Genomic DNA, 56,387 nt, shown 5'->3' with positions numbered 1-56,387 from the left:
GGATGCCTCGGGGGCGATCGTCCAGTTCGACCGCAATGCCGCGGCGGTGCTGGGCACCGGCCCGGAGGACCTGCTGGGGGCCCGGCTGGGCGAGCTGATCGCCGGCGCCCAGGAACCCCTGGACGAGGCGCTGCGGTCCGAGCGGGAGCGCACCGCCATGCTCACCGTCGAGACCCGGCAGGGCGGCACCTACGACGCCGTCGTCACCGTCCACCCGATGAGCGGGAGCACGCCCGGCCTCGCCGCGCTCGCCGTCATCCGCGTCCCGGTGCCGCTGGGGGACCGGTTCCTGGACCCCGCGGTGATCCGCCGCGCCCTCCTGGAGGACTCGCTGCCCCGCCTGGGCGCCACGCTCGACCTGGAGCTGCTGGCCCGCGGCCTCATGAGCGTGCTCGTCCCGCACTTCTGCAACTCCGGCGGTTTGCTGCTGATGGAGAGCCTGGTGGAGGCCGACGAGCCGCCGCCGGCCGCGCCCGGCGGCACGCCCCCGATGCGGCGCATGGCGATCGCCTTCGACGACGGCGACCCGATGTGGGACGCGACCTTCCCCACCGGCGAGGTGGTCGCCTATCCCCCGGGCACCCCGTACACGCGGTGCCTGGAGACCGGCGCGCCGGTGCTGGTCAACCTGGGCGGCGAGGGCGCGGTGCGGATCGCCGACGTCTGGCGCCGCCCTCCGGTGGCGGACCTGCTCAAGGGCGCCTCCATGCTGATCCTGCCGATCTTCACCGACGGGACGCTGCTCGGCTTCTTCGTCTGCACCCGCAACGTCGGGCACCGCCCGTTCGACGCGTACGACATCGAGATCGGGATGGAGTACGCCAGCCGCGCGGCGATCTTCATCGAGAGCGCCCGCAGGTACGGCAGGGAGCGGGCCACCGCGCTCACCCTCCAGCGCGCGATGCTGCCGACGGGGCTGTCCGCGCCGTCCTCGGTCGAGGTGCACCACCGCTACCTGCCGGGCAGCCGGATGATCGAGGTGGGCGGCGACTGGTACGAGTCGATCGCGCTGCCCGGCGGCCGGGTCGCGCTGGTCGTCGGGGACGTGGCGGGGCACGGCGTGCGCGCGGCGGTGACCATGGGACGGCTGCGCACCGCCATCCACACGCTGGCCGCCCTCGACCTGCCGCCCGCCGAGGCGCTGGAACGGCTCGACTCGCTGATGCGGACGCTGGGCGAGCGCGAGCCGCACTTCGCCACCTGCGCGTACGTCCTGTACGACGCGGTGACCGGGCGGTGCGAGGTCGCCAGCGCCGGGCACCTGCCGCCGCTGCTGGCCCCGCCCGGCGCCGACGCGGCGTTCCTGGACGTGCCGCCCGCCCCGCCGCTGGGCATCGGGGAGGGCCCGGTCGTCACCCGCGAGTTCACCGTCGAGGACGGCACCCTGCTGTTCCTCTACACCGACGGCCTGGTGGAGAACCGGGCCCGCGACATCGACGACGGCCTGGCCCGGCTGCGCCGCACGTTCGCCCGCGGCGCCGCGTCCCGTCCCCTGGAGGAGCTGTGCCAGGCCACCCTGGACGGGGTGTTCGACGACCAGCACCGCGACGACATCGCCATGCTCGTGGCCCGGCTGCGCCGCATCCCGCAGGGCCACCACGTCGCCTGGGACCTGCCCGCCGACCCGGCCGCGGTGCGCCGGGCGCGCGGCCTGGTCCGTTCCCAGCTCGCCGGGTGGGGCCTGGAGGAGCTGTCGCCGTCCACCGAGCTGCTGGCCTCCGAGCTGGTCACCAACGCGATCCGGCACGCGGGCGGGCGGGTCACGCTGCGGCTGGTGCGCGAGGGCGGGCTCGTGTGCGAGGTGTTCGACTCCTCCGACGGCCGTCCCCGGGTCCGCCACAAGGAGAACGGCGAGATGGAGGAGGCGGGCCGCGGCCTGCACGTGGTGGGACGGCTGTCGCAGCGCTGGGGCGTCCGCCGCACGGCGCACGGCAAGGCGGTGTGGGCCGAGCAGGAGCTGCCCTAGCCGGCGCCCGTCAGCGCAGCACCGAGATGTGCACGTGGTCGTAGTGGTTCTGGGTGAGGCTGCCGCGGTCGGCCATGGGCCGCCAGCCGCCGCCCCGCACGTTCCAGATGTGCTGCTTCCAGATCACGTAGGAGACGCCGAGGCGGCGCGCGTTGCTGATGGCGTACTGCGCGACCTGGTCGCCGTGCCGCATCGCGCTCGCGCTGGGCATGCGCCCGCCGACGCTCTCCATGAAGTCGCACGCCTTGCCGTGGGCGTGGTCCTGGGCGTCGGCGCCCGAGCGGAAGCAGCCGATGGTGGGGAACGGCCCGAACCTGGCGTCGATCTCCATCACCAGGTCGCGCATCGTGCGCGTCATCATGTTGCCGGTGATGACCGACCGGACCCCCTGGACGCCGTCCGGCCGGGCCGCCACCTGGGCCTGCCGGGGCGCGCCGGGCCTGGAGGGCGTGCGGTCGGCCGTGTTGAGCGGCGCGAACCTGGTGCCGCGCGGCAGGATCTTCCGCAGTCTCTCGGTCAGGGCCTGGGTGTCGGTCTTGGGCGCGCTGACCACGATCGCGTTGCCCTGCGGCATCCCGAGCGCGCGTGCCTGCTCGCGGGAGACGACCGCGTCGACGTCGCCGATGCCCATCGCCGCGTAGGCGCCGACCCGGACCCGTCCCGGACGGTCGCCGCGCCCGGCCTGGACGACGCCGCCGAGCGGCAGGGACCCGTTCTGGCCCGCGGTGAACGACACGGCCAGGCCGCCGGTGGCGATCGTCTGCCAGAGCTGGTCCGACCGGGCCGTCTGCTCGGGCGCGAACGCGCGGAAGGTGGAGGGGTCCACGCCCAGCACGCCCAGGCGCTGTCCGCCGACCTGCGCGCGGGCCGCGTCCACGACGGTGATCCCGGCGACGCCCTTGAGCCGCCGCGCCCGTTCCACCGCGTCGGCCGGGAGCGGTCCGTCGGCGGCGACGAGCAGGTGCGGCGTGTAGCGCTTGGTGAGGGGCGCCACGGGCGGCACCCGGGGGAGCGCGCCCCCTTCGACCGAGACCAGCCCGCCGTCGCCGGACGGCCGGTCCGGGCGCCAGGAGACCAGGAGGGCGATGTCGGCGGCCAGCGTGGCGGCGAGGGCCGCCGCGATGATCGCCGGTAGCGTCCTGCCCGACCCGCCCCTGCGCACCCGCCCTCCCGTCGCCGCCACGTGTTACCGCATAGTAGACAAACGGGACCCGGTCTCACCAGCGGGTCCCACCGGCTAGTCCCACCAGAAGGACCACCAGGTCTTGCCGCGGATCTCCTCGGCGTAGCCGGCCAGCGTGCCGGGGCCCTGGAACAGGATGTCGGGGCAGAACGCCCAGTGCTCGGCGGCGACGTGCAGGGCGTGCCGGGTCGTCATCGGGGGAGCGGCCACGCTCAGTTCGAGGGTGTTGAAGCCCAGGCCGACGACCCGCGCGGCGAAGCGGTCCTCCCAGCTGCGCACGACGGCCGACAGCGGAGCGGTCCACTCGTTGTGGTTGAGCGCGCCCTGCCAGCCCATCGCGGTCAGCGCGTCGGCGCCCCGGTCCACCGCCGCCAGCCCCAGCGACAGCCCCCGCCGGGCCAGGACGCGCGCGTGCCGGTCGGCCAGGGCGTCCGGGTCGTCCAGCGGGCGGCCGGGGTCGGCGGGCCCCGGGCAGTGCAGCCCGAACGGGGCGAGGTCCTCGATGTCGGCCTCGGGCGCCTGCTCGGCCCAGTCCGCCCACACCTCGTGCATGAACGCGCCGGGCGCGTAGTTCGCGATGTCCGAGACCGGCTCGGGCGCCACCTGCCCGGCCGCCCACGGCTGGTCCGACTCGTCCAGCAGCAGGGGCCACAGGCCGGACGTGCCGTGCTCGGCCCGGAGCCTCGCCCACAGCTCGCCGTCGACGGGCTCGTCGCTGACCCAGAACGCGGGCCGCCGCACGAACTGGTGCTGCGGGTAGCCGGGGTCCGGCCACACCACGTCCCCCGCGGGCAGCGCGACCGGCAGCGTCCGCTCGACGCTCGCGTCGGCGAACAGCTGCGGCAGGTTCCCCGGCAGGTCAAGCCGGAGTTCTAGGTCGTCCATCTCACGCCGTTCCGCTGCACGTCGTGCCAACACCGATCTTGGCACTCCGCAGATGTTAACGGCGCGCGCCCCGCGCGGGGGACCGCACGCCGGGTTCGGCCGTCCGGTGCCGCAGCGCCGCGCGGGCGGGAAGCACGGTCGCGGCCAGCCCGGGCCCCGCGACCAGCGCCAGGATCAGCACGAGCGGCACCGGCGGCGCGGACGGCAGCGGCAGGCCGACCGTGCCCGCGAACATCGCCAGCGCGACGCCGGCGACCAGCACGCCGGTCGCCACCCCGGTGCCCAGCACGATCGCGGCCTCCAGCCGCAGCGACCGCAGCACCTGCCGCCGGGTCGCGCCGGTCAGCCGCAGCAGCTCGAACTCGCGGCGGCGCGACGCCGTGGCCAGCGCCTGCGTGGTGACCAGCCCGATGACGGCGAAACCCGAGATCGCGGCGGCGACGGCGCGGGTGACGAAACCCTCCGCCCGCAGTGCCCGCGACCGCTCGGCCCGTGCCCGCTCGGCCGGGATCGTCCTCGTCCCGGTGTAGCGTGCGGCCACGCGCTCCACTCCGGCGCCGCCCGCGACCAGCACCTGGTCGTCCAGCGGGGAGGTGGCGTGCGCGGCCACCAGGTCGCGGTGCAGCAGCACGTCGCCGACGCCCACGCCGCGCTCGTAGATCGCCGCCACCCGCGGGCGGATCGGGGTGCCGTCGGCCAGCCACATCGGCCGGACCGCCCCCACCTTGACGCCGCTCGCCACGTTCCGGCTCAGCGCGACGGTGTCACCGCGCAGGTCGCCCAGCCGCCCGGCGACGACCTCCGGGTCGAAGGTGCGCTCCAGACCTTCAGGGCTCACGCCGCGGGCCGGGACGGACCTCAGGTCCTCCTCGCCCAGCTCCCGGACGATCATCACCACGGTCGTGTCCTTCACGGCGGTCGCCGCCGTCACGCCCGGGACCGCCCGGACGGTGCGGGCGGTCTCGGCGGGCACGCCCGCGCCATCCGAGACGATCACCTGCCGGGCGAGCATCGCGTCCTCGGCCTGCACCTCCGCCGCGCGCACCATCGTCGTGTGGACGAACACCTGCACGCCCGCGAACGCGACCGCCAGCGCCGCCGGGGTGAGGACCGCGCCCGCCCGCAGCGCCGCCGCGCCCGCCCCGTGCACGGCCAGCTCGCCGGAGACCGGGTCCACCCGCCGTGCCGCACCGCCCAGCACCCGCACACCGGTACGCGTGATCACCGGGGCCAGCAGCGCCGTCGCGGCCATCTGGGAGATCACCAGGCCGCCGATCGCCAGTGCCGCCTCGGGGCCCGACGCCGCCGCCGACAGGCCCAGCGAGCCCAGCCCCAGCACGAGGAACACCAGGCCGGTGACGGTCCGCCGGCGGGGTGTGCGCCGCCGTTCCGCCGCCGCCTCACCGAGCGCCTGGACGGGATGGATCCGCGTCAGCCGCATCGAGGCGACCCGTGCCGACACCACCGCGATGGCGATCACGATCCCGCACGCGGCCAGCGCGGGCAGCGGGCTCAGCCCCAGCCCGAACCCGTCCGGGAGCACCCCGTTGCGCCGCATCGCCGCGTGCGCGGTCGCGCCCAGCGGAAGCGACAGGACGCCGCCGAGCAGGCCGGCCGCCACGGCGGTCCGCGCGTTCTCCCGGATGATGCCGCGCCGCACCTGGCGGGGAGTGGCGCCGATCGCGCGCAGCAGCGCGTACTCGTGGCCGCGCTCGCGGATCGACAGCGCGATCAGCCCGCCGACGACGATCAGCGCGACCATCACCGACACCACGCCGAGCGAGGAGGCCATGTCGCCGATGTCCGGCCGCGCCGCGGCCACGGCCGGGTTCTCGGCGTCCCCGCGGGCGTCGCCGGTCGCCACGTGCAGTCCTGGCGCCGCGGCGCGCAGCCTCGCCACGTCCGGGTCGCCGAAGACCACGAGCGCGTCCGCCTGGGACGGGTGACCGCTCAGCGTCGCGGCGGTCCCCGGGGCGACGTAGAGGCCCGCCGCCACGATCCCCGACACCACGAACGGCCGCGGGGCTCCGTTCACCTGAAGCGTCGTCCGCTGTCCCGGCCTGAGGCCGGCCGCCGCGTCGACCGCGACCTCACCGGGCGCCCGGGGCGCGCGGCCCGCGCGCAGCACGGCCAGGCGGCTCCAGCCGTTCCCGGTGTAGGTCTTCCCGTCCGCGAGGGCGGCCGGGAACGACACGTCCGCGACCACGTCCCGGACGCCCGGCACCCGCCGCAGGCGCCCGGCCGCCGCGACGGGCACGCGGGGCCGCTCGGTCACCGGACGCCGCCGCAGCTCCGGCTCCGAGCCCGGCGACCGTACCTTCGCCGACACCGTGCGCGGGCCCGTCACCACGGCCGCCGCGTCGGCGTACCGCGTGACCGGGGCGTGCGCCCGCAGCGCCGACTCCAGCAGCACCCCGCACGAGCCGATGAGCGCGGCGGCGAACGCCAGCGCCGCGAAGATCCCGTACCGCGCGTTCACAGGACCTCCCAGCGGCGCCGCACGGCCTCCACCGACGGGCGCGCGAGCTCGTCCACGATCCGCCCGGCGTCGAGGAACAGCACCGAGTCGGCCCACGCCGCCGCCACCGGGTCGTGCGTGACCAGGACGATGGTTCGGCCGAGCGCGTCCACCGCCTCGCGCAGCAGCGCCAGCACCTCCCGCGCGGTACGGGGGTCGAGCGCCCCGGTCGGCTCGTCGGCGAACACCACGTCGGGCTCGGTGATCAGCGCGCGGGCGATCGCCGCGCGCTGCTGCTGGCCGCCCGACAGCTCCGAGGGACGGTGCGCGACCCGGTCCGCCAGCCCGACGCGCCGCACCAGCTCGGCCAGGAGCGCGGGATCGGCCTCGCGGCCCGCCAGGCGCAGCGGCAGCGTGACGTTCTGCTCCACCGTCATCGACGGGATCAGGTTGAACGCCTGGAAGACGAAGCCGATCCGGTCGCGGCGCAGCCGTGTCCGCCTGGTCTCGCTGAGGGAGTTCAGGTTCACCTCGCCGATGCGGACCGACCCCGAGGTCGGCCTGTCCAGACCGGACGCGCAGTGAAGGAAGGTGCTCTTGCCCGATCCCGAGGGGCCCATCACCGCGGTGAGCCGCCCGCGCGGGAACTCCCAGCTGACATCGTTGAGAGCGGTGACGTGCCCGTAGGTCTTGGAGACCCGCTCCAGGCGTACCGCCGTGCCCGTGGCCGTGTTCATGAGCCGAACGTAGGTTCCGGTGCCGCGCGGCCACATCAGTGCGCACTACCGGATCAATGGTGTAGCGCGCTACACCGACAACCGCTCGAACCGTCGATTACCGTTCTCGCGTGAGGACCCCGTTGAGGCGCGCAGGCGCCGCCACACTCGCCCTTGTCGGAGGGCTGCGCACCGGGTTGCCGGCGCTGGCGGGGTTGATCGCGCTTCCGTTGGTCGTGGGCCTGTCCCTGCTGGTCGTCGCCCTGCCCTTGCTGCCCGACCTGATGCGTCCCGTACGGGCGCTGACACGCGTCGAACGGCGCCGCGCCGGACGGCTGCTCGGCCGCGAGATCCCCGAGCCGGGCGAACCACCGGACGGTCCCGCGCTGCGGCAGGCGGCGCGTCTGCTGCGTTCGGCCTCCACCTGGCGCGACCTGGCGTGGATGGCGCTGCACGGGCTCACAGGACCTGTCATGGCCATCGTGGCGGTCGGCCTGTGGCCGTCCCTGATCGCCTCGCTGACCCTGCCGCTGTGGTGGTGGGCCCCGGAGACCTCGCAGTCGGCGTTCATCGCCATCGACAGTTGGCCCAAGGCGCTGACGATGCCGTTCCTCCAGGCCGCGATGTACGCGGCCATCCTGTTCTGGGGCCTGCCGTGGATCGTGCGGGGACAGGCGCTGCTCGCCGAGTACCTGCTGCGTCCCACCCGTGGCGTCACGCTCGCCCGCCGCGTCGAACGGCTCACCGAGACCCGCGCCGAGGCCCTGGAGGCGCACGGCGCCGAGCTGCGCCGCATCGAACGCGACCTGCACGACGGCACCCAGGCGCAGCTCGTGGCGGCCGTCCTGCGCCTCGGCCTGGCCGACCGCCGCTTCGACACCGATCCCGGCGCCGCCCGCGCCCTGTTCCTTGAGGCCCGGGAGGGCGTGGAGGAGGCCCTCGCCCAGCTCCGCACCGTCATCCGCGGCATCTACCCGCCGATCCTGTCCGACCGCGGCCTGCCGGGCGCCATCCGCGCCCTGGCCGCCGGGCAGCACATCCCGATCGGCCTGGACCTGGGCGACCCCGGGCGCGCGCCCGCCGCCGTGGAGGCCGCCGCCTACTTCACCGTCGCCGAAGCGCTCACCAACATCGCCAAGCACAGCGGCGCGGGCCGAGCGGAGGTCCATCTGTCGCGCACCGGCGGCTCCCTGCGGGTCCTCGTGCGGGACGACGGCAAGGGCGGCGCCGACGCGGCCAAGGGCAGCGGGCTGGCGGGGATCCGCCGCCGGGTGGCGGCGCTCGACGGGACCGTCCGCATCGACAGCCCCGCCGGCCGGGGCACGACCCTTGAGGTGGAGCTGCCGTGCGCGTCGTGATCGCCGAGGACAACGCGCTCCTGCGGGAGGGCCTGGTGCTGCTGCTGACCAGCGGGGGTCACGAGGTCGCCGCCGTCGCCTCCAGCGGTCCCGACGTGCTGCCCGCCCTGCTGGAGCACCGGCCCGACGCCGCCGTCCTGGACGTGCGGCTCCCGCCCGGCTTCCGGGACGAGGGGCTGCGCGCCGCCATCGCCGCCCGCAGGGAACTGCCGGACCTGCCCGTCCTGGTCCTGTCCCAGTACGTCGAGGAGACCTACGCCGCCGAACTGCTCGCGGGCGGCGCCGCGGGTGTCGGCTACCTGCTCAAGGACCGCGTCGGCCGGGTCGAGGAGTTCCTGGAGGCCCTCGACCGCGTGGCCGCCGGAGGCACCGCCCTGGACCCCGAGGTCGTCTCCCAGCTCATCGCGTCCCGCGACGACCCTCTCAGCGCGCTCACGCCGCGCGAGCGCGAGGTGCTGGGGCTCATGGCCCAGGGCCTGGACAACGCGACCATCGCCACCACGCTCTTCATCACCGAGCGTTCCGTCAGCAAGCACATCGGGGCCATCTTCACCAAGCTCGGCCTGCCCCACACCGACTCGGGACACCGCCGCGTCCTGGCCGTCCTGGCGTATCTCAACTCGTGAGCCGCTCGGGGCCGTGGGAGCATGCGGGCATGGACGATCTGGTGGATCCGGAGGACTGGCCCGGCCGCGATCGCAGCGACGCCGAACTGGACGCCGCCTACAACGTGCGCGCCAAGGCGGGGGAGGAACGGTTCGGGCGCCTGATGGCCCGCTACCGGGAGATGTCGGACGCGGCCGTGGACGGGCTGCCCGGTCACCCCGGCGTGGTCTACGACGAGGCGAGCGGGGAGCGCCTCGACGTGTGGGGCGTCGCGGAAGGGGACCCGCGGCCCGCCTTCATGTTCCTGCACGGCGGGTACTGGAAGGCGCTGTCGCGCGCGGACTCGGCGTTCATGGCGCGGATGCTGCACGAGCAGGGCGTGGCCACGGTCGTCCCCGACTACACGCTCGCCCCGGAGGCGACGCTGGAGGAGATCGTCCGGCAGACCCGGGCGGCGGTCACGTGGGTGTACCGGCACGGGCGCGAGCACGGGATCGACCCCCGCCGCCTCGTGGTCGGCGGCAGCTCGGCCGGCGGGCACCTGACCGCGATGACCATGGTGGGCGGCTGGCAGCGCGAGCTGGGCCTGCCGGAGGACGTGGTGAAGGCGGCGATGCCGTTCAGCGGCCTGTTCGACATCCGCCCGCTGGTGCGCGTCTACGTCAACGAGTGGCTGGGCCTGGACGTGCGGCGCGCGGCGGCGCTGAGCCCGGAACTGCTCCCCGCCGAGCGGCGGTGCAGGGCGGTCGTCGCGGTCGCCGAGCACGACGGGTCCGGGTTCCTGGAGCAGTCCCGCCGCTTCGCCCGGCACTGGGGACCGGCCGCGGAGCCGATGGTCGTCGAGGGCCGCGACCACTTCGACGTCGTCCTGGACCTGGCCGACCCCGCGTCACGGGTGAGCCGCGCCCTGCTCGGCCTCGTCCGGGAGCTGTGACAGCAGCGCCGCCTGCTCGCGCAGGTGGTCCAGCATCAGCCGGGCGGACGGCGTGAGGGACCTCCCGGCGGGCAGCGTCACCCCGACCTGGCGGCGGACGGGCTCCAGCGGCACCGGCAGCGGCGCGATCCCGTCGTCGGTGCGGACCACCAGGTCGGGCAGCGCCGCGATCATGTCGGTGTCCCTCACCAGCGTGCGGACGGTCAGGATCGAGGTGCACTCGACCAGGTTCGCGGGCAGCCGCAGGCCCTGGTCACGGAAGACCTGTTCCAGCTCCTGGCGGAGCGCGGTCCGCTCCAGCGGCAGCACCCACGGGTAGCCGGTCAGGTCGCGCAGGCTCAGGCCGGGCTGCGAGCGGGCCGGATGGCCGTGCCGGGCGACGAGCCGCACCGGCTCGCCGTAGAGGGTGATCTGGCGCAGCCCGCGCAGGTCGTCGATCGGGTTGAGACGGCCCAGGATCAGGTCGATCTCGCCGTCCAGCAGCCGCGGCACCTGCGCGTCGAAGGTGGCCTCGTGGACGATCACGGTAAGGCCGGGCCTGGCCGCCTTGAGCGCGGCGATGGCCCGCGGCAGCAGGACGTTGGAACCGGCCAGCAGCGTTCCGATGGTCACCGTCCCGACCTGGGCGTCGGCCAGCCCGGAGATCCGCTCCCCGGCCCGGCGCAGCTCCGCCAGGACGGCTCGCGCGTGCTCGATGAACGCCTCGCCGAACAGCGTCGGCGTCATCCCGCGCGGGCCGCGGGTGAACAGCGGGACGTCCAGGATCCGCTCCAGCTCGCGCAGGGCGCGGGTGGCGGCGGGCTGGGCCACGTGCAGGTGCTCGGCGGCGCGCAGCACGCTTCCGTGGTCGGCGATGGCCACCACCAGGACCAGGTGCCGCAGCTTCAGCCGCCCGTCGAGAAGGTCGAGGGACCGCATGCCCGCATGGTATGCCCGAATCGTATAGCTCTCGTCCCGAAGGGTATTGGAAAGGCATAGCGGCCTGCTGGATCATCACGGGTAGGCGTGGAGACGAGCGGCGGGAGATGAGCGGCGAGACATGAACGGCGGGACATGAGCGACGACGCGATCCTGGTCGAGGGGAAGGCCCCGCCGCGCGGGCGGTTCCCGCACGTGAAGCGGGCCGGCGACCTCCTGTTCGTGTCCGGCACCAGCTCGCGCCGCCCGGACGGGACGTTCGCGGGCGCGAGCGCCGACCCGATGGGCGTGACCGACCTGGACATCCGCGAGCAGACCCGCGCGGTGATCGAGAACGTCCGCGACCTGCTGCGCGCCGCCGGCGGTGACCTGTCCGACCTGGTCAACGTCACCGCCTACCTGGTCAGCATGAACGACTTCGGCGGGTACAACGAGGTGTACGGCGAGTACTTCGACGAGACCGGCCCGGCCCGCACGACCGTCGCCGTGCACCAGCTCCCGCACCCGCACCTGCTGATCGAGATGGCGTGCGTGGCGTACCTCCCCGAACGAACCCAGGCCGAGAAGGGAACCCGATGAGCCTGCCGAAGCTGACCCACGGCCACGCGTTCAACTTCCAGCGGTGGATCGACGAGCACCGCGACCTGCTCAAGCCGCCGGTCGGCAACGTCCAGGTGTTCAAGGACGCCGGGATGATCGTCATGGTGGTCGGCGGGCCGAACCAGCGCACCGACTTCCACGACGACCCGATCGAGGAGTTCTTCTACCAGCTCAAGGGCAACATGGTGCTGCGCGTCATGGAGGAGGAGGGCAGGCCCCCCGTGGACGTGCAGATCAACGAGGGCGACGTGTTCCTGCTGCCCCCGCACGTCCGGCACTCGCCGCAGCGCCCCGAGGCGGGCAGCATCGGCCTGGTCGTCGAGGTGGCGCGGCCCGAGGGGATGCTGGAGGGCTTCGAGTGGTACTGCCTGAACTGCCATCACCTCGTGCACCGCGCCGAGTTGCAGGTCCGGTCGATCGTGGACGACCTGCCCCCGGTGTTCCAGGGCTTCTACGAGGGGGACCGCACGTGCGGTAACTGCGGTGCCGTCCACCCCGGCAAGCAGTGGCCCGAGGAGGCCCGGCCCCAGACTCGCGCCCGCTCATGACAGTGGTGGACGTGCACGCGCACGTCTTCCCACGCATCTCCCGGGACGAGGCGCGCGTTCTGGCGGGCGCGGGCGAGCCGTGGCTGCGCACGCATGGCGACGGCACCGGCATGATGATGAGCGGCGAGGAGACGTACCGTCCCGTGCGTGCGGAGCTGTGGGACGCGGCGGCGCGGGTCGCCGCGATGGACCGCCTGGGCGTGGACGTGCAGGCGGTCTCGTCCACCCCGCTGATGTTCGGGTACGGGACGGACGCCGGCCGCGCCGCCGAATGGTGCGAGCTGGTCAACCAGCGGATCCTGGAGTACTGCGCCCAGGCTCCCGGCCGGTTGATGCCGCTGTGCCAGGTCCCCTTGCAGGACACCGCCTTGGCGTGCGCGATGGTCACCAAGGCCGCCGCGGCGGGGCATCGCGGTGTCCACATCGGCAACCACGTCGGCGCGCGCTACCTGGACGACCCGGGCATCGTCGGCTTCCTCGCGCACTGCGCGGCCGAGGGCATGCCGGTGCTCGTCCACCCGTGGGACATGCTGGGCGACGACCGCATGGCGGGCCGCTACATGCTGCCGTGGCTGGTGGGCATGGCGGCGGAGACGCAGCTGTCGATCCTGACGCTGATCCTGTCCGGCGCGTTCGAGCGGCTGCCCGCCTCGCTGCGGCTGTGCTTCTGCCACGGCGGCGGCAGCTTCGCCTACCTGCTGGGGCGGGCCGACAACGCCTGGTACAACCGCGACATCGTCCGCTGCGACTCCCCGCGCCCGCCCTCGGCGTACACCGACCGCTTCTACGTGGACTCGGCGGTCTTCGATCCCCGCGCCGTACGGCTGCTGGTGGAGGTCATGGGCAGGGACCGGGTGATGCTCGGCACCGACTTCCCGTTCCCGCTGGGCGAGCTTGAGCCGGGCGCGGCCGTCCGGGCGTGCGAGGACCTGGACGAGGAAGCGTGCGCGGCGATTCTGGGCGGCAACGCCGAGCGCTTCTTCTCCGTGGACAGGGCGGGGGAAGGGGACGAGAGTTGAACGACGCGCAGGAGGCGGTCCGTCTCGACGCGACCGATCCGCTGCCCACGCTGCGGGACGCCTTCCACATCCCGCCCGCGCCCGGCGGCACGTACGCGGAGGCCGCCTACTTCGCGGGGAACTCCCTCGGACTCCAGCCGAAGAGCGCCGCCCGCTGGGTCACCGAGGAGCTGGAGGACTGGTCGCGGCTCGCCGTCGCGGCGCACACGAAGGGCCGCCGCCCCTGGGTGGACTACCACGAACTGGCACGCGAACCGTACGCACGGCTCGTGGGGGCGCTTCCGCACGAAGTCGTGGCGATGAACTCGCTGACGGTGAACCTGCACCTGATGATGGCCACCTTCTACAGGCCGTCCGGTGACCGCACCCGGATCGTGATCGAGGACTCCGCGTTCCCGTCCGACTCCTACGCGGTGCGGAGCCAGGCCGTCCACCACGGCCTCGACCCGCGGCGCACCGTGGTGCGGCTCAGGCCGCGCGAGGGCGAGGAGCACCTGCGCACCGAGGACGTCATCGACTACCTGGAACGCGAGGGATGGCACGTCGCGCTGCTGCTGCTCGGCGGGGTCAACTACCTGACGGGCCAGCTGATGGACATGCCCGCCATCACCAAGGCGGGCCGCGCCGCCGGGGCCGTGGTCGGCTGGGACCTCGCGCACGCCGCCGGGAACGTCCCGCTGCGCCTGCACGACTGGGACGTGGACTTCGCCGCCTGGTGCTCGTACAAGTACCTCAACAGCGGGCCCGGCGCGGTCGCGGGCTGCTTCGTCCACGAACGGCACGGACGGGACGCCGCCCTGCCGAGGCTGTCGGGCTGGTGGGGGACCGATCCGGCGACCCGGTTCGAGATGCGGCCGGAGATCTCCCCGCCTGCCTCGGCCGACGCCTGGCAGGTGTCCAACCCGCCCATCCTGGCGCTCGCCCCCGTCCTGGCGTCCCTGGAGATCTTCGACCGGGTGGGGATGGACGCGCTGCGCGCCAAGAGCGAGCGTCTCACCGGCTACCTGGCGGCGCGGCTGGAGGGTGTTCGCGGGCTGGAGCTGCTGACGCCCGCCGACCCGGCCATGCGCGGCTGCCAGCTGTCGATCCGCGTGCCGGACGCCGCCGGGGTCGTGGAACGGCTCGCCGCGACCGCCGGGGTGATCGCCGACGCCCGCGAGCCCGATGTCGTCCGGCTGGCACCGGCGCCGCTGTACTGCACCTTCGAGGATTGCCACCGCGCCGGAGCGGCTCTGAGGGCTACGCTCGACGTGCAGCCGCACGGCTGATCCGGAGCCGCCGTACGCCCTCGGCGGCCGGGATCGGCTCCGGAGGCGTGATCATGGCGACGGAAACGGCACCGGCGATCCTGCGGGTCGCGGATCTGCTCGCGCACGAGGACGTCCGGCTCACGCTGGTGGCGGGCCAGGGCTCGCTCGGCCGGAGGATCCGCCGGGTGCGCACCACCGACCGTCCCGACCCCGGAGGACTGGTGCGGCCCGGGGACCTGGTGCTGACCACGGGGCGGTGGTACCGGCGCCCGGACGACTGCGCGGCGTTCGTCTCCGCGCTGGCCGAACGCGGCGCCGCGGCCCTGGTGGTGGGCCTGGACAGGCTCGGTGAGCCGCCGGGCTCGCTGGCCGCCGAATGCGAGCGCCGCGGGCTGCCGCTGCTCATCGTGGACCGCTCCGGCGGCGGGAGGGCCGGCGACGACGCGGCGTTCGGCGCGATCGCCGCGCTCGTCGCCGAGGCGTACTCGCCCGCCGGGCTGGCGCGGCGGCTCGCCGCCGCCCGCCGCGCCGACGGGCTGCGCGGCCTCGTCCGGCTGCTGCGCGACGACGCGGGGCTGGACTGCTGGGTGCTGTCGCCGCTGGCCACCGTCCTGGCCTTCACCGGGGACGTCCCCGCGCCCGCCGAGGTGGAACGCGTGTGGCGGCGGGTGTCGGCGGAGCCGCAGGGCTCACCGGTCGGGGTGGCGGGCGGCGGCGGGTCGCCGCCGCGGTCGGTGCACGCGATCCGCGGCGCGCGGGGGGACGTCCGCGGCCATCTGGTCTGCCCGGGTCCCGGCACCGACGCGGCCACTGACACGGCCACCGACACGGCCCGGGAGGTGGTGCTGCGCACGGCCCTGCCCCTCCTCGGACTCGAACTCGACCGTGTGGACGACCGCCGGAGCGAGGAGCAGCGGCGCGTCGGCGACCTGCTGGACGCGATGGGCGGTCCCGGCGCCGACGGCACGGCCCTGGCCGCGCGGCTTCGCGCGCTGGGCGCCGACACCGGCCTGCCGATCGTCGCGGTCGCCGTCGCGATGGACGCCGCGCTGCCCCGCGCGTGGATCGTGGGCGGCACGCTGTCCGGATGGGCCCGCAGGGTGCTGCTGTGCGAACGCGACGGCGCGGTGATCGCTCTGGTGAACGGGCAGAACCGGGTGGCCGCGATCAGGGAGGCGCTGCGCGGCCTGCCCGCCCGCTATCCGCTGGTCATGGAGGGACGGGCGGTCGCGGCCGGGGTGAGCGAGGCCGAGTACGACCCGGGGCGGCTGCCCGCGGCCGTGGACGCGGCGCTGCGCGGCCTGGGCTTCGCGCGCACCGGCGCGGGCCCGGTCACCATCGTCCAGGAGGCCGACCTCGACTCGCACGGCGTGCTGCTGGACGTCCTGCCCGAGGGCGTGCGGCGCTCGTACCGTGAACGGCTCCTCGGCCCGCTGGAGGTCTACGACGCCGAGCACGGCACCGAGCTGATGCGGACGCTCGACACCTTCCTGGAGACGGCGGGATCGTGGCAGCGCTCGGCGGACCTGCTCTACGTCCACGTCAACACGCTGCGGTACCGCATCCAGCGGATCGAGGAGATGACCGGCCGCAGCATGCACTCGATGCGCGACCGCACCGACCTCTACCTCGCGCTCCGCTGCCCGCCCGGCGACCCGTCCTAGCCGGACGGCCGGACGGCCGGTCCGGCTCAGCCGGAGCGTTCGACGTCCTCGCGCGGGACGGCGCGGGGCAGCAGCGGGAACTGGCTGAGCGGCATCGGGGACCCGCCCGGCCCGGCGGTGTAGAGCCTGGCGAGCCTTTCGGGCGGGATGCCGCCGGCCGCGGCGCTGCACGGCACGCCGCCGCCGGGCGCGAGCGCCGTCGCGTTGGCCTTGATGGCGACGCTGGCCAGCGAGACGACCAGGCCCACGTCGGAGCCGGTTTCGAGGCGCACCGTGATCCATTCGCCGCCGGGCTGGATCGCCACCGTGCCTAACGAGCCCAGGACCGCGCCCAGCCGTTCCACCACCGGCCGGGTCAGCCGCAGCTCGGCGGACTCGTCGGAATGCAGGTGCAGGAACTGCCGTCCCGCGGTGGCGAGGGCGATGCCCACCCCGCAGTCCGCCCGGACCTGGGACACACCGTGCCATTCGCGCAACCGGTCGGCGATCAGACCGGCCTGGGACGTCGCGCCACTCCCGTCGGCAGCCACACCGGCATCGTTGCGCCGATGGGGCGGGACGCGGAACCGTCCGAGTTGAAATCGTTACGCTCAGGTGAGGTTTGACCGTCCCCCAGGAAATCTCAGAGGAAATGTCAGGAGTTTCCGGGCGGAGGACCGTGCCGGGGCAGCCGCTCGCCGGAGCGCAGCCGGTCCAGGCCGAGCCAGATGAACTCCAGCGCCATCTGCTCGGCCCGGTTGCGCGGCGTGTCGGGATGGTCGAGCCACCACGACACCATCGACAGCATCGACCCGTACATCAGCGGGACCAGCAGCCGCGCCCGCCGCTCGTTGGCGGCGAGCGCGGACGGCGACAGCGCCGGGTCGGCCCGGCGCCGCCGCAGCAGCAGATCGGCGAACGCCGTGCCGAGACGGTCGCGCAGATCCCGCAGCTCCCGCGTCCCGGGCCCGCTGTCGGGCTTGTCGAGATGCCGGATCAGCAGCTCCCACGCGTCCGGCTCGGCGGTGGCGTAGTCGAACAGCACCCGGATCATCGCCCGGATGCCCTCGGCCGAGTCGTGCTGCGCCCGCACGGCCACGTTCAGCCGCTCGGTCAGGTCGGTGACGATCGACTCGGTCACCTCGGTGAACAGCTGCTCCTTGGAGGTGAAGTGCTGGTAGAGCAGGGCCTTGGACACCTCGGCGGCGGCGGCCACGTGCTCCATCTGGGTCAGGTGGTAGCCCCGCCTGCCGAACTCGCCCAGCGCCACCCGGAGCAGCTGCTCGCGCCGCCGGGCGTGCGGCATCCTCCTCCGCACGCTTTGCTCGGTCACGTGCTCACGTACTTACCCAGCTCGGCCCGTGCCACCGAACGGACGTGCACCTCGTCGGGGCCGTCGGCGAGGCGGAGCGTGCGCAGGTGCGCCCACATGGAGGCCAGGGGCGTGTCTTCGCTGACGCCCGCGCCGCCGTGCACCTGGATGGCCTTGTCCACCACCTCCAGCGCCACCCGCGGCGCGATCACCTTGATGGCGGAGACCTCGGAGCGGGCCTCCTTGACCCCCCTCTTGTCGATCATCCAGGCGGTCTTGAGGGTGAGCAGCCGCGCCTGCTCGATCGCCATCCGGGACTCGGCGATCTGCTGCTGCACCACGCCCTGCTGCGCCAGCGGCTTGCCGAACGCGACCCGCGACACGGCGCGCCGGCACATCAGCTCCAGCGCGCGCTCGGCCATGCCGATGGCGCGCATGCAGTGGTGGATGCGGCCGGGGCCGAGCCGCGCCTGGGCGATGGCGAACCCGCCGCCCTCCTCGCCGACCAGGTTCTCCACCGGGACGCGGACGTCGGTCAGCTTGATCTCGCAGTGCCCGTGCTGGTCCCAGTACCCGAACACGGGCAGCGGCCGGACGATCTCCACGCCCGGGGTGTCCAGCGGCACGAGCACCATGGACTGCTGCCGGTACGGGTGCCCCTCCGGATCGGTCTTGCCCATGAGAATCATGATCTTGCAGCGGGGGTCGGCGGAGCCGCTGATCCACCACTTGCGCCCGTTGATGACGTAGTGGTCGCCGTCCCGCTCGATCCTGGTGGCGATGTTGCGCGCGTCGGAGCTGGCCACGTCCGGCTCGGTCATTCCGAACGCGCTGCGGATCTCCCCGTTCAGCAGCGGCCGCAGCCAGCGCTCCTTCTGCTCGGGCGTGCCGAACAGGTGCAGCACCTCCATGTTGCCGGTGTCGGGCGCGGCGCAGTTGAGGGCCTCGGGGGCCAGCTCGGGGGAGCGGCCGGTGATCTCGGCCAGCGAGGCGTAGTCGGTGACCGAGAGGCCGTGCGCGGGGTCCTCGCTGTCGGGCAGGAACAGGTTCCACAGCCCGCGCTTGCGGGCCTCGACCTTGAGCTCCTCGACGACCGGCGGGACGGTGTTCTCCTGACCGGCGGCCGTGAGCTCGCGCCGCTGGTCCGCGTAGACCGGCTCGGCGGGGTAGACGTGCGAGTCCATGAATTCCTGCAGGCGGCCGAGGTAGTCCTGGGCCCGTGCGCTCAAACCGAAGTCCATTCCGTTAGAGTAACTGACGAGTCAGTTACTTGGGAGGTCGGGTCCTGATGGCGGCTTTCGACGGTACGGGCAGAACCGCGCTGATCACGGGTGGGGCCAACGGCATCGGCGCGGCGGTGGCGCGGCGCCTGGCCGCCGAGGGGGTGCGTGTCGTCCTGGCCGACGTCGACGAGGAGCGGGGCGCCGCGCTGGCCGAGGAGCTGGGCGGCCGGTTCGTCCGCTGCGACGTCCGCGAACCCGCCGACAACCAGGCCGCCGTCGCCACGGCGGTCGACGCCTACGGCGGCCTGGACGTGGCCTTCCTCAACGCAGGCGTCTCCACCCACCTCGGCGAGACGGGCGGCGGCATCGGCGAGGACGGCTTCGACGTCGGCAACTACCGGCGCGCCATGGCGATCAACTTCGACGGCGTCGTGTACGGGATGCACGCGGCGCTCCCCGCGCTGCGCGCCCGCGGCGGCGGCGACATCATCGCCACCGCCAGCATGGCCGCCCTCACCGCCACCCCGTTCGACCCCGTCTACGGCGCCAACAAGGCCGCGGTCGTCGGCCTCGTCCGGGCGCTGGGCCCGCTGCACGCGCCCGAGGGCATCCGCGTGAACGCGCTGTGCCCGTCCTTCGCCGACACCGCGATCCTCGGCGAGATGAAGGGCGAACTGGAGAAGAGCGGCTTCCCCATCCTCGACGTCGCCGACGTGGTCACCGCGTTCATGGCCATCCTCGACGCCGACGGCGCCGGCGAGGCGTGGTTCGTCGTCCCCGGCCGCGAGAGCGGCCCCTTCAGGTTCCGCGGCGTCCCCGGACCCCGCTGAGCCGTTCGCTGATCCGTCCGCAGAGTCCGCAGAGGAGAGGCGCGTGCGCGCGATCCAGATCACCGAGTTCGGCGGCCCCGAGGTGCTCAGGCCGGCCGACCTTCCCGAGCCGGCCGCGGGCCCCGGGCAGGTCCTCATCGAGGTGTCCAGGGCGGGCATCAACTACGCCGACACCCACCAGACCGAGAACAGCTACCTGGCCGAGCAGTCCCTGCCCATGGTCCCCGGCGCCGAGGTCGTCGGGCGCACCCCGGACGGGCGGCGCGTGGTCGCCCTCACGGGCGGCGGCGGGTACGCGGAGAAGGCCGTGGCGGCGGAGCCGATGGCCTGGGACGTCCCCGGCGGGCTCGACGACGTCACCGCGCTGGGCATGGTCATCCAGGGCGCGTCGGCGTGGATGCTGCTGCGCCGCAGCGCGCCGCTGGCACCCGGGGAGTCGGTCGTCGTGCACGCCGCCGCCGGCGGCGTCGGCAGCCTGGCCGTCCAGCTCGCCAAGGTGTGGGGCGCGGGACGGGTCATCGCGACCGCCTCCTCGAAGGAGAAGCGGGAGCTCGCGCTGAGCCTCGGCGCGGACGCCGCCGTCGATCCCGCCGAGCCCGACCTGAAGTCGGCGCTGATCGAGGCCAACGGCGGCAGGCGGGTCGACATCGTGCTGGAGATGACCGGCGGCACGGTGACCGACCAGAGCCTGCGGGCGCTGGCCCCGTTCGGGCGGCTGGCCTTCTACGGCATGGCCTCGCGGCGGCCGCCCGCGCCCGTCCAGCCCGCCACCCTCCTGGCGCGCTCGATCACGATCGCCGGGATGTGGCTCGCCCACGCGTTCCGGCAGCCGGGCGACGTGATGGGCACCGCGCTGGCCGAGCTGTTCGCCCTCGCCGCCGACGGGCGGATCCGCGTGGTCGCCGGGGGCGAGTACGGCCTGAGCGAGGTCCGCCGGGCCCACGAGGACCTGCGCGCCCGCCGCACCACCGGCAAGCTCGTCCTCGACCCGTCCCGCTGAGGCGGGACGACCCTTACCCTCCCACGAGGCCGTTCTCGTACGCGTACACCACGGCCTGGGTGCGGTCGCGCAGCGCGAGCTTGGTGAGGACGTGGCCGACGTGCGTCTTGACGGTCTGCTCGGCCAGCACCAGCTCGGCGGCGATCTCCGCGTTCGACAGGCCCCGCGCGATGAGGCGCAGCACGTCCAGCTCGCGCGGGGTCAGCGAGGAGGTGGCGCCGGGGCTGGGACGCTGGTGGCGCCGCCGCCGCGCGAAGTCCCCGATGAGCCGCCGGGTGATGGACGGGGCCAGCAGCGCGTCCCCCGACGCGACCACCCGCACCCCGTGCACCAGGTCGGCGGCCGAGGCGTCCTTGAGCAGGAAACCGCTGGCGCCCGCGCCCAGCGCCTCGTAGACGTACTCGTCCAGGTCGAAGGTGGTCAGCACCAGCACCTTGGGACGGATGTCCGCGGGGTCGGCGTCCTGCGCGGGCGGCTCGCCGACCAGCTCGGCCGTGGCGGCCAGGCCGTCCATCTCCGGCATCCTGATGTCCATCACGATGACGTCGGGGTCGAGCTCGCGGGCCAGGTCGACCGCCTCGCGCCCGTTCCCGGCCTGCCCTATCACCTCGATCTCCGGGTCGGAGGACAGCAGCGCGGCGAGCCCGTCGCGGATCATGATCTGGTCGTCGGCGATCAGCACCCTAATCGTCACGAGTAGAACCTAACGCCTGCCGTGGACCGCGCCGTCCCTCCTACGGCACGCCGGTGCCGTACGGGAGGCTCGCGGTGACCGCCCAGCCGCCCTCGGGGAGCGGCCCGGCCTCCATCGTCCCGCCCAGCATGGTGACGCGCTCGCGCATGCCGACCAGGCCGTGCCCGCCGCCCTGCGACTCCGCCGGGGTGCTGCGCGGTCCGTCGTCGGCGACGCCCACGTCCAGCCGGTCCGCGCCGTACCGGATCTCGACCAGCACGCGGGCGCCGGGCGCGTACCGTGCCGCGTTGCTCAGCGACTCCTGGACGATCCGGTACGCCGACAGGTCGACCCCGGCGGCCAGCGGCCTGGGCACCCCGACCACGTCGACGCTCACCGCCAGGCCCGACCTGCGGGCCCCCGACACCAGGTCGTCCAGCCTGTCCAGGCCCGGCTGCGGGGCGCGTTCGGCGCCCTCGTCGTCCGAGCGCAGCAGGCCCACCACGCGGCGGGTCTCGGTCAGCGCCTCCCGCGCGGCGTCCCGCACCACGTGGAAGGTGTGCCGGGCCTCCTCCGGCAGCTCGGGGATCTTGTACGGGGCGGCCTCGGCCTGCATCGCGATCACCGACATGTGGTGCGCCACCACGTCGTGCAGCTCCCTGGCGATCCGGGCGCGCTCCTCCAGGACGGCCTGCCTGGCCAGGTCCTGGCGGCGCAGCTCCTCCTGCTCGCGCAGGATCGCCTCGGCGGTGCGGCGGCCGCTCACCGCGTCCCCGAACGCCAGCACCACCAGCACGAGGCCGGCCAGGATCGCGCCGAACCAGGCGGGCATGCCGAACAGCACCGCGGGCAGGATCAGCCCGCCGATGGTGATCGCCCCGACCCCCAGCAGGGTCTCCCGGTCGCTGGACATCGCGACGAAGAACAGGATCAGCAACTGCGCGAGGAACGCCGTGACCGGCCACGGCCAGAACTCGCCGTGCACCTGGAGGACCCCGAGCAGCAGCCCGGCCCCCGCGATCCGCCAGGCGGCCAGCGGGCGCAGCGCGACCAGCAGCAGCGGGGCCGCCTGCAACAGACCCAGCAGCGTGCTGGACCCGGACGGGCGGTGCTCCGCCGCGATCGGGATGGCGATGGAGCCCGCGGTCAAGCCGAGCCCCAGCGCCACCAGGAGCAGGAGCACCGGGATCCGCAGCCACAGCCGTGCGGGCAGCGGGACGCCACGCGGGTCGTGCGGACCCGGCACCACCGCCGAGCGCGCTCCCCGGAGCAGCCGCACATGGTCGTGGTGGTCCGCCTGGCCGCGGGCCTGCTCGTGGCGCGCCGGGTATCCGCTTCCCGGCGGGGAGGGTGATCGGTTCATCGCACTGCGAGCCTAAGTCGCCGCACGGACCGGTGGCGTGCCCCGGAGGAGGGAGATCTTCACAGAACCCTGGGTATCAGACCCGGTCATGGCCACGGGACCGTGGTCAGGGCATGGACGGGGCATGGACGGGGGGCGGTCTCGACGGGACGGCACGGTGTGGCCGAGACTGCGGAGATGACGGACGATCTCAGGCATCCGCGATTCGCCCGCGCCTACCCGCGGGTGGACGCCTACCTCGCGAAGGCCGGCGGGGCCGCGCACCGCGACGAGCTGCTGGCCGGGGCGAGCGGCCGGGTTCTGGACCTGGGCGCGGGGCACGGCGCCAACTTCGCGCACTACCCGGCGTCGGTGACCGAGGTGGTCGCGATCGAGCCGGAGCCCACGCTGCGCGCCCTCGCCGTCTCCGCCGCCGCCTCGGCCCCGGTCCCGGTGAAGGTGCAGGCCGGGGTCGCGGAACGCCTCGACTTGGACGACGCCTCCTTCGACGTGGCGGTGGCCTCGCTGGTGTTGTGCTCGGTCCGCGACCCGGTCCGCGCCCTTGCCGAGCTGCGCCGCGTCCTTCGTCCCGGCGGGGAGCTGCGCTACTACGAGCATGTGCGGGCCACCACGCCCAGGATGGCCGCGTTCCAGAAGTGCGCCGACGTGATCTGGCCGTACGTGGCGGGAGGCTGCCATGTCTCCCGTCCCACCGGGGAGCTGATCGCGCGCTCGGGCTTCACCGTGCGGCGCGAGCGCCGCTTCGGGTTTCCGCCCTCGCGGCTGCCGAACCCCGCCAAGCCGCACCTGATCGGATTGGCCGTGCGCGCCTGAGCCCTTCGCTTAACGCCCTTCCCTGAGGGTCCGGCTCCCCGTCGGATAGGATGGGCGCATGGCGGACATGCGCGCGTATCGGACGACGACGCCGGGGATCTCCCGGCGCGAGCGACGCATGTCCTGACCAGGACGGACCAGCGTGGGCCCCGGGAGCGATCCCGGGGCCTTCGTCATGCCGGGGGCCGCCGCGGGTCGCTCCTCCCGCCACCGGAACCTGACGAGAAACTGGAGCCAACCATGGGGCACGACCCGTCCGGCGGCCCGCCGGACTCGATACCATCGAGCGTCCGCCCAGAGCCGGACCACGCCGAATCCACATCACGATCGCGAGGAGTACCCGTGTCCACCGTGCCCGAGCTGCGCATCACCCTGGACGGACGCGAGCGGTCGGTGCCCGCCGGGTCGACCGCCGGCCAGGTGCTCGGGGTCGCCGGAGGCCCCGCGGGGGCGTCCCCCCAGAAGGGCGGGCGCACCGTGATCGCCGCCAGGGTCGGCGGCGACCTGCGCGACCTGGACTACCAGGTGCGCGACGGCGAGGAGGTGGAGCCGGTCGAGATCGACTCGCCGGACGGCCGGGCGATCCTGCGGCACTCGGCCGCGCACGTGCTGGCGCAGGCCGTCCAGGACCTGTTCCCCGAGGCCAAGCTCGGCATCGGCCCGCCCGTGGAGAACGGCTTCTACTACGACTTCGACGTCCCCGAGCCGTTCACCCCCGACGACCTCAAGCGCATCGAGAAGCGGATGCGCGAGATCGTCAAGCAGGGGCAGCGGTTCTCCCGGCGCGCCGTCTCCGACGACCAGGCCCGCGAGGAACTGGCCGGCGAGCCCTACAAGCAGGAGCTGATCGGCCTCAAGGGCGCCGCCAGCTCCGAGGACGGCTCCGACGTCGAGGTGGGCGAGGGCGAGCTGACCATCTACGACAACCTGGACGCCAAGACCGGCGAACGGCGCTGGAAGGACCTGTGCCGCGGCCCGCACCTGCCCACCACCCGGGACATCCCCGCGTTCAAGCTGATGCGCTCGGGCGGCGCGTACTGGCGGGGCAGCGAGAAGAACCCGCAGCTCCAGCGGATCTACGGCACCGCCTGGGAGTCCCGCGAGAAGCAGGACGAGTACCTGAGGATGCTGGAGGAGGCCGAGAAGCGCGACCACCGCAGGCTCGGCGCCGAGCTCGACCTGTTCTCCTTCCCGCCCGAGATCGGCAGCGGCCTGGCGGTCTTCCACCCCAAGGGCGGCATCATCCGCAAGGTCATGGAGGACTACTCGCGCCGCCGGCACGAGGAGGCGGGGTACGAGTTCGTCAACACCCCGCACATCTCCAAGCAGAACCTGTTCGAGGTCTCCGGGCACCTCGGCTGGTACAAGGACGACATGTTCCCGCCCATGGAGCTGGACGGGGCCGACTACTACCTCAAGCCGATGAACTGCCCGATGCACAACCTGATCTACCGGGCGCGCGGGCGGTCGTACCGGGAGCTGCCGCTGCGGCTCTTCGAGTTCGGCAGCGTGTACCGGTACGAGAAGTCGGGCGTGGTGCACGGACTCACCCGGGTGCGCGGCCTGACCATGGACGACGCGCACATCTACTGCACCCGCGAGCAGATGGTCGGCGAGATCAGGAACCTGCTCACCTTCGTGCTGGACCTGCTGCGCGAGTTCGGCCTGGAGGAGTTCTACCTGGAGCTGTCCACCCGGGACGACTCGGAGAAGTTCATCGGCTCCGACGAGTACTGGGACTGGGCGACCGAGGCCCTGCGCAACGCCGCCGACGGGTTCGGCCTCGACCTGGTGGACGACCCGGGCGGCGCGGCGTTCTACGGCCCAAAGATCTCCGTGCAGGCCAAGGACGCCATCGGCCGCACCTGGCAGCTGTCCACCATCCAGGTCGACCCCAACCTGCCGGAGCGGTTCGGCCTGGAGTACCAGGCCGCGGACGGCTCCCGGCAGCGGCCGGTCATGCTGCACCGGGCGCTGTTCGGGTCGATCGAGCGGTTCCTCGGGGTGCTGCTGGAGCACTACGCGGGCGCGATGCCGCCGTGGCTGGCGCCCGTCCAGGCGGTCGGCATCCCGATCGGGGACGCGCACGTCCCGCACCTGGAGAAGGTCGCCTCCCTGCTGCGCGAGCGGGGCATCCGGGTGGAGGTGGACGCCTCCGCCGACCGGATGCAGAAGAAGATCCGCAACGCGCAGAAGCAGAAGGTCCCGTACATGCTGCTGGCCGGGGACGACGACGTGGCCAAGGACGCGGTGTCGTTCCGCTACCGCAGCGGGGAGCAGAAGAACGGCGTCCCGATCGGCGAGGCCGTGGAGGAGATCGTCCAGGCGGTACGGAGCCGCGTCCAGGTCTGATCCCTCCGCGGGACGCGACGGCGCGGGGCGGCATGGGAGGAAGTCCACGGGATGAAGCCGAGGAAGAGGCTCCGGCCCAACGGTCCCGCCCTCGGCCTGATCGGCGGGTACGGCGGTTCGCTGGCGCTGGTGGCGGCCGCCGTCGTCGTCCTGCTCATGCCGCTGTTCCGCGAGGACGGCGGCGCCGCGGACGGGAGCGCCGCGAGCGGAACGTCCCCTTCGGGGACCGCCTCGGCCGTTCCCCTGCCCACGGATCCGGCCCCCCGCGCCACGCCCTCGCGTCCTGGGGGCGGCAACGCACCGCAGGGCCAGGCGCGGGACGGCGGGCCGCCGGGTCCCGAACGGGACGACGGCACGGTCACCTGGTGCCCGGACGGCACCGCCTTCTACCGGGACGGCGGCACCGGGCTGGAGGTCACGATCAACGTGTCGGCCAGCGGCCTGGCGCGCGCCGAGGCGTCCCTGCGCGGGCGCCACCGGTCTCCCGGCAGGCCGGCGTGCGGCGGCCCGGCCCGTACACGTTCCGGTTCGGCGGGGTCACGGCCCGGATGGTGGAACGGGTGAAGGTCACCACGGTCTCGGTCGGCGTGGCGGTGCAGACCTGTTACGCCCGCCCGAGGGCCTGACCAGCCGGTAACCTGCGAAATCGCTTGGTATGGGCCGTCATGCTGTCTAAAGTGCATGAACTGGCGGCTCGGTATGGGCCGCCGAGGTCATCGGGGTCGTTCCTTACGGGCGGGAGGGGAACGACCCCGATGCGTGTCCGTCCGGGCCGTCCGGTGCCTGGTCGCGGGCGGGCGCGCGCACGTCCTCGACGGTGATGTCGACGGCCGCCACGCGCAGGCCCAGCATCAGGCTGACCATCCGGGCCACGTTGCGTTTGACCTCCTTGGCCACGTCCATGACCGCGCAGCCGTACTCGACGGCCAGCCGCAGGTCCAGGGACACCTCGTTGTCGTGCGCGGGGCCCGGCGCCCCGGACTGGCCGGACGCGGGGCCGGCGGCGCGGGTGGAGGACGCGGCCACGCCCTCCACCTCCAGCGCCGCCATCGTCGCGATCTTCTCTATCACCTGGTCCTCGATGGTGATGCGGCCCTTCACCACGGCCTCCGGCGCGGCGGCGGCCTTGGCCGGAGCGGGTGCCGGATCGGGCGTGGGAGCCGGAGCGGGCGCGGGTGCCGCGGCGGGCGCGGGTGCCGGTACGGGTGCCGGAGCGTGCGGTGGCGCGGTGCCCGGCGGTGGCGCGGCCCCGGGCGGTGCCGCGGGGGCGGGTGACGTCACCGGGGCCGGCGCGGCCAGCGGCACGCCGCCGGTGGACGGCGTGCCGGACGACGGCATCCCGGGGTAGTAGGGCGCGGGCCTGGCCTCGGGGCGCTCCGGCTCCGTTCCGTTCGCCGGAAAGTGCTTGTCGAGGTCGGTCATGTCGGCTCCCGCGGTAGATCGCCCGTCCCGTCCAGGGACACCCATGGTGGCGCAGAGAAGCGCCCGCGTCGGCCGACTCGCGACAAGTTTATTGACTCATCCTGATTTTGGCTGTGTGCCCGGGTTGCGACGCCGCCGGCCTCCCCGGCTTCAAGCCGTCGCGTATCTCTCTCTATGCTGCTGGTCAGGCCGTGAACCCGAAGGAGAACGCCGCCTTGAGCGCAGAGCCGGAGGAGCCCGTGATGCCGCAGGCGCGCGACGACGCGCCCGCCGATCCTGCCCAGTCCCCCGTGTCCGGGCCGGGGCCCCAGGTCGAGGAGGAGCTGGGCGGCGCCGGCGTGCCCGACGACTTCCAGCGGCTGTGGACGCCGCACCGGATGGCGTACATCAAGGGGGAGGGCAAGCCCACCGGCGCGGGCGCCGACGACGGCTGCCCGTTCTGCGAGATCCCCAAGATGAGCGACGAGGACGGCCTGATCGTGGCCCGCGGCCAGTGGGTCTACTCGGTGCTCAACCTGTACCCGTACAACTCCGGTCACCTGATGGTCGTCCCGTACCGGCACGTGGCCGACTACACCGAGCTGGACGAGGCCGAGTACGGCGAGCTGGCCAGGCTGACCCGGCGCTCGCTGACCGCGCTGCGCAAGGCCAGCGGCGCGCAGGGGTTCAACGTCGGCATGAACCTCGGCCATGTGGCCGGCGCGGGCATCGCCGCGCACCTGCACCAGCACGTGGTGCCGCGCTGGGGCGGCGACACCAACTTCATGCCGGTCGTGGGCCGTACGAAGGTGCTGCCGCAGCTTCTGCGCGACACGCGGCAGATCCTGGCCGACGCCTGGCCCGCGGACGACTGAGCGGCGCCCCGCGCGAGCACCGGGCACCGCTCCGTCGTCTCGTCCTCCGGGTTTCCGGGGACTCAGCCTTCCTTCTGCCCGGCGGCCAGCTTCTCGGCGAGGTGGGACGGCAGCGGCTCGTACCGCAGGAAGGTCCGGCTGAACGTGCCGGTGCCCTGCGACATCGAGCGCAGGTCGATCGCGTACCGGATGATCTCCAGCTGCGGGACCTCCGCCTTGATCATGGTGCGGCCGCCGGGCACCGACTCCGAGCCGAGCACCCGGCCGCGGCGCGAGGACAGGTCCGACATGACCGGGCCGACATAGTCGTCGGAGACCAGCACCGACACCTCGTCCACCGGCTCCAGCAGCAGGATCGGCACCTTGGACGCGGCGTCCTTGAGGGCGAGCGCGCCCGCGGCCTGGAAGGCCATGTCGGAGGAGTCCACCGAGTGCGCCTTGCCGTCGTACAGCGTCACCTTGATGTCGACCAGCGGGTAGCCGGCGGCGACGCCGCGCGCCATCTGCTGGCGGACGCCCTTCTCCACCGAGGGGATGAACTGGCGCGGCACCACACCGCCCACGATCTTGTCGACGAACTCGAACCCCTCGCCCGAGGGCAGCGGCTCGACCTCGATGTGGCAGATGCCGTACTGGCCGTGGCCGCCGCTCTGCTTGACGTGCCGTCCCAGGCCCTGCGCCTTGCCGCCGAACGTCTCGCGCAGCGGCACCCGCAGGTCCACCCGCTCGACCTCGACCGAGTACCGGGAGCGGAGCCGGTCGATCAGGACGTCGGCGTGGGCCTCGCCCATGCACCACAGCACGAGCTGCCGGGTCTCGGAGTTGTTCTCCAGCCGCAGCGTCGGGTCCTCGGCGACGAGCCGGCCCAGCGCCTGGCTCAGCTTGTCCTCGTCGGCCTTGGACTTGGCCTGGATCGCCACCGGGAGCAGCGGGTCGGGCATCGACCAGGGAGCCATCAGCAACGGGGAGCCGGGGTCGGACAGGGTGTCGCCGGACTCGGCACGGTTCAGCTTGGCCACCGCGCAGATGTCCCCGGCCACGCACTCCGACACCACGCGCTGCGTCTTGCCGAGGGGGGAGCTGAGCGCGCCGACCCGTTCGTCCACGTCGTGGTCCTCATGGCCGCGGTCCTCCAGGCCGTGGCCGGAGACGTGCACCGTGGTGTCGGGGCGCAGCGTGCCGGAGAACACCCGGACCAGCGAGATCCTGCCGACGTAGGGGTCGGAGGTGGTCTTGATCACCTCGGCCACCAGCGGGCCCTCGGGGTCGCAGGCGATGTCCTTGGCCGCGCCGCCGGTCACGGCCGTGACGGGCGGGATGCCGTGCTCCAGCGGGGACGGGAACGCCTGGGTGATGACCTCCAGCAGCTCCAGCATGCCGATGACGGGGCCGGGGTGGTCGCCGTGCGGCACGGACGTGGCCAGCACCGGGTAGAAGCTGCCGCGCGCCACCGCGGTCTCCAGGTCCTCGATCAGCTCCTTGACGGGGATGTCCTCACCGGCCAGGTACCGGTCCATGAGGGTCTCGTCCTCGCTCTCCTGGATGATCCCCTCGATCAGCGCCGCGCGCTGCTCGGCGATCTGGTCCAGGTACTCCGGCTGCGGCTCGCACTCCACCCGCGCGCCGGTGGAGTAGTCCAGGCAGCGCTGGGTGAGCAGCCCGATCAGCCCGGTGAGGCCGTCCCCCGAGCCGACCGGGAAGTAGCAGGGGAGCACGCCGTCGCCGAAGACGTCCTGGCAGCTCATCACCACGTCGTCGAAGTCGCCCCGGTTCTGGTCGATCTTGGTGATGACCACCGCGCGGGGCATCCCGACCGCCGCGCACTCCTCCCAGAGCATCCGGGTGAGGCCGTCGATGCCGTCCACCGCCGAGATCACGAACAGGGCGGCGTCGGCGGCGCGCAGTCCGGCGCGCAGATCGCCGACGAAGTCGGCGTACCCGGGGGTGTCGATCAGGTTGACCTTGATGTCGCCGTGCGTGAGCGGGGCCAGCGCGAGGTTCACCGAACGCTGCTGGCGCACCTCGACCTCGTCGAAGTCGCTGACCGTCGTGCCGTCCTCGACGCGGCCGCGCCGCTGGATGGTGCCGGTCGCGGCGAGCAGCGCCTCGGCCAGCGTCGTCTTTCCCGCTCCCGAGTGGCCGACCAGCACGACGTTGCGCACCTTGTCGGGCCGGCCGGCCTCCGGTGCCCTGCCGGGGGCTCCCGGATGGCCTCCCTTGTCAGCCATTGACTACCTCCTCGGACGTGCCCGCGCGGGGCCGTGTGCGGTCGAGGGCCCGGCCCTGGCGGGCAGGGTCCTCCTCGTCCGAGTGCGGCGCCAAGCCACTCCATCCGACGTGCGTGACCAGCGTCACACCCGTGTCAACACCTTTTCCCGTGACGGCCAGGATCACAAGGGGTGAGCCGCAAACGTCCCCTTTCTTCTCGTGGGTGAGCCTCTCCACGGTGTGGCTCGTTGACGCTTCACGAATCCCGGCCCGCGTCTCGCGGGCGCCCGGTGGCGGGCGCTCGCACTACGATGGGCGCGCGCCGGGCGCCCCGCCGCGTCTCCGCTGGCGGCCCCTGCGCGATTCTGGAGTGGTCCCGGTGGGGGACCGCCCGCCTCGACACGGGATCGGACGGGGATCGGACGCGATGCTGGACACGACGCGGCTGGACACGACACGGCAGGGCGGCCCGCGATGCTGAACAAGGTGCGGCCCGCGCTCGGCCATGTGCTCAACCCGGTCGGCCGCGCCGTCGCGCGGACCGGCATCACGCCCAACGCCATCACCGTGGTCGGCACGGCCGGCGTGCTGGCGGGCGCGCTGGGCTTCTTCCCGCGCGGGGAGTTCTTCTGGGGCACCATGGTCATCACCGCGTTCGTGCTGTTCGACATGCTGGACGGCGCGGTCGCCCGGGTCACCGGCAAGATCACCAAATGGGGCGCCTTCCTGGACTCCAGCATGGACCGGGTGGCCGATGCCGCGATCTTCTCCGGGCTGCTGATCGGGCTGTACCGGGACGGGCAGGAGGGCCTGTCCTGGGTGGCGCTGTACTGCCTGGTCGCCGGGGTCGTGGTGTCGTACGCCAAGGCCCGCGCCGAGGGGCTGGGCTACCGGTGCGACGTGGGCATCGCCGAGCGGTCCGAGCGGCTGATCGTCGCGCTGGTCGCCGCCGGCCTCGACGGGATCGGCGTCCCGTACGTCCTGGCGCTGGCGCTGTGGGCGCTGGCCGTGCTGAGCACCGTGACGGTGGGGCAGCGGTTCGCGACCGTCCGCTCGCAGGCCCTGGCCGAGGCGGCGGAGCCGGAGGACCCGGGGGCGAGGCCCGCGACGCAGGCCGAGCCCAAGACCGAGCCCCGCGGCGTGCGCGGGCGCGGGGCCGGAAGCCGCGCGGAGCGGCGGGCGTGACCCGCGTGAGCGTGCGGCGGCTTTCGCCGGGGAGGGCGCGCGACGCGCTGGTGGACGCCGCCTACGCCGCGGGCTGGACCGTGGTCCGCAAGATGCCCGAGCGGGCCGCGCGCGGGCTGTTCACCGCGATGGCCGACCGCACCTGGCACCGGCGCGGCAGGGGGGTCCGGCAACTGGAGCGCAACCTGCGCCGGGTGCTGGGCAAGGACGCCGTCGACGCCGAGGTCCGCGCGCTCAGCAAGAAGGTGATGCGCTCCTACTTCCGGTACTGGCTGGAGGTGTTCCGCCTCCCCGAGTACGACCGCGACCGGATCGTCGGCCGGATGCGGGTGACCGGCCACGAGAAGATCTTCGCCAACCTGGAGGCGGGCCGCGGCGTGATCCTGGCCCTGCCGCACATGGGCAACTACGAGCAGGCGGGCGCCTGGCTGGTACACCAGGGACACCCGTTCACCACTGTGGCGGAACTGCTCAAGCCGGAGTCTCTTTTCAAGCGTTTTGTTGAATTCCGCGAGAGTCTGGGCATGGAGGTGCTGGCGCACAAGGGCGCCTCCGCGTTCGGCCGGATGGCGCAGCGGCTGCGGGACGGTCGGCCGGTCTGCCTGGTGGTCGATCGCGACCTCACCGAAAGCGGGATCGATGTGGAGTTCTTCGGCGCGACCGCGCGGATGCCCGGCGTCGCGGCGGCGCTCGCCGTGCAGACCGGTGCCGCGCTGATCCCGGTCACCCTGTGGTACGAAGGCGAGTACTGGGCGGCGCGTGTCCACGACGAGGTCCCGGTGCCGGAGTCCGGCACCAGGCAGGAGCGGGTGCGGGCGATGACGCAGGAGGTCGCGGCCGTCTTCGAGGAGGGCATCGCCGCCCACCCGGAGGACTGGCACATGCTCCAGAAGGTCTGGGTGGAGGATCTGGGGGAGGCCGGCCGGTGAAGATCGGCATCGTCTGCCCGTACGAGTGGGACGTACCGGGCGGCGTCCAGCAGCACATCCGTGACCTGGCGGAGGCGCTGATCGGCCTCGGCCACCAGGTGTCGGTGATCGCGCCGGCCGACGACGACACGCCGCTGGAGCCGTTCGTGGTGCCGGCGGGCCGGGCGGTCCCCGTGCCCTACAACGGCTCGGTGGGACGGGTGGCGTTCGGGTTCCTGTCGGCGGGCCGGGTCCGGCGGTGGATCAACGAGGGCGGGTTCGACGTGCTGCACGTTCACGAGCCCGCCGCGCCGTCGCTGGGCATCCTGGCCTGCTGGGCGGCGGACGGCCCGATCGTGGGCACCTTCCACGCCTCGTACCAGAAGTCGCGGCTGGTGTCGGTGACCGCGCCCATCCTGCAGAGCGCCCTGGAGAAGATCACCGGCCGGATCGCGGTGTCGGAGGCGGCCCGCAAGACGCTGGTGGAGCATCTGGGCGGCGACGCGGTGCTGATCCCCAACGGGGTCGCCACCGAGCGGTACGCGATGGCCGACCCGCTGCCGGGCTGGAAGGGCCGCGCGGACGGGGAGGACGGCGCCCGCGACGGCTCCGGCGGCGCGCTGGGCTTCCTCGGCCGGATGGACGAGCCGCGCAAGGGCCTGCCGGTGCTGCTGCGCGCGTTCGAGATCCTGGGCCGCGAGCGCCCGGGGCTGCGGCTGCTGCTGGCCGGGCCGGGCGACGCGAGCGACGTGCGCGCCAAGGTGTCGCCCGAACTGCGCGACCGGGTGGTGATCCTGGGCATGGTCAGCGAGGAGGACAAGGTCCGCGCCTACCACTCGGTGGACGTGTTCGTGGCGCCCAACCTGGGCGGGGAGAGCTTCGGCATCGTGCTGGCCGAGGCGATGTCGGCGGGGGCGCCGATCCTGGCCAGCGACATCGAGGCGTTCGACCGGGTGCTGCTGGGCGGCCGCGCCGGGGCGCTGTTCCCCGTCGGGGACCACGAGGCGCTGGCCGCGGCGGCGGGCGAGCTGCTGGACGACCCGGCCCGGCGCAAGCAGCTGTCGGCCGAGGCGCGCGCCGCCGTCCGCCGCTACGACTGGTCCGCGGTGGCGCGTGACGTGCTGCGGGTGTACGAGACCGTGGCGCTGGACGGCACCGGTGTCGTCGAGTCCGGTCTCGGGGCCTGATGGCCGGGACCATGCTCTACGACTGGATCATCGACGTCCTGTTCTGGGTCGCCGTCGCCTTCCTCCTCGCCGTGTACGTCTCCTGGCGCGCGACCCGGCTCGACCGGCTGCACGTCCGGGTGGAGACGGCGCGGGCGGCGCTGGACGCGGCCCTGGTGCGGCGCGCGGCGGTCGCGCTGGAACTGGCGGCCTCACGGCTGCTGGACCCGGCCACCAGCCTGGTGCTGGCCACCGCGGCGCACGAGGCCCGTACCGCGGACGCCGAGTCGCGCGAGTTCGCCGAGAGCGATCTGTCCCGGGCGCTGCGCGCGGTCGTCGACCAGCCCGACTTCGCCGACACCCTCAAGGCCAAGGACGACGGGCAGTTGGTGCTGGACGAGCTGGGCGGGGCCGCGGCCAAGGTCGTCTACGCCCGCAGGTTCTACAACGACGCGGTGGCGCAGGCGCGGACGGCCCGGCGCAAGATGCTGATCCGGGTGCTGCCGCTGGCCGGGCGGGCGCCCCTCCCGGACTTCTTCGAGATCGACGACGATCCGCCGCTGGCCCTGCGCGGCTGACCCCGCCGCCCACGGCGCGATGGGCGAGTCGACCGGAGGGTAACCGAACGCCCCCTCTCCGGTGACGCCCACCAGGCCGGTCACCGGGGTTGAACCCGGACAAAGCTTACGTTCGTATTCGCTACCCTCGGGCCCATCCGCCAAGGGAGGGTAAAGCGTGCGTAACGTACGGTCACCGCTGCGGGGCCATGGGACCCCCGGACGCGTGGGCGCCGCGGTCGGCGCCCTGGTCCTGGGGTGCGCCCTGGCGTCCTGCTCGAGCGCGGGACCCGAGCCGGCCACGCCGCCCGGCGCGGCGGCCCCGGAGGCCGGCGCGTCCAGGACCACCGCTCCCGCCACCCACCCCTTCACGGGCGGCCGGCGGGGCGTGGACAACCCCGTGCTCGCCGTGAAGATCGAGAACACCCGGAACGCGCTGCCGCAGACGGGGGTGCGCTCGGCCGACATCGTGTACGTGGAGCAGGTCGAGGGCGGCCAGACCCGGCTGATGGCGGTGTACTCGTCCAGGCTGCCCGCGCGGGTGGGGCCGGTCCGCAGCGCCCGCATCTCCGACCTGCACCTCCTGCCGCAGTTCGGGCGCCCGGCGTTCGCGTTCTCCGGCGTCCAGAGCAAGATGAAGAAGTACGTGGCGCAGGCCCCGGTGTACGACCTCTCGGAGGAGAAGGCGGGCGGCGCCTACTACCGCTTCGGCCCCAAACCGGCCCCCTACAACCTCTACGCCAACCCCAGGGCCCTGCTGAAGCGCGCTCCGAAGGCCGAGGGGCCGCGCGACATCGGGTTCCGGTTCGGCGAGGCCCCGCCGGGCGGCAAGCCCACCAAGACCTTCACGGCGCGCTGGCCGTCCACCCGGATGGCCTTCACCTGGTCGGCCAAGCAGAAGCGGTGGCTGGCGTCCCACGACGGGCGCGTGGACACCGCGGCCGAGGGCGGCGTGCTCGGCGGGCAGACCGTCGTCATCCAGTACGCCCGGACGACCCGGTCGAAGTTCCACGACTTCCTGGGCAACTACACCCCGGAGATCAAGACGACGGGCACCGGCCGCGCCCTCGTCCTGCGCGACGGCAGGTCCTACGAGACGACCTGGTCGCGGCCGTCGGAGGACCGGGGGACGACCTTCACCACCGCCGACGGCAAGCCGATGACGTTCGCCCCCGGCCAGGTCTGGGTGGTCCTCGTCAACGACGGCGAGCCCCGCATCCCCTAGCGCGGCCGACGCGGGGTGGCCGGCGCCGGGAATAGGACGGGCACGCAATACGATGGACTTTCCGACCCATCATCAGTTCACGTGAGGTAGGCCCGTGTCCACTCCCACTCCCGCCACCCCGGCCAGCAGCGAGACCGCCAGCGCGCCCGCCACCGGGACCGCCCGGGTCAAGCGCGGCATGGCCGAGATGCTCAAGGGCGGCGTGATCATGGACGTGGTCACGCCGGAGCAGGCCAAGATCGCCGAGGACGCCGGCGCGGTCGCCGTGATGGCCCTGGAGCGGGTGCCCGCCGACATCCGCGCCGAGGGCGGCATCTCCCGGATGAGCGACCCCGACATGATCGAGGGCATCATCTCCGCGGTGTCCATCCCGGTGATGGCCAAGGCCAGGATCGGGCACTTCGTCGAGGCCCAGGTGCTGCAGTCGCTCGGCGTCGACTACGTGGACGAGTCCGAGGTGCTGACCCCGGCCGACTACGAGAACCACATCGACAAGTGGGCGTTCACCGTCCCGTTCGTGTGCGGCGCCACCAACCTGGGCGAGGCGCTGCGCCGCATCACCGAGGGCGCGGCGATGATCCGGTCCAAGGGCGAGGCCGGCACCGGCGACGTCTCCAACGCCACCACGCACATGCGCAGGATCCGCGCCGAGATCCGCCGCCTCCAGTCGCTGCCCGAGGACGAGCTGTACGTCGCCGCCAAGGAGCTCCAGGCCCCGTACGAGCTGGTCAAGGAGGTCGCGGAGCTGGGCAAGCTGCCGGTGGTGCTGTTCACCGCGGGCGGCATCGCCACCCCGGCGGACGCCGCGATGATGATGCAGCTCGGCGCCGAGGGCGTGTTCGTCGGCTCGGGCATCTTCAAGTCCGGCGACCCGGCCAAGCGCGCCAAGGCCATCGTCGAGGCGACCACCTTCCACGACGACCCGGACGTGATCGCCAAGGTGTCGCGCGGCCTGGGCGAGGCCATGGTCGGCATCAACGTCGCCTCCCTGGGCGAGGACCAGAAGTTCGCCCACCGCGGCTGGTGAGCCCGCCGGCCCGCGCGGCCCGAGCCGGCCGCGCGGGCTGACCGGATGGTTACTTCGGACGCACTCCCGCCCGCCGCCCTCCCCAACCCGCGCGCCAGGGTTTACGCTGGCACGCGCGGTCGCAGGGGAGGAGCGGGCCCCGGGCGTCAGGGCGGCCGTGGAAGGGACGTGCTCATGGCGTGGTCGGTCGCGCTGGCCTGTGCGAGTTCCGGCGATCCCGCGGGGGTCTTCCGGCCGGACCTGAGCCCCGACCCCGATCCCGAGGCGGCGGCGCGGCTGGCCCGCGGGCTCTACCCCGCCGCCACCCTCACCGAGACCGGCGACACCGTCCTGGACTTCGCGCTGTGGCCGTACGAGGACGAGCTGTTCGTCGGCGCCTTCGACCGCGCGCTGCTGGTCTGCGACCGGCGGCTGTTCGGCCTGGACGAGGACGCCCGCAGGATCGCCGACCGGACCGCCGCGGCGCTGCCCGGCGCGCGCTGCGGGGTGCTGGTCCTGCACAGCGTGATCTCCGGCTGCTGGTTCCGCTGGTACGAGGCGGGCGCGCTGCGCCGCGACGTGTTCGTCACCGCCGAGGACGGCGTGGTCGTCGACCAGGGCGCCAGGCTCGCCGCCGAGGCGCCGTTCTGGAAGGCCCTGGACGACCTGGGCGGCGACGGGCCGGACGGGGCGCGCGACGTCCCGCTGCCGTTCGACCAGGAGGAGTTCGGGCTGGCGCTGGCCGAGGCGCACATGTTCGGCCGCGGCATCGCCGAGCGCGGCGACGACGGCTTCCTCCCCCTGGAGCTGCCGCTGCGGCGCTTCAAGCTGAGCTGACGCCCCGTCCCGGCCCGCCGCGTGGGAAGACTCACGCGTGCCGGGAACGTTGTAACCACCGTCTAGGGTTGACGCGGAACCCCGACGGTCCCTTCGCGCAAACCCTGTGCCGATCTCCCCGGAAGGTTCTCTCGTGACCACTGCTGTGCCCACCATCGGCGTTCTGGCCTTGCAGGGCGACGTGCGCGAGCACGCCCGCGCCCTGGAGGGCGCCGGAGCGCGCGCCGTGTCGGTGCGCCGCCCCGAGGAGCTGGAGCGGGTGGACGCACTGGTCGTCCCGGGCGGCGAGTCCACCACCATGTGGCGGCTGGCGCGCACCTTCGAGCTGCTGGAACCGCTGCGCAAGCGGATCGAGGCGGGCATGCCCGCCTACGGCTCCTGCGCGGGCATGATCATGCTGGCGGACCGGGTGCTGGACGGCGTCGAGGGCCAGGAGACCATCGGCGGCATCGACATGACGGTGCGCCGCAACGCCTTCGGCCGCCAGGTCGACTCGTTCGAGACCTCCGTACCGCTGGAGGGCATGGGCGACGCGCCGTTCCACGCCGTCTTCATCCGCGCCCCCTGGGTCGAGTCGGTCGGCGACGGCGTCCGCGTGATCGGGCGGGCCGAGGGCGGCCCGAACATCGGTAGGATCGTCGCCGTCCGCCAAGGCCGCCTGATGGCGACCGCGTTCCATCCTGAACTGACGGGCGACCACCGCGTGCACCACTACTTCGCCGATCTGGTGCGCCGGGCGATGGAGGAGGAGTAAGCGAATGTCCGGCCATTCCAAATGGGCGACCACCAAGCACAAGAAGGCGGCCCTCGACGCCAAGCGGGGCAAGCTCTTCGCCAAGCTGATCAAGAACATCGAGGTCGCGGCCCGCACCGGCGGCGGCGACCCGGACGCCAACCCCACGCTCTACGACGCGATCTTCAAGGCGAAGAAGAACTCCGTCCCCAACGACAACATCGAGCGCGCGCGCAAGCGCGGCGCCGGTGAGGAGGCGGGCGGCGCCGACTGGCAGAACATCACCTACGAGGGGTACGCGCCCGGCGGCGTGGCCCTGCTGGTGGAGTGCCTCACCGACAACCGCAACCGCGCCGCGTCCGAGGTGCGGGTGGCGCTCACCCGCAACGGCGGCTCGCTGGCCGACCCCGGCTCGGTGTCCTACCTGTTCAACAGGAAGGGCGTGGTGATCGTCCCGAAGGCGGGCACCACCGAGGACGACGTGATGATGGCCGTCCTGGACGCCGGCGCCGAGGAGGTCAACGACCTGGGCGACAACTTCGAGATCGTCTGCGAGGCCGGCGACCTGCTGAGCGTCCGCACGGCCCTGCAGGAGGCCGGGATCGACTACGAGTCGGCCGACTCCAGCTGGCTGCCCAGCGTCTCGGTCCCGCTGGACGAGGAGACCGCCAAGAAGGTCTTCCGGCTGATCGAGGCCCTGGAGGACTCCGACGACGTCCAGGACGTCTGGGCCAACTTCGACGTCTCCGACGAGGTCATGGAGGCCATCAGCTGACCGGCCCTCCGACGGCCGGGCCGGGCCGTGGCGTAACGTCGGGCGGGTGAAGATCAGGACGCTCAACGCGGAGGAGTTCGACGCCTCCCGCGACATCCGGTCCAGGGCCTTCGGGCCGGTGTCCTACGACGACTGGGCGGAGACGCGAAGGTTCGTGCGGCCCACGCTCGTCGCGGGCCGCCAGTACGGCGGGTACGAGAACGGCCGCCTGATCGCCACCGCCCGGATCCACGACCTGAGGCAGTGGTGGCACGGCCGCGCCGTCTCCACGGGCGGCGTCGGCGGCGTCGCCGTCGCCCCCGAGGCGCGCGGGCGGGGGGTCGGCCGCCGGATGATGCGCGATGTCCTGGAGCGCTGCGTCGAGTTCGGACACGCCCTCGCCATGCTGTATCCGGCGACCACGCCGCTCTACCGTGCCCTGGGCTGGGAGCACGCGGGCGCCGCGTACCACGCCAAGTTCCCCACCGAGTCGCTGCGCGCCGTCCTGTCCGGGTCCCCGGCGGGGCTGCGCCGCGCGGGGCCCGGCGACGCGGCCGAGGTCGCCGAGACCATCCGGCGCCTGCACCGGGACACGGCCGCCTGCGGCCCCATCGACTGGGGCGACGAGATGTGGCGGGTCTTCCTCGAAGAGGAGGACGACTCCTACGTCTACCTCGCCGACGACGGCGTCCTCGACTACCACTGGGGCCCCGGCGGCAAGGGCCTCCAGGTGGAGACGCTGCTCGCGGGCTCCCAGGAGACCCTGCACGCGCTCTGGGCGATCGTCGGGTCGGGCTCGTCCACGGCCGCCTCCGTCGAGGCGTGCCTGGCGCCCCACGACCCGGTGTTCTGGCTTCCCAGGGAGCGCCCGGACGGCGAGGTCCACGTGACGGGCTGGATGCTGCGCGTGGTGGACGCGCCCGCGGCGATCGAGGCCCGCGGCTACCCGGCCCCGGTGAGAGCCGACGTGGTCTTGGAGATCGACGATCCGAACCTGCCCGCGAACTCGGGCACGTGGCGGCTCGCGGTCGAGGACGGCGAGGGACGTCTCGAACCGGCCCCCGGAGCCCGTGCGCCCGTACGCCTGGGCATCCGCGGGCTGTCCGCCCTGTACGGCGGCGTCCCCACGGCCACGTTGCGCGGCGCCGGCCTGCTCGAAGGCCACGCACCCGCCCTGGACGCGGTCTTCGGCGCCACCGCCTACGCGCTCGACGAGTTCTGAGACCCGCCTCCGGGACGCCGACACGGCCGCGCGATGCGGCACGATTGTCCGCGGGGCCCGGTAGCGTGGCCTGCCGAACAGATGATCGAAGGAGCGCGCGTGCGGGTGATGGGCGTGGACCCCGGGCTCACCAGGTGCGGGGCGGGCGTGGTCGACGGCGCGCCGGGCGCCCCGCTGCGGCTGGTGCGGGTCACGGTGGTCCGCACCGCGCCCGCCGACCCGGTCGCCACCCGGCTGCTGGGCATCGAGGCCGGCATCGAGGCGCTGATCGAAGAGCTGAGCCCGGACGTGGTCGCGGTGGAGCGCGTGTTCTCCCAGCACAACGTCCGCACCGTGATGGGCACCGCCCAGGCCGCCGGGGTCGCGATGCTGGTCGCCGCCAGGCACGGCCTGCCGGTGGCCACGCACACGCCCAGCGAGGCCAAGGCCGCCCTCACCGGCAACGGCCGCGCGGACAAGGCGCAGGTGGCCAACATGGTGACGCGATTGCTCCGCCTCGACGGCCCGCCCAGGCCCGCCGACGCCGCCGACGCCCTCGCCCTGGCCATCTGCCACGTGTGGCGCGGCGGCGCGCAGGCGCGGCTCACGGCGGCCCGCGCGGCGGCCCGGACGGCGACGACTTCGCGGACGAGAGGAGGGGCGGCCCAGTGATCGCCTTCGTCAGCGGCCGGGTGGCCGCGGCCGGGCCGGACGGCGCCGTCATCGACGTCCACGGCGTCGGCCTGTCCGTCCAGTGCACCCCCGCCACGCTCGCCGGCCTGCGGGTGGGCGAGCACGCCACGGTCCCGACCTCGCTGGTGGTCCGGGAGGACTCGCTGACCCTGTTCGGGTTCGCCGACGACGACGAGCGGGCGGTGTTCGAACTGCTCCAGACCGCCAGCGGCATCGGGCCCCGGCTGGCGCTGGCCATGCTCGCCGTCCACAGCCCCGACGCGCTGCGCCGCGCCGTGGCCGCCGAGGACGTGACGGCCCTGACCAAGGTGCCCGGCATCGGCAAGAAGGGCGCGCAGCGGATCGTCCTGGAGCTGAGGGACCGCCTGGGCGCCCCCGCCGGCGGCGGCGACGGCGCCCTCGCCCCGCCGCCCGGCCAGGCCGCCGAGCGGTGGCGCGAACAGGTGCACAGCGGCCTGATCAACCTGGGCTGGTCCACCAGGGACGCCGACGCCGCGGTCGCCGCGGTCGCCGCCGACCTGGCCGCCGACGGGGCGGACGGTGCCGAGGTCCCGCCGGTCGCGACCCTGCTGAAGTCCGCGCTCAGGAAGCTCAGCAAGTGACCGGCGCACGGAGCGGGCGCCCGGGGGCCGCCGAGGGGAGGCGCCGTCATGGACGCTGAGCCGGACAGGCTCGTCTCGGCCGACACCGGCGGCCCGGAGGAGCGGGTCATCGAGGCCGCGCTGCGCCCCAGGAAACTGGACGACTTCATCGGCCAGGAGCGGGTGCGCGAGCAGCTTTCGCTGGTGCTGCACAGCGCGCTGCGGCGCGGCCGCACCCCGGACCACGTGCTGCTGTCGGGCGGCCCCGGGCTCGGCAAGACCACCCTCGCCATGATCATCGCGGCGGAACTCGGCCGTCCCCTGCGGATCTCGTCCGGCCCGGCGATCGAGCGGGCCGGCGACCTGGCGGCGGTGCTGTCCACGCTGGCCGAGGGCGAGGTGCTGTTCCTGGACGAGATCCACCGGATGGCCCGTCCCGCCGAGGAGATGCTGTACGTCGCCATGGAGGACTTCCGGGTCGACGTCGTGGTCGGCAAGGGGCCGGGCGCCACCGCGATCCCGCTGGACATCGCCCCGTTCACGCTGGTGGGGGCCACGACCAGGGCGGGCATGCTGCCGGGCCCGCTGCGCGACCGGTTCGGGTTCACGGCGCACATGGACTTCTACGAGCCGGCCGAGCTGGAAGTGATCATCAAGCGGTCGGCGCGGCTGCTGGACGTCGTGATCAGCGACGAGGCCGCGGCCGAGGTCGCCGGGCGCTCCCGCGGCACGCCCAGGATCGCCAACCGGCTGCTGCGCCGCGTCCGCGACTACGCCGAGGTGCGCGCGGACGGCGTGGTCGACCTGGAGCTGGCCAGGGCGGCGCTGCGGCTGTACGAGGTGGACGACCGCGGCCTCGACCGGCTCGACCGCGCCGTGCTGGAGTCGCTGATGCGCAAGTTCGGCGGGGGCCCCGTGGGGCTGTCCACGCTGGCGGTGTCGGTGGGGGAGGAGCCGGAGACGGTCGAGGTGGTGGCCGAGCCGTTCCTGGTCAGGCAGGGTCTGCTGGCCCGGACGCCGCGCGGGAGGGTCGCCACGCCCGCCGCGTGGGCGCATTTGGGGATCGCCCCTCCGCCTTCGGCGCCGATGGCCGATTCGGCCGGTACGCTGTTCGCGTTGGAGGACGATGGCGACCTGCCCGGGAAGTGATCACCCGGGAAGTGATCACGGGGAGGCGTTCGCCCAGTAACGGCTTGGGAACTTCAACCGGTTCCCGATCGTCACGTCGTTGCCGGTGTCTTGCGCACTCTCTAGACTCCGGGACCGGTCACCCGTACCCGGCCGGCGCCTGCGTTTCGGATGGCTCGGAGTCTCGGACGGCTCGGATCGGACTCCGGACCGATCGGCGACAGCCGGGCGATCCACTGACAGGCCGGGCAAACCACATCGGAAGGATGCCCCAGCGATGGGCAGCGACATGATTATTGCGGCACAGCAGGGCGGTAGCGGGGCGTTCAACCTGCTGCTGCTCCTGGCCATTCCCGTGGTCTTCTATTTCCTGCTGATCCGCCCGCAGAGCAAGCGGCGCAAGGAGCAGCTGCAAATGCAGAGCTCGCTGCAGCCCGGGGCGCGGGTGCTGACGACCAGCGGCATTTACGCCGAGGTCGTGGCGGTGGACGACGACGGCCTCGAACTGGAGATCGCCGACGGCGTGACCATCAGGGTCGTGAAGCAGGCCGTCATGCAGGTCCTCAAGGACGACGCCGAGGAGGACGACGAGGACGGCGAGTCCGGCGACGACCTGACCGAGGACGAGGACCGCGCCGGGGACGAGGCCGGGGACGAGGCCGGGGAGACCAAGGCCGACCTCACGAAGTCCGCGCCCGCCGACGATGCCGACGAGTCCGCCGCCGACGAGGACGGCAAGCCCGCCGCGCAGGGAGCCGGCGCGGGCAAGGGCGGCAAGAAGTCCTCGGGCTGAACCGGGACGCCCCGGCGCCCCGGCCCGCCGACGCGGGCCGGGGATGACGGACCTTCCGGCAGCGGCCAACGACTGATGACGACGACGGGAAGTTAGACGACCAGTGGCTCCGCCTCGCAGAAACGTTCCCAATTCAGGGCGCACGCTCCTCGCGCTGTTCGTGGTCATGGGGGCACTCACCGGCGTGATGTTCCTGCAGGGGCAGCCCACCCCCAAGCTGGGGCTGGACCTGGCCGGCGGGACCACGGTCACGCTCACCGCCAAGACCGTCAACGGCGGCAACCCGCCGCCCACCCAGATGGACCAGGCCGTCCGGATCATGACCCAGCGGGTCAACGGCCTGGGCGTCTCGGACGCCGAGGTGGCCAAGCAGGGCTCCAGCAACATCGTGGTCAATGTGCCCGGTGAGGGCCAGGACCGGGTGGTCCAGCTCATCGGCACCACGGCCAAGCTCCAGTTCCGCCAGGTGTTCGCGGTGGCCGACGGACGTCCCCTCGGGGGCGCCGCCGCGACGCCCGCGCCCTCGGCCCAGCCGTCGGGGAGCCCCTCTCCCTCGGCCTCGCCGTCGGGCGGGGCGTCGCCGAGCGCCTCCCCGAGCGCGTCGCCGACCTCGCGGGGACGGGCGCTGTCGGAGGCCCTGGCCGCGCCCACGCCGACCCCGTCCGGATCGGCGTCGCCGTCCGCCTCGAACTCGGCGAGCCCCGCGCCCAGCGGGCTGCCCTCCGGGCTGCCCACGCTGGACCCCAACGCCGCGGCGCAGGACTACTCGGGCATCAACGACCCGAACGTGATCAAGCAGTTCGAGTCCCTGAACTGCTACGTGCCCGACAAGCGCGTCCCCGGGGCCAACGACCCCAACCGCCGGTTCGTCGCCGCCTGCGACCAGAAGGAAGAGAACGGCCAGGTCACCAAGTACATCCTGGGCCCGGTGCGGGTGCTGGGCGAGCAGGTCGAGGACGCGTCCGCGATGCCGCCGGACGCCACCCAGGGCCAGAGCAGCTGGTGGGTCAGCCTGAAGTTCAAGGGCCAGGGCGCCCGGCAGTTCGGCCAGGTCACCACCGAGGCGTACCGGCAGTACCAGCAGAACCCCGGCTCCCCGCGCTCGCAGGTCGCGATCGTGCTGGACGGCCAGGTGGTGTCGGCGCCCAGCATCAGCAGGGGCGCCATCACCGGCGGCACGGCGCAGATCGACGGGCCTCCGGAGAGCTTCACCCAGACCTACGCCACCGACCTGGCCAACGTGCTGAAGTACGGGGCGCTGCCGCTGGAGTTCACGCAGAGCTCCATCGACGAGGTGTCGTCCACGCTGGGCTCCGACCAGCTGCGCGGCGGCCTGATCGCCGGTGCGATCGGCCTGGTGCTGGTCGTGCTGTACTGCCTGATGTACTACCGGGGCCTGGGCCTGGTGGCGGTGTCCAGCCTGCTGGTGGCCTCCGGGATCACCTACGTGTCGGTGGTGATCCTCGGCGAGAACATGGGCTTCCGGCTGTCGCTGCCGCACATCATCGGCCTGATCGTCTCCATCGGCATCACCGCGGACTCGTTCATCGTCTACTTCGAGCGACTACGTGACGAGCTGCGCGCGGGCCGGACGCTCCGGCCGTCGGTGGAGACGGCGTGGAAGCGGGCGCGGCGCACCATCCTGGTCGCCGACGCGGTGACGTTCATGGCGGCGCTCGTCCTGTACCTCCTGGCCGTGGGCGGGGTCCGGGGCTTCGCGTTCGCGATGGGCCTGACCACGCTGATCGACGTGGTCGTGGTGTTCTTCTTCACCAAGCCGCTGGTGGGCCTGCTGTCGGGGACCCGGTTCTTCGGCCGCGGGCATCCGCTGTCGGGCCTGGATCCGTCCCGGTTGCACGCCAGGGCCGCCGCCGGCGCCCGGCCCGCCGGGGCGTCCGCCACCGCCGGTGGCGGACGCGCCGCCCCGGCCGCGGTCGGCGCCTCGCCGAGGGCCTCGTCCGCCCGTACCAAGAGCCAGGAGGCTTGAGATGCTTGGGCTGCGTGCCGTCCTCGCCCGTGTCTACCGGGGCGAGATCAGCGCCGACATCGTCGGCAAGCCCCGGCTGTGGTACTCGATCTCCGGCCTGCTGCTGGTGCTGTCCATCGCCGGCCTGCTCCTCCAGGGGCTGAACTTCGGCGTGGAGTTCAAGGGCGGGTCGGTCTTCACCTTCAGCAAGCCGGGCGCCTCGATCGAGAAGGTCCGCGAGGCGGTCACCAGCGGGGGCGCGCACCAGGCCATCGTCCAGAAGGCCGGGGGCGGCTGGCGGGTGACCACCGAAAGCCTGAGCTCGTCGGAGGTCACCGAGGTCAAGAACAGCATCGCCGAGGACCTGGGCATCCAGGAGTCCCAGGTCAGCACCCAGGTGGTGGGCGCGTCCTGGGGCGGTGAGATCTCGGAGAAGGCCTGGCGGGCGCTGCTGGTCTTCATGATCTTGATCATCGGCTATCTGTCCGTGGCCTTCGAGTGGCGGATGGCGCTGGCCGCGGTGGTGGCGCTGGTCCACGACCTGGTGATCACCGCGGGCATCTACGCCTGGTCCGGCTTCGAGGTCACCCCGGCGACGCTGCTGGGCTTCCTGACCATCCTGGGCTACTCGCTGTACGACGCGGTCGTGGTGTTCGACATGATCAAGGAGGTGACCAGACCGCTCGGCCCCACCTCCAAGGTCACCTACAGCCAGGCCGCCAACCAGGCGCTCAGCAGCACCCTGGTGCGCTCGCTGAACACCTCGCTGGTGGCGATCCTGCCGGTGGCGGCGATCCTGTTCATCGGCACCACGCTGTTCGGCGCGGGCACGCTGAAGGACCTGTCGCTGGCGCTGTTCGTCGGCATGATCGTGGGGACCTACTCCTCGATCTGCGTTGCCACCCCGCTGCTGGTGCAGCTCAAGGAGCGCGAACCCAAGTACCGCGAGCTGCGGGCCAACATCGCCCGGCGGGAGAGCAGCGCCAAGCGCAAGGCCAAGACCGCCAAGGCCGGTGCCGCGCTCACCAAGGCCCGGGACGGCCGTCCCGAGAACGGGGAGGACGAGCCGCCGCGGGACGACGCCCCCAAGGACGACGCGCCCGAGAACGCGATCCCGGCCTCGGTGACCGTCCGCAAGGTCGTCCAGCGCGGCCCGCGGCAGCAGCCCAAACGGGGCACCCGCCAGCAGCGCCGCGGCAAGTAACCCCGGAACGGACCCACCCGGCCGTGCCCCCCACGCGGCGGGCGCGGCCGGCGCCTGATCAGGAGACACGGTGGACCTCGACAAGCTGATCCAGGACCGGATCCGTGATGTTCCCGACTATCCCAAGCCGGGGGTGATGTTCAAGGACATCACCCCGCTGCTGGCCGATCATGTGGCGTTCGCGGGCGTGGTGGACGCCATCGTCAACCACCACGGCCGCGGCACCGTGGACAAGATCGTCGGAATCGAGGCGCGCGGCTTCATCCTGGCCGCGCCGGTCGCCTACCACTTCGGCGCCGGGTTCGTCCCGGTGCGCAAGAAGGGGAAGCTGCCCGCGAACTCCTTCGAGCAGACCTACGATCTGGAGTACGGCACCGAGACCATCGAGATGCACCAGGACGCGCTGGCCCCGGGCGAGCGGGTGCTGGTGGTGGACGACGTGCTGGCCACCGGCGGCACCGCCAGGGCCGCGGCCGACCTGGTCGCCCGTTCCGGCGCCGAGGTGGTGGGCATCTCGGTCCTGATGGAGCTGTCCTTCCTGCATGGACGGGACAAGCTCGGGAATCTGGACGTCCATTCGCTGGTTACGGTCTAGTACGAAATGGGCGGCGGATACACTGGCGCCTAACCCGGACGCGGAGCGTCCCGGGAGCCGGCCGGGGGATCCTTCCCGGCGGCGTCGCGAGCCCGGCGGGGGACGGGCGCATCCCGCGGGGCGAGGAGGTCGAGGCGTCCCAAGGTCTAGGAGGCTGGGTGCCCGGTGAGGTGGTATCGACCGGCGCGGTGACCGGGAAGGTGACCGGCGAGGCGGCGGGCCCGGCGGCGGAGCCGGGGAAGGACGCGGACCGCGCGACCGTGACGCCGGAAGGCGGGGAGCGCGTGCGCGGCGGTGAGCCCGCCCAGGCCCCAGAACGCCCTGAAAGCCCTGAGATCCCTGGATCCAGCCCGAACGAGGCATCGGCCCCGCAAGGGGCACACCGGCCGGATGAGGGCCGTACGGAGCCGGCTGGAGACGATCCCGGGTTCACCGGCCGGGCGCCCGCCCGCCCGAACCCGGCCCAGCGGCGTCCAGCACAGAGTCCAGCGGAAGGCCCAGCGCAGGCCCGCCCCGCGTCCACCGAACGCCGGTCGTCGTCCGCACACGCCCCGGCCCCTTCCGGTACGCCAGGCGCGTCCGGTACGGGCTCGTCGATTCCGCCGTCCGCCGCGCGGGTGCGGCGCCGGCTCGCCCGCCTCGGCTCCCAGCGCGGACCCGCCATGAACCCGGTACTCGAACCCCTCAGCAAGACGCTGCGCAACACCCATCCCAAGGCGGACCTGCGGCTGATCGAGCGCGCCTACGACGTGGCCGCCCACTACCACCGCGACCAGAAGCGCAAGAGCGGCGACCCGTACATCACCCATCCGCTGGCGGTGTCGGCGATCCTGGCCGAGCTGGGCATGAACACCGAGACGCTGTGCGCGGCGCTGCTGCACGACACCGTCGAGGACACCCCCTACACCCTGGAGCAACTGCGCGCCGACTTCGGCGACGAGATCGCCGCCCTGGTGGACGGGGTGACCAAGCTCGACAAGGTCAAGTACGGCGAGGCGGCCGAGGCCGAGACGGTCCGCAAGATGGTCGTGGCGATGTCCCGCGACATCCGGGTGCTGGTGATCAAGCTGGCGGACCGGCTGCACAACATGCGGACGCTGCGCTACATGCCGCGGCACAAGCAGGAGAAGAAGGCCCGCGAGACGCTGGAGGTGTTCGCTCCGCTGGCGCACCGGCTGGGCATGAACACGCTGAAGTGGGAGCTGGAGGACCTGTCCTTCGCCACCCTCTACCCCAAGCGGTTCGACGAGATCGCCCGGCTGGTGGCCGAGCGCGCCCCGCGCCGCGACGACTTCCTGCAGGACGTGATCGAGAACGTGTCCGCCGACCTGCGCGAGGCCAAGATCAAGGCCAGTGTGACGGGACGGCCCAAGCACTACTACTCGATCTACCAGAAGATGATCGCCCGGGATGTCGGCTTCGACGATATCTACGATCTGGTGGGCATCCGGGTGCTGGTCGACAGCGTCCGCGACTGCTACGCCGCCCTCGGCTCGATCCACGCGCGATGGAACCCGGTCCCCGGCCGGTTCAAGGACTACATCGCGATGCCGAAGTTCAACATGTACCAGTCGCTGCACACCACCGTGATCGGCCCGGAGGGCAAGCCGGTGGAGCTGCAGATCCGCACCTGGGGCATGCACCGGCGGGCCGAGTACGGCGTCGCGGCGCACTGGAAGTACAAGGAGGAGACGGTCGGCGGCCGCAAGGCCGGCGACATGCAGTGGCTGCGGCAGCTGCTGGACTGGCAGCAGGAGACCGCCGACCCGGCCGAGTTCCTGGAGTCGCTGCGGTTCGACCTGTCGGTCCAGGAGGTGTTCGTCTTCACCCCCAAGGGCGATGTGAAGCCGCTGCCGCAGGGCGCCACCCCGGTCGACTTCGCGTACGCCATCCACACCGAGGTCGGGCACCGATGTATCGGCGCGCGGGTCAACGGGCGGCTGGTCCCGCTGGAGTCGACCCTGGACAACGGCGACACCGTCGAGGTGTTCACCTCCAAGTCGCCCGACGCCGGGCCGAGCCGCGACTGGCTGAACTTCGTCAAGAGCGCGCGGGCCCGCAACAAGATCAAGCACTGGTTCACCAAGGAGCGCCGCGACACCGCGATCGAGTCCGGCAAGGACTCCATCGCCCGCGCGATGCGCAAGCAGAACATGCCGCTCCAGCGGCTGATGTCGGCCGAGGCGCTGCTGGCCCTGGCCCGCGACATGCGCTACCCGGACGTGTCGTCGCTGTACGCGGCGGTCGGCGAGGGGCACATCTCCGCGCAGCACGTGGTGCAGCGGCTGGTGGACGCGCTCGGGGGGGTGGAGAGCGCCGAGGAGGACCTCGCCGAGATCGCCGTCCCCACGCCGCGCAAGCGCACCCGCAGCACGGGCGACCCGGGCGTGGTCGTCGCGGGCGACTCCGACGTGTGGGTGCGCCTGTCGCGCTGCTGCACGCCCGTGCCGGGGGACGACATCGTCGGGTTCGTGACCCGCGGGCACGGGGTGTCGGTGCACCGTTCCGACTGCGCCAACGTCCTCAACCTGAAGTCGCAGCCGGACCGGCTGATCGACGTCAAGTGGTCCCCCGGCGAGGACTCGGTCTTCCTGGTCGCGATCCAGGTCGAGGCCCTGGACCGGCCGAGGCTCCTGTCGGACGTGACGCGGGTGCTGTCCGACCAGCACGTCAACATCCTGTCGGCGTCCGTCACCACCACCCGTGACCGGGTGGCGGTGAGCCGGTTCACCTTCGAGATGGGCGACCCCAAGCATCTGGGCCACGTCCTGAAGGCCGTCCGGTCCATCGACGGCGTGTACGACGTGTACCGGGTCACCAGCGGCACCCACCGGTGACCCGGGCCGTCACTCCTCCGGAGAGTCCTCGGGGATCACGTCGACCCCGGCCTCGGCGCGCTGCTCCTCGGTGATCGGGGTGGGGGCGCCGGTCAGCGGGTCGTGGCCGGACGCGGCCTTCGGGAAGGTGATCACGTCCCGGATGGTGTCCACCCCGGCCAGCAGCATGACCATGCGGTCCCAGCCGAAGGCGATCCCGCCGTGCGGGGGCGGGCCGTACTTGAACGCCTCCAGCAGGAACCCGAACTTGGACTCGGCCTCCTCCTTGGTCAGCCCCAGCACGTCGAACACCCGCTGCTGCATCTCGGCGCGGTGGATACGGAGCGACCCGCCGCCGATCTCGTGGCCGTTGCAGACGATGTCGTAGGCGTCGGCCAGGGCCTCGCCGGGACGGAGCTGGAAGTCGTCGGCGTACTCGGGCTTGGGCGCGGTGAACGGGTGGTGCACCGGCGTCCACCCGATCTGCTCGCCCTTGTCGTCCTCGGCGGGCTCGAAGATCGGCGCGTCCACCACCCAGCAGAACGCCCACGCGGACTCGTCGATCAGCCCGCACCGGCGGCCGATCTCCAGCCGGGCGGCGCCGAGCAGCTCGCGCATGGCGTGCGGCCTGCCGGCCGCGAAGAAGATCGCGTCGCCGGGCGCGGCGCCGGTCTCGGCGGCCAGGCCGGCCTTCTCCTGGTCCGACAGGTTCTTGGCGACCGGGCCGCCGAGCGTGCCGTCCGGCTGGACGAGCACGTAGGCGAGGCCGCGGGCGCCGCGCGCCTTGGCCCAGTCCTGCCAGGCGTCCAGCTCCCTGCGGGTCTGGGACGCGCCGCCCGGCATGACCACGGCGCCGACGTACGGGGCCTGGAAGACCCGGAAGGACGTGCCGGCGAAGTAGCCGGTCAGCTCGGTCAGCTCGGTGCCGAACCTCAGGTCGGGCTTGTCGGACCCGTACCGGGACATGGCCTCGGCGTAGGTGATGCGGGGGATGGGCCGCGGGATCTCGTACCCGGCGAGCTCCTTCCACAGCCGCGCCACCAGGTCCTCGGCCACCGCGATCACGTCGTCCTGCTCGACGAACGACATCTCGATGTCGATCTGGGTGAACTCGGGCTGCCGGTCGGCGCGGGAGTCCTCGTCCCGGTAGCAGCGGGCGATCTGGTAGTAGCGCTCCAGGCCCGCCACCATCAGCAGCTGCTTGAACAGCTGCGGCGACTGCGGCAGCGCGTACCAGTGGCCGGGCCGCAGCCGGACGGGCACCAGGAAGTCGCGGGCGCCCTCGGGGGTGGAGCGGGTCAGCGTCGGGGTCTCGACGTTGACGAACCGGTGCTCGCGCATGACCTCGTGGACGAGGAACGACCCCTCCGAGCGGATCCGCATCGCCCTGGCCACGGCGTCCCTGCGGATGTCGAGGTACCGGTACTTGAGCCGGACCTCCTCGTTGACGTTGACGTCGCCGTCGATGGGGAACGGCAGCGGCGCGGCCTCCGACAGCACCTCGATGTCGGTGGCGGCCACCTCGATGTCGCCGGTGGGCAGCTCGGGGTTCTCGTTGCCCTCCGGCCGGGCCCGGACCTCGCCGGTGATCTTGACGCAGTACTCCGACCGCAGGTCGTGCGCGGTGTCCTCTTCCCGGAACACCACCTGCGCGATGCCGGAGGCGTCGCGCAGGTCGATGAACGTGACGCCGCCGTGGTCGCGGCGGCGGGCCACCCAGCCGGCCAGCGTGACCTGCTGCCCGGCATGCTCCTTGCGGAGCGTCCCCGCCTCGTGCGAGCGGATCATCGTGACGACAGCCTTTCCCTCAGCGTGGTGACGATCTCGTCGAGCGGCACGGCGGCCTGGTCGCCGCCTTCCAGGTCCTTCAGCTGCGCGGACCCGGCGGCGATATCTCGCTCGCCGAGGATCACCGCGTACCGGGCGCCGGACCGGTCGGCGTCCTTCATCGCGCCCTTCAGCCTCTTGCCGCCGAACGCCATGTCGGCGGCGATCCCCGCCCGCCGCAGCTCGTTCACCAGGCCGAAGACCCGCCGCTCGGCCTCGTCCCCGATGGCGACGCCGAAGACCTGGCAGCGCGGCGGCGCGGTGAACGCGGCGCCCTCGGCCTCCAGCGCCAGGATCGTGCGGTCCAGTCCGAGGCCGAACCCGATGCCGGGCAGCTCGGGGCCGCCGATGTCCTCCGACAGGCCGTCGTAGCGCCCGCCGCCGCCGATGCCCGACTGCGCGCCCAGCAGCGGGTGGTCGAACTCGTAGGTCGTGCGGGTGTAGTAGTCCAGCCCGCGCACCAGGGTCGGGGTGTCCTCCCAGGCGATGCCGAGGTCGGACAGCAGCGCGCGGACCCGGTCGTGGTGGGCCTTGCAGTCCGCGCACAGGTGGTCGGCCATCAGCGGGGCGCCTTCGAGCTGCGCCCGCACCTCGGGACGCTTGTCGTCCAGCACCCGCAGCGGGTTGATCTCGATCCGCCGCCGGGTGGGCTCGTCCAGGTCCAGCCCGCGCAGGAACTCCTGCAGCCGGGCCCGGTAGGCGGGACGGCACTCCTTGCAGCCCAGCGAGTTCAGCAGCAGCCGCACCCGGGTGAGCCCGAGGGAGCGGTACCAGTTCCACGCGATCGCGATGGTCTCGGCGTCGACCTGGGGGTCCTCGGTGCCGATCGCCTCCAGGTCGAGCTGGTAGAACTGCCGGTACCGGCCGGCCTGCGGCTGCTCGGCGCGGAACGCCGGGCCCGTCGTCCAGATCTTGACCGGCAGCCCGCCCCGCTTGTGCAGGTTGTGCTCCAGCACCGCCCGCAGCACCCCGGCGGTGAACTCGGGACGCAGCGTGAGCGACCGGCCGCCGCGGTCCTCGAAGGTGTACATCTCCTTGCTGACGACGTCGGTGGACTCGCCGACGCCCCGCTTGAAGAGCGTGGTGTCCTCGAAGACCGCCAGTTCCAGGTAGCCGTATCCGGCCAGCCTGGCCTGCTCGGCGAACGCCTGGCGGATGGCCTGGAAAAGGTCCGCGCGCGGCGGAACATATTCGTTGACCCCCTTGGGGGCCTGAAAACTCGAACTCATGATGATGTCAGGTCAGAATCCCTTGGAAGGCCCTTCGGCCGGTGTCTGAGCCGAGTCTTTCAGGGAGGACGACCCCCCTGAACCCCCCGGCAGAAGCCCGGTGAGGAAAGGGTTGGACGCACGCTCGCGTCCGATGGTGGTCTGTCCACCGTGGCCGGGCAGGACGACGGTCGGGTCGGGCAGGGTCAGGCAGACCCGCGCCAGGCTCGCCAGGATCTCCTCGTAGGAGCCGCCCGGCAGGTCGGTGCGCCCGATCGACCCCTCGAACAGCAGGTCGCCGGAGAACATCACGTCGGGGATCTCCCCGGCGGGAGGCAGCCGGAACGTCACCGACCCCGGCGTATGGCCCGGGGCGTGGTCGACGGTGAACGACAGCCCCGCCAGCTCCAGGACGGCGCCGTCCGACAGCTCCCGCACGTCGTCGGGCTCGCTCAGCTCCAGCCCGCCGAAGAACTGCTGCCCGGCGCCGAGCGACAGGCCCTTGGCCGGATCGGTCAGCAGGTCGCGATCGTCCGGATGGATGTAGGCGGGGACGTCCTTGGCGCCGCAGACGGGCGCGACGGACCAGACGTGATCGATATGGCCGTGGGTCAGCAGCACCGCCACCGGCCGCAGCCGGTGCTCGCGCAGGATCTCCTCGATCCCGGCCTCGGCGTCCTGGCCGGGATCGATGATGACGCACTCCTCACCCGCGGCGGGCGCCACGACATAGCAGTTCGCGGCGAACGATCCGGCGGGGAACCCGGCGACGAGCACTGTCGTCCTTCCTTTAGGCCACGTGGAACGAGGCGCGCGCCGGGAGGGCTGTGGCCGTCCCGGCGCCGTCGGTCCTCACGCGCCGCGGCCGGGGCCACACCCGGCCAGCCGCGCGGTGCCTCCGAGGGTACCGGCGCGGCCCTGGCCACCGCGAACGAGATCCGCCGATCGCCGTGTCGGCGGCGCCGGGCCGAAGCGGCCCGGGAGCGGGCGGTCCGGCGGCGTTCGGGGGATCCGCTGTGGGCCTCGTGCCGCTACTATGCGCTGCACGTTCCCCTGATCTGATCACACCGGAGGCAAGGCACCGTGGCGGGTATGGACCGCAAGAAGGAGCTGGCGCGCCAGCGCTACCAGCGGCAGCAGCAGCGCAGGCAGGCCCAGGAGGCCCGTGCGCGCCGCGTCCGGATCATCGGGTCGATACTCGCCGTGGCCGTGATCGCGGGTGGCGTGGCCGCGATCGTGACCTTCACCGGCGACGACGGCTCCGACGCCGCCGCCAGCGCCTCCCCGACCCCGACGGCGGAGGCCGACCCCCAGGACGGCAAGCCCAAGCAGGAGATCGAGCTGCGGAAGGTGAGCGTCTCCGGGGGCGAGAACGGAACGGCCAAATGCAACTACCCGTCGTCGAAGGACCGGGGAGCGCCCAAGGGGCTGGGCAAGCCGCCGTCCACCGCGGCCTACAAGGGCACCGTGGAGGCGACGATCAACACCAGCCTCGGCGACATCAAGGTGGAACTGGACGCGGGCAAGGCGCCTTGCACCGTGAACTCCTTCGCGTTCCTGGCGGAGAAGAAGTACTTCGAGAAGTCCAAGTGCCACCGGCTGACGAGCGGCGGGCTTTCGGTGCTCCAGTGCGGCGACCCGACCGGAAGCGGCTCGGGCGGCCCCGGGTACCGCTTTGCCAATGAGAACACCAACGGGGCCAAATACACTCGCGGGACGCTGGCGATGGCGCACAGCCAGATGCCCGACAGCAACGGCAGCCAGTTCTTCATCGTGTACAAGGACTCCGCGGAGTTGCCGCCCGACTACACGGTCTTCGGAAAGATCACTTCCGGTATGGGGATCGTCGACAAGGTCGCCAATGCCGGGGTGGCAGCGTAATAGCGGCCATACGACTATGGTTTGAAAGGTCCGGTCATAACGTGAGAAGACCGGACTGTGATGGGAGGCAATGGTGTCCAGCGCCACCGATCCCTGGGGCCGGGTGGACGAAGACGGCACCGTCTACGTGAAGACGTCGGACGGCGAGCGCGTCGTGGGTTCCTGGCAGGCCGGCGCACCGGAGGAGGCCCTGGCCTACTTCAGGCGCAAGTACGACGCGCTGGTCACCGAGATCGGGCTGCTGGAGCAGCGGCTGCGCACCACCGATCTGCAGCCCGCGCAGGCGCAGGCCAGCATCGCCCGGTTGCGGGAGGCGGTCACCGACGCGCACGCGGTCGGTGACCTGGACGCGCTGGTGCGGCGCCTGGACAACCTGACCGAGGAGGTGGGGCGGCGCCGCGAGGAGGTCAAGGCCCAGCGCGAGCACGCCCGGCACGAGGCCCGCGAGATCAAGGAGCGGATCGTCGCCGAGGCCGAGCGGATCGCCGCCGAGGAGACCCACTGGAAGAACGGCGGCGAGCGGCTGCGCCAGCTGGTGGAGGAGTGGAAGGCGGCCGACCGCATCGACCGTCCCACCGAGACCGCCCTGTGGAAGCGGCTGTCCGCGGCCCGCAACGCCTTCACCAAGCGCCGCAAGGTCTACTTCGCGACCCTGGACGACCAGCGCGAGGAGGCGCGCAGGGAGAAGGAGCGGCTGGTCGCCGAGGCCGAGGCCATGCAGGAGTCCACCGACTGGGGCGAGACCGCCGCCGCCTACCGCGACCTGATGCGCCGCTGGAAGATGACCGGCCGCGCGTCGCGGGACGTCGAGGAGGACCTGTGGGCCCGGTTCAAGGGCGCCCAGGACGTCTTCTTCGCCGCCCGCGCCGCCGCGTTCGCCGAACGCGACGCCGAGCTGCGCGGGCACGCCGAGGAGAAGGAGAAGATCCTCGCCGAGGCCGAGCGGCTGCTCCCGGTGAGGGACGTCCGGCAGGCCCGGCAGGCGCTGCGCGCGATTCAGGAGCGCTGGGAGGCCGCCGGTCCGGTGCCCCGCGACCAGCGCGACCGCCTGGAGGGCCGGCTCCGCAAGATCGAGGAGACGATCCGGGCCGCCGAGGAGAAGGAGTGGCGGCGCACCAACCCCGAGGCGCGGGCCCGCGCCGAGGCCACGGTGGCGCGGCTGCGCGGCTCCATCGAGCGCTTGGAGAAGGACCTGGCCAAGGCTCGCGACGCCGGACGCGAGAAGGCCGCGAAAGAAGCCGAGGAGGCCCTCACCGCCCGCCGGGCCTGGCTGGAGGAGGCCGAGCGCGCGCTCGCCGAGTTCTCCTAGGGGCGGCACCGGCGGCTCCGAAGCCTGTTCGTCTAGGCGGTTCCCGGCTCGCGTCCCAGGAAGGAGAGCAGCCGGGTCTGTTCGGTGGCGCCCGGGGGCGGTGTGAGCGGCGGTCCCAGGCGGCCGTCGGCGCGCAGGTCGGCCGCCACCACCTGGGCGGTCGCGAACGCGTGATGCACCAGGTCCGGGTCGAGGCGGTCCGGCTGGCCGGTGGCGCGGGCCAGGTCCCAGGCGTGGACCAGCGGCTCCAGCACGTACCCGCCGAGGAAGTCGCCCAGCGGCAGCTCGCCCAGCCCGCCGAAGGCGATCGGGCGGCGCAGCGCCTCCGGGGTCAGCGCGGCGTCGCACTCCTTGCGGGCCGTGCGCCAGGCCAGCAGCGCGTCACCCGCCGCGAACCTGCCGGGTTCGGTGCCGGCGTCCGGGGCCTCCTCGCCGGTGGCCATCGCGATGATCGCGTACTGGCCGCCGATCACGTGGCCGGTCACGTCCCGCGCGCTCCAGCCGGCGCAGGGCGAGGGCGAGGACCAGCGGTCGTGCGGGACCCCGCCGACGATGCCCTCGAAGAGATCCAGTGCCCGGTGGTACCCGCTGAGTTTCTGCGCCATGGTGGCCAGTGACCCGCGAACACGGGTGGGTGTCAAGCGATATCGGAAGGTTGGCCTCACCCGTTCCGGGGGCGC

General features: G+C 73.1%; 51 protein-coding genes (1 of these 51 running past the window's edge). 35 read left to right on the top strand and 16 right to left on the bottom strand.

The window, feature by feature from the left end; all coding sequences use genetic code 11:
* Positions 1–1,966 carry the 3' portion of a SpoIIE family protein phosphatase gene (locus tag ACGWYJ_RS22370; RefSeq protein WP_395108198.1) on the top strand. 35 nt of this gene lie to the left of the window's left edge, so the window shows 1,966 of its 2,001 coding nt (coding positions 36–2,001); the start codon falls outside the window, past its left edge; the stop codon is at positions 1,964–1,966.
* 10 nt (positions 1,967–1,976) lie between these two features.
* Here ACGWYJ_RS22370 and ACGWYJ_RS22365 read toward each other — a convergent pair whose 3' ends face one another.
* From ACGWYJ_RS22365 to ACGWYJ_RS22350, 4 genes are read right to left on the bottom strand one after another with little or no spacing between them, the layout of a single operon-like run.
* On the bottom strand, positions 1,977–3,149 hold the full coding sequence (locus ACGWYJ_RS22365) for a hypothetical protein (RefSeq protein ID WP_395108197.1): 1,173 nt from the start codon (positions 3,147–3,149) through the stop codon (positions 1,977–1,979).
* Positions 3,150–3,203: 54 nt separating this feature from the next.
* Entirely contained in the window at positions 3,204–4,034 is an 831-nt protein-coding gene (locus tag ACGWYJ_RS22360) for a DUF4253 domain-containing protein (protein WP_395108196.1), read from the bottom strand.
* A gap of 55 nt (positions 4,035–4,089) precedes the next feature.
* A complete protein-coding gene (locus ACGWYJ_RS22355; RefSeq protein ID WP_395108195.1) occupies positions 4,090–6,513 on the bottom strand; it encodes an ABC transporter permease in 2,424 nt (807 codons plus the stop codon).
* Positions 6,510–7,229, bottom strand: coding sequence for an ABC transporter ATP-binding protein (locus ACGWYJ_RS22350; protein ID WP_395108194.1), 720 nt, complete (start codon positions 7,227–7,229; stop codon positions 6,510–6,512). The genes ACGWYJ_RS22355 and ACGWYJ_RS22350 overlap by 4 nt, the downstream gene beginning before the upstream one ends.
* A 110-nt stretch (positions 7,230–7,339) precedes the next feature.
* On the opposite strand from ACGWYJ_RS22350, the gene ACGWYJ_RS22345 reads away from it, so the two are divergent.
* The 3 genes from ACGWYJ_RS22345 to ACGWYJ_RS22335 are packed head-to-tail and all read left to right on the top strand — an operon-like array spanning position 7,340 to position 10,106.
* On the top strand, positions 7,340–8,566 hold the full coding sequence (locus tag ACGWYJ_RS22345; protein WP_395108193.1) for a sensor domain-containing protein: 1,227 nt from the start codon (positions 7,340–7,342) through the stop codon (positions 8,564–8,566).
* Positions 8,554–9,192 (top strand): LuxR C-terminal-related transcriptional regulator, encoded by a 639-nt coding sequence (locus ACGWYJ_RS22340; protein ID WP_395108192.1) that lies wholly within the window; start codon positions 8,554–8,556, stop codon positions 9,190–9,192. Before ACGWYJ_RS22345 ends, ACGWYJ_RS22340 begins: the two co-directional genes overlap by 13 nt.
* Before the next feature lie 29 nt (positions 9,193–9,221).
* Positions 9,222–10,106, top strand: coding sequence for an alpha/beta hydrolase (locus ACGWYJ_RS22335; RefSeq protein ID WP_395108191.1), 885 nt, complete (start codon positions 9,222–9,224; stop codon positions 10,104–10,106).
* Here the strand turns inward: ACGWYJ_RS22335 and ACGWYJ_RS22330 are convergent.
* Positions 10,062–11,024 carry a LysR substrate-binding domain-containing protein gene (locus ACGWYJ_RS22330; protein WP_395108190.1) on the bottom strand — a complete coding sequence of 321 codons (963 nt, stop codon included), beginning with the start codon at positions 11,022–11,024 and terminating at the stop codon, positions 10,062–10,064. The two genes, ACGWYJ_RS22335 and ACGWYJ_RS22330, sit on opposite strands and share 45 nt — an antisense overlap.
* Before the next feature lie 135 nt (positions 11,025–11,159).
* Between ACGWYJ_RS22330 and ACGWYJ_RS22325 the strand changes: the two genes are divergently transcribed.
* Genes ACGWYJ_RS22325 through ACGWYJ_RS22305 form a run of 5 tightly spaced genes read left to right on the top strand, consistent with a single transcriptional unit; the run spans position 11,160 to position 16,105 of the window.
* Complete coding sequence (locus tag ACGWYJ_RS22325; protein WP_395108189.1) at positions 11,160–11,603, top strand: RidA family protein; 444 nt, start codon at positions 11,160–11,162, stop codon at positions 11,601–11,603.
* Positions 11,600–12,172 carry a 3-hydroxyanthranilate 3,4-dioxygenase gene (locus tag ACGWYJ_RS22320; protein ID WP_395108188.1) on the top strand — a complete coding sequence of 191 codons (573 nt, stop codon included), beginning with the start codon at positions 11,600–11,602 and terminating at the stop codon, positions 12,170–12,172. Before ACGWYJ_RS22325 ends, ACGWYJ_RS22320 begins: the two co-directional genes overlap by 4 nt.
* Positions 12,169–13,191: an amidohydrolase family protein gene (locus tag ACGWYJ_RS22315; RefSeq protein ID WP_395108187.1), complete on the top strand. Its 1,023-nt coding sequence runs from the start codon at positions 12,169–12,171 to the stop codon at positions 13,189–13,191. Before ACGWYJ_RS22320 ends, ACGWYJ_RS22315 begins: the two co-directional genes overlap by 4 nt.
* Entirely contained in the window at positions 13,188–14,459 is a 1,272-nt protein-coding gene (gene kynU / locus ACGWYJ_RS22310; RefSeq protein ID WP_395108186.1) for a kynureninase, read from the top strand. The genes ACGWYJ_RS22315 and kynU overlap by 4 nt, the downstream gene beginning before the upstream one ends.
* A gap of 53 nt (positions 14,460–14,512) precedes the next feature.
* Positions 14,513–16,105, top strand: a complete 1,593-nt coding sequence (locus ACGWYJ_RS22305) for a PucR family transcriptional regulator (RefSeq protein WP_395108185.1) — start codon at positions 14,513–14,515, stop codon at positions 16,103–16,105.
* A 26-nt stretch (positions 16,106–16,131) separates the two neighbouring features.
* Here ACGWYJ_RS22305 and ACGWYJ_RS22300 read toward each other — a convergent pair whose 3' ends face one another.
* The 3 genes from ACGWYJ_RS22300 to ACGWYJ_RS22290 all read right to left on the bottom strand — a co-directional run bounded on the left by ACGWYJ_RS22300 (position 16,132) and on the right by ACGWYJ_RS22290 (position 18,637).
* Positions 16,132–16,635 (bottom strand): luciferase family protein, encoded by a 504-nt coding sequence (locus ACGWYJ_RS22300; protein WP_395108184.1) that lies wholly within the window; start codon positions 16,633–16,635, stop codon positions 16,132–16,134.
* Between the two features lie 104 nt (positions 16,636–16,739).
* Complete coding sequence (locus ACGWYJ_RS22295; protein ID WP_395108183.1) at positions 16,740–17,417, bottom strand: TetR/AcrR family transcriptional regulator; 678 nt, start codon at positions 17,415–17,417, stop codon at positions 16,740–16,742.
* Positions 17,414–18,637, bottom strand: coding sequence for an acyl-CoA dehydrogenase family protein (locus ACGWYJ_RS22290; protein ID WP_395108182.1), 1,224 nt, complete (start codon positions 18,635–18,637; stop codon positions 17,414–17,416). The genes ACGWYJ_RS22295 and ACGWYJ_RS22290 overlap by 4 nt, the downstream gene beginning before the upstream one ends.
* A 47-nt stretch (positions 18,638–18,684) precedes the next feature.
* Here ACGWYJ_RS22290 and ACGWYJ_RS22285 point away from each other — a divergent pair, with 47 nt between their 5' ends.
* Positions 18,685–19,449: an SDR family oxidoreductase gene (locus tag ACGWYJ_RS22285; protein WP_395108181.1), complete on the top strand. Its 765-nt coding sequence runs from the start codon at positions 18,685–18,687 to the stop codon at positions 19,447–19,449.
* A 43-nt stretch (positions 19,450–19,492) separates the two neighbouring features.
* Positions 19,493–20,449 (top strand): zinc-binding alcohol dehydrogenase family protein, encoded by a 957-nt coding sequence (locus tag ACGWYJ_RS22280; protein WP_395108180.1) that lies wholly within the window; start codon positions 19,493–19,495, stop codon positions 20,447–20,449.
* Between the two features lie 13 nt (positions 20,450–20,462).
* Here the strand turns inward: ACGWYJ_RS22280 and ACGWYJ_RS22275 are convergent, their stop codons facing one another.
* Together ACGWYJ_RS22275 and ACGWYJ_RS22270 are read right to left on the bottom strand one after the other, a co-directional pair.
* Positions 20,463–21,143, bottom strand: a complete 681-nt coding sequence (locus tag ACGWYJ_RS22275; protein ID WP_395108179.1) for a response regulator — start codon at positions 21,141–21,143, stop codon at positions 20,463–20,465.
* 40 nt (positions 21,144–21,183) lie between these two features.
* Positions 21,184–22,485: a sensor histidine kinase gene (locus ACGWYJ_RS22270; protein WP_395108178.1), complete on the bottom strand. Its 1,302-nt coding sequence runs from the start codon at positions 22,483–22,485 to the stop codon at positions 21,184–21,186.
* A 177-nt stretch (positions 22,486–22,662) separates the two neighbouring features.
* On the opposite strand from ACGWYJ_RS22270, the gene ACGWYJ_RS22265 reads away from it, so the two are divergent.
* The 3 genes from ACGWYJ_RS22265 to ACGWYJ_RS22255 all read left to right on the top strand — a co-directional run bounded on the left by ACGWYJ_RS22265 (position 22,663) and on the right by ACGWYJ_RS22255 (position 26,214).
* Positions 22,663–23,298, top strand: coding sequence for a methyltransferase domain-containing protein (locus ACGWYJ_RS22265; RefSeq protein ID WP_395108177.1), 636 nt, complete (start codon positions 22,663–22,665; stop codon positions 23,296–23,298).
* A 342-nt stretch (positions 23,299–23,640) separates the two neighbouring features.
* Positions 23,641–25,650, top strand: coding sequence for a threonine--tRNA ligase (gene thrS / locus ACGWYJ_RS22260; RefSeq protein WP_395108176.1), 2,010 nt, complete (start codon positions 23,641–23,643; stop codon positions 25,648–25,650).
* 51 nt (positions 25,651–25,701) lie between these two features.
* Positions 25,702–26,214, top strand: coding sequence for a hypothetical protein (locus ACGWYJ_RS22255; RefSeq protein ID WP_395108175.1), 513 nt, complete (start codon positions 25,702–25,704; stop codon positions 26,212–26,214).
* A gap of 165 nt (positions 26,215–26,379) precedes the next feature.
* On the opposite strand, the gene ACGWYJ_RS22250 is transcribed toward ACGWYJ_RS22255, so the two are convergent.
* The gene (locus ACGWYJ_RS22250) at positions 26,380–27,072 is read right to left on the bottom strand and encodes an Asp23/Gls24 family envelope stress response protein (RefSeq protein ID WP_395108174.1); all 693 of its coding nucleotides are present in this window, start codon (positions 27,070–27,072) and stop codon (positions 26,380–26,382) included.
* A gap of 215 nt (positions 27,073–27,287) precedes the next feature.
* Here ACGWYJ_RS22250 and ACGWYJ_RS22245 point away from each other — a divergent pair, with 215 nt between their 5' ends.
* The gene (locus ACGWYJ_RS22245; protein ID WP_285698329.1) at positions 27,288–27,926 is read left to right on the top strand and encodes an HIT domain-containing protein; all 639 of its coding nucleotides are present in this window, start codon (positions 27,288–27,290) and stop codon (positions 27,924–27,926) included.
* Positions 27,927–27,988: 62 nt separating this feature from the next.
* On the opposite strand, the gene ACGWYJ_RS22240 is transcribed toward ACGWYJ_RS22245, so the two are convergent.
* Complete coding sequence (locus ACGWYJ_RS22240; protein WP_395108173.1) at positions 27,989–30,154, bottom strand: elongation factor G-like protein EF-G2; 2,166 nt, start codon at positions 30,152–30,154, stop codon at positions 27,989–27,991.
* Positions 30,155–30,608: 454 nt separating this feature from the next.
* On the opposite strand from ACGWYJ_RS22240, the gene pgsA reads away from it, so the two are divergent.
* From pgsA to ACGWYJ_RS22150, 18 genes are all read left to right on the top strand, one after another.
* A complete protein-coding gene (gene pgsA / locus ACGWYJ_RS22235; protein WP_395108172.1) occupies positions 30,609–31,319 on the top strand; it encodes a phosphatidylinositol phosphate synthase in 711 nt (236 codons plus the stop codon).
* Positions 31,320–31,411: 92 nt separating this feature from the next.
* On the top strand, positions 31,412–32,248 hold the full coding sequence (locus ACGWYJ_RS22230; protein ID WP_395108216.1) for a phosphatidylinositol mannoside acyltransferase: 837 nt from the start codon (positions 31,412–31,414) through the stop codon (positions 32,246–32,248).
* Entirely contained in the window at positions 32,245–33,414 is a 1,170-nt protein-coding gene (locus ACGWYJ_RS22225) for a glycosyltransferase family 4 protein (protein WP_395108171.1), read from the top strand. The genes ACGWYJ_RS22230 and ACGWYJ_RS22225 overlap by 4 nt, the downstream gene beginning before the upstream one ends.
* 11 nt (positions 33,415–33,425) lie before the next feature.
* Complete coding sequence (locus tag ACGWYJ_RS22220; protein WP_395108215.1) at positions 33,426–33,971, top strand: hypothetical protein; 546 nt, start codon at positions 33,426–33,428, stop codon at positions 33,969–33,971.
* A gap of 157 nt (positions 33,972–34,128) precedes the next feature.
* Positions 34,129–35,175, top strand: coding sequence for a DUF3048 domain-containing protein (locus ACGWYJ_RS22215; protein WP_395108170.1), 1,047 nt, complete (start codon positions 34,129–34,131; stop codon positions 35,173–35,175).
* Between the two features lie 94 nt (positions 35,176–35,269).
* Complete coding sequence (gene pdxS, locus ACGWYJ_RS22210; protein WP_285698335.1) at positions 35,270–36,202, top strand: pyridoxal 5'-phosphate synthase lyase subunit PdxS; 933 nt, start codon at positions 35,270–35,272, stop codon at positions 36,200–36,202.
* A 174-nt stretch (positions 36,203–36,376) separates the two neighbouring features.
* Positions 36,377–37,018 carry a DUF6928 family protein gene (locus tag ACGWYJ_RS22205; protein WP_395108169.1) on the top strand — a complete coding sequence of 214 codons (642 nt, stop codon included), beginning with the start codon at positions 36,377–36,379 and terminating at the stop codon, positions 37,016–37,018.
* Between the two features lie 133 nt (positions 37,019–37,151).
* Positions 37,152–37,772 (top strand): pyridoxal 5'-phosphate synthase glutaminase subunit PdxT, encoded by a 621-nt coding sequence (gene pdxT / locus ACGWYJ_RS22200; protein WP_395108168.1) that lies wholly within the window; start codon positions 37,152–37,154, stop codon positions 37,770–37,772.
* Between the two features lie 4 nt (positions 37,773–37,776).
* Complete coding sequence (locus ACGWYJ_RS22195) at positions 37,777–38,526, top strand: YebC/PmpR family DNA-binding transcriptional regulator (protein ID WP_395108167.1); 750 nt, start codon at positions 37,777–37,779, stop codon at positions 38,524–38,526.
* A gap of 46 nt (positions 38,527–38,572) precedes the next feature.
* Entirely contained in the window at positions 38,573–39,727 is a 1,155-nt protein-coding gene (gene eis, locus ACGWYJ_RS22190; protein WP_395108166.1) for an enhanced intracellular survival protein Eis, read from the top strand.
* Between the two features lie 99 nt (positions 39,728–39,826).
* Positions 39,827–40,378 carry a crossover junction endodeoxyribonuclease RuvC gene (ruvC, locus tag ACGWYJ_RS22185; protein WP_395108165.1) on the top strand — a complete coding sequence of 184 codons (552 nt, stop codon included), beginning with the start codon at positions 39,827–39,829 and terminating at the stop codon, positions 40,376–40,378.
* Positions 40,375–41,001 carry a Holliday junction branch migration protein RuvA gene (ruvA, locus tag ACGWYJ_RS22180; protein WP_395108164.1) on the top strand — a complete coding sequence of 209 codons (627 nt, stop codon included), beginning with the start codon at positions 40,375–40,377 and terminating at the stop codon, positions 40,999–41,001. The genes ruvC and ruvA overlap by 4 nt, the downstream gene beginning before the upstream one ends.
* A gap of 48 nt (positions 41,002–41,049) precedes the next feature.
* On the top strand, positions 41,050–42,129 hold the full coding sequence (ruvB, locus tag ACGWYJ_RS22175; protein WP_395108163.1) for a Holliday junction branch migration DNA helicase RuvB: 1,080 nt from the start codon (positions 41,050–41,052) through the stop codon (positions 42,127–42,129).
* A gap of 256 nt (positions 42,130–42,385) precedes the next feature.
* The gene (yajC, locus tag ACGWYJ_RS22170) at positions 42,386–42,901 is read left to right on the top strand and encodes a preprotein translocase subunit YajC (RefSeq protein ID WP_395108162.1); all 516 of its coding nucleotides are present in this window, start codon (positions 42,386–42,388) and stop codon (positions 42,899–42,901) included.
* Positions 42,902–43,067: 166 nt separating this feature from the next.
* Positions 43,068–44,888 (top strand): protein translocase subunit SecD, encoded by a 1,821-nt coding sequence (gene secD / locus ACGWYJ_RS22165; RefSeq protein ID WP_395108161.1) that lies wholly within the window; start codon positions 43,068–43,070, stop codon positions 44,886–44,888.
* Between the two features lies 1 nt (position 44,889).
* Positions 44,890–46,071, top strand: coding sequence for a protein translocase subunit SecF (gene secF / locus ACGWYJ_RS22160; RefSeq protein WP_395108160.1), 1,182 nt, complete (start codon positions 44,890–44,892; stop codon positions 46,069–46,071).
* Between the two features lie 70 nt (positions 46,072–46,141).
* Entirely contained in the window at positions 46,142–46,666 is a 525-nt protein-coding gene (locus tag ACGWYJ_RS22155; protein ID WP_395108159.1) for an adenine phosphoribosyltransferase, read from the top strand.
* A 662-nt stretch (positions 46,667–47,328) separates the two neighbouring features.
* Positions 47,329–49,503, top strand: a complete 2,175-nt coding sequence (locus ACGWYJ_RS22150; RefSeq protein WP_395108158.1) for a RelA/SpoT family protein — start codon at positions 47,329–47,331, stop codon at positions 49,501–49,503.
* 9 nt (positions 49,504–49,512) lie between these two features.
* On the opposite strand, the gene aspS is transcribed toward ACGWYJ_RS22150, so the two are convergent.
* Genes aspS through ACGWYJ_RS22135 form a run of 3 tightly spaced genes read right to left on the bottom strand, consistent with a single transcriptional unit; the run spans position 49,513 to position 53,294 of the window.
* Positions 49,513–51,270, bottom strand: a complete 1,758-nt coding sequence (gene aspS, locus ACGWYJ_RS22145; protein WP_395108157.1) for an aspartate--tRNA ligase — start codon at positions 51,268–51,270, stop codon at positions 49,513–49,515.
* Positions 51,267–52,538, bottom strand: coding sequence for a histidine--tRNA ligase (gene hisS, locus ACGWYJ_RS22140; RefSeq protein WP_395108156.1), 1,272 nt, complete (start codon positions 52,536–52,538; stop codon positions 51,267–51,269). The genes aspS and hisS overlap by 4 nt, the downstream gene beginning before the upstream one ends.
* A 12-nt stretch (positions 52,539–52,550) precedes the next feature.
* The gene (locus ACGWYJ_RS22135) at positions 52,551–53,294 is read right to left on the bottom strand and encodes an MBL fold metallo-hydrolase (protein ID WP_395108155.1); all 744 of its coding nucleotides are present in this window, start codon (positions 53,292–53,294) and stop codon (positions 52,551–52,553) included.
* Between the two features lie 315 nt (positions 53,295–53,609).
* Here ACGWYJ_RS22135 and ACGWYJ_RS22130 point away from each other — a divergent pair, with 315 nt between their 5' ends.
* Positions 53,610–54,398: a peptidylprolyl isomerase gene (locus tag ACGWYJ_RS22130; protein ID WP_395108154.1), complete on the top strand. Its 789-nt coding sequence runs from the start codon at positions 53,610–53,612 to the stop codon at positions 54,396–54,398.
* A 70-nt stretch (positions 54,399–54,468) separates the two neighbouring features.
* The gene (locus ACGWYJ_RS22125) at positions 54,469–55,707 is read left to right on the top strand and encodes a DUF349 domain-containing protein (protein ID WP_395108153.1); all 1,239 of its coding nucleotides are present in this window, start codon (positions 54,469–54,471) and stop codon (positions 55,705–55,707) included.
* Positions 55,708–55,739: 32 nt separating this feature from the next.
* On the opposite strand, the gene ACGWYJ_RS22120 is transcribed toward ACGWYJ_RS22125, so the two are convergent.
* Positions 55,740–56,312, bottom strand: a complete 573-nt coding sequence (locus tag ACGWYJ_RS22120; RefSeq protein WP_395108152.1) for a TIGR03086 family metal-binding protein — start codon at positions 56,310–56,312, stop codon at positions 55,740–55,742.
* Between the last annotated feature and the right edge of the window lie 75 nt (positions 56,313–56,387).

Source organism: Actinomadura sp. SCN-SB, from assembly GCF_043906805.1.
Classification (GTDB): Bacteria; Actinomycetota; Actinomycetes; order Streptosporangiales; family Streptosporangiaceae; genus Spirillospora.
Note: the sequence above shows the minus strand (reverse complement) of the source record. Positions and strands in the feature narration are given on the sequence as shown.

Excerpts from the sequence above, each read along its gene's own strand:
- ACGWYJ_RS22195 (WP_395108167.1), top strand. The coding sequence starts at position 37,777 with ATGTCCGGCCATTCCAAATGGGCGACCACCAAGCACAAGAAGGCGGCC.
- ACGWYJ_RS22315 (WP_395108187.1), top strand. The coding sequence starts at position 12,169 with ATGACAGTGGTGGACGTGCACGCGCACGTCTTCCCACGCATCTCCCGG.
- pgsA (WP_395108172.1), top strand. The coding sequence starts at position 30,609 with ATGCTGAACAAGGTGCGGCCCGCGCTCGGCCATGTGCTCAACCCGGTC.
- secD (WP_395108161.1), top strand. The coding sequence starts at position 43,068 with ATGGGGGCACTCACCGGCGTGATGTTCCTGCAGGGGCAGCCCACCCCC.
- ACGWYJ_RS22270 (WP_395108178.1), bottom strand. The coding sequence starts at position 22,485 with ATGAACCGATCACCCTCCCCGCCGGGAAGCGGATACCCGGCGCGCCAC.
- ruvB (WP_395108163.1), top strand. The coding sequence starts at position 41,050 with ATGGACGCTGAGCCGGACAGGCTCGTCTCGGCCGACACCGGCGGCCCG.
- ACGWYJ_RS22265 (WP_395108177.1), top strand. The coding sequence starts at position 22,663 with ATGACGGACGATCTCAGGCATCCGCGATTCGCCCGCGCCTACCCGCGG.
- ACGWYJ_RS22255 (WP_395108175.1), top strand. The coding sequence starts at position 25,702 with ATGAAGCCGAGGAAGAGGCTCCGGCCCAACGGTCCCGCCCTCGGCCTG.
- ACGWYJ_RS22320 (WP_395108188.1), top strand. The coding sequence starts at position 11,600 with ATGAGCCTGCCGAAGCTGACCCACGGCCACGCGTTCAACTTCCAGCGG.
- ACGWYJ_RS22350 (WP_395108194.1), bottom strand. The coding sequence starts at position 7,229 with ATGAACACGGCCACGGGCACGGCGGTACGCCTGGAGCGGGTCTCCAAG.
- ACGWYJ_RS22250 (WP_395108174.1), bottom strand. The coding sequence starts at position 27,072 with ATGACCGACCTCGACAAGCACTTTCCGGCGAACGGAACGGAGCCGGAG.
- ACGWYJ_RS22230 (WP_395108216.1), top strand. The coding sequence starts at position 31,412 with ATGCCCGAGCGGGCCGCGCGCGGGCTGTTCACCGCGATGGCCGACCGC.
- ACGWYJ_RS22325 (WP_395108189.1), top strand. The coding sequence starts at position 11,160 with ATGAGCGACGACGCGATCCTGGTCGAGGGGAAGGCCCCGCCGCGCGGG.
- secF (WP_395108160.1), top strand. The coding sequence starts at position 44,890 with ATGCTTGGGCTGCGTGCCGTCCTCGCCCGTGTCTACCGGGGCGAGATC.
- ACGWYJ_RS22130 (WP_395108154.1), top strand. The coding sequence starts at position 53,610 with ATGGACCGCAAGAAGGAGCTGGCGCGCCAGCGCTACCAGCGGCAGCAG.
- ACGWYJ_RS22305 (WP_395108185.1), top strand. The coding sequence starts at position 14,513 with ATGGCGACGGAAACGGCACCGGCGATCCTGCGGGTCGCGGATCTGCTC.
- ACGWYJ_RS22290 (WP_395108182.1), bottom strand. The coding sequence starts at position 18,637 with ATGGACTTCGGTTTGAGCGCACGGGCCCAGGACTACCTCGGCCGCCTG.
- aspS (WP_395108157.1), bottom strand. The coding sequence starts at position 51,270 with ATGATCCGCTCGCACGAGGCGGGGACGCTCCGCAAGGAGCATGCCGGG.
- ACGWYJ_RS22330 (WP_395108190.1), bottom strand. The coding sequence starts at position 11,024 with ATGCGGTCCCTCGACCTTCTCGACGGGCGGCTGAAGCTGCGGCACCTG.
- ACGWYJ_RS22120 (WP_395108152.1), bottom strand. The coding sequence starts at position 56,312 with ATGGCGCAGAAACTCAGCGGGTACCACCGGGCACTGGATCTCTTCGAG.
- ACGWYJ_RS22335 (WP_395108191.1), top strand. The coding sequence starts at position 9,222 with ATGGACGATCTGGTGGATCCGGAGGACTGGCCCGGCCGCGATCGCAGC.
- ACGWYJ_RS22125 (WP_395108153.1), top strand. The coding sequence starts at position 54,469 with ATGGTGTCCAGCGCCACCGATCCCTGGGGCCGGGTGGACGAAGACGGC.
- ACGWYJ_RS22220 (WP_395108215.1), top strand. The coding sequence starts at position 33,426 with ATGCTCTACGACTGGATCATCGACGTCCTGTTCTGGGTCGCCGTCGCC.
- ACGWYJ_RS22360 (WP_395108196.1), bottom strand. The coding sequence starts at position 4,034 with ATGGACGACCTAGAACTCCGGCTTGACCTGCCGGGGAACCTGCCGCAG.
- yajC (WP_395108162.1), top strand. The coding sequence starts at position 42,386 with ATGGGCAGCGACATGATTATTGCGGCACAGCAGGGCGGTAGCGGGGCG.
- ACGWYJ_RS22150 (WP_395108158.1), top strand. The coding sequence starts at position 47,329 with ATGAACCCGGTACTCGAACCCCTCAGCAAGACGCTGCGCAACACCCAT.
- ACGWYJ_RS22205 (WP_395108169.1), top strand. The coding sequence starts at position 36,377 with ATGGCGTGGTCGGTCGCGCTGGCCTGTGCGAGTTCCGGCGATCCCGCG.
- ACGWYJ_RS22240 (WP_395108173.1), bottom strand. The coding sequence starts at position 30,154 with ATGGCTGACAAGGGAGGCCATCCGGGAGCCCCCGGCAGGGCACCGGAG.
- ACGWYJ_RS22285 (WP_395108181.1), top strand. The coding sequence starts at position 18,685 with ATGGCGGCTTTCGACGGTACGGGCAGAACCGCGCTGATCACGGGTGGG.
- hisS (WP_395108156.1), bottom strand. The coding sequence starts at position 52,538 with ATGAGTTCGAGTTTTCAGGCCCCCAAGGGGGTCAACGAATATGTTCCG.